The following is a 57,671-nucleotide window of genomic DNA, read 5'->3' as shown; positions in this document are numbered from 1 at the left end:
CTTGAACAAGGACTCCAGCGCCTGATGAAGCATATGAGGTGATACAAACGCCTTGATCTGCCGGGCCGCGCCTTCATATGAACCATCATATTTGGCTTTCGATGGCGAGCCGTTGAGCACACAAAAATCCTCAAAACCCAGATACTCTCCAGGACCTGGCAAATCAAAGCGCTTAACGATCAGGAATTTACCGCGTTCGCTCAGCTCGAACTCCGGCACATCAAGGCCCGCATGCAACGCGGCGCGCATGCAGAAAAATTCGTTGGCGGCCAAGTCGGGAAATTCGTCCGAGCGAAATGCCTTGATCAGATGTGTGGCACCTCGATGGGTCAAGCGATCGATCGTCGCAGCGCTGTCGCGTACCAGTACCTTGGGCTGTACGCCGGAAACACCCGAATACTGCCCATAGGTATGTAGAAGATCATCGAACAATCCCTCCGCCCCGTCGTGCACCAATAAGTCCGCCAGGCTGGTTTCCGGCGGCCCGGTCTCGATCTGCAAATGACCAATACCCACCCTGCCCAACTGGTGAGGTCCCACGATGGCAAGCAGGGTGAAGTCGTCGAAGCCCCGTACCGCTTTACTGAAGCGACGAACCAACTCTTCACGCAAGGCACCTTCCGGCAGGTTCATTTCAAAGATCGGGGGTACGCCGGATTCCCAGGCATAACTTTCTAGACGCACCGGCATGGTGAGCGATACAGACTGCTCGACCTGCGCCCCTGTGGCATAAGCGAATACGGAGTCACCGCGTTGCTGACCGCGCCCAAGAACGCCGACCGCCGTTTCGCTGACGGTGACTTGCAACCTGTCCTGGCTTTGTCGATCACTCATGGAAAGAGTCCGTTTTCAGTGAATCGAGCGTGGGGCGCTTGGCTGGGCGGGCAGTAGCTGTCAGCTCATAACCAAAACCGTTGAGGATCGCTTCTACCTTACGAATTCCGACTTCAGGAATCGTATTGTTTTCGATACCCGAAATTGTGGCGCGGCTCATGCCGTACTGTGCGGCCAATGCCTGCTGGGAGAGGCGGTGTTCTTTACGTAGCCGCCTGATCAATTCGCCGAGCGTTTTCATGTCATGGATCCGCATCATATACAGTGCATAAACTTGTTAATCGTGAGAATGCACTGCATTTAATTCAAATTTAACCGAGTGTAGCGTATCGCGTGCGCAGATGCGTCAGACCGAAGTCAACGCCCGCAACCGCTCGATGTCCAAAATCTCGATCTCGCCATACCCCAGATGAAGAATGCCCTGCCCCTGCAAATCCTTGAGGATCTGGTTGGTGGTCTGGCGCGACAGCGACAGCATCGACGCGAGTTGTTCCTGGGGCAGTTGCAGGACCCGGCGCGCCGATTCGATTTCGCCGTAGCCTTCGGCGATCAGCAGCAGGCGATGGGCAAGTCGCGCCGAGGCGGGCATCACGCTCAAATGTTCGAGATTGATAAACGTCAGGCGCAGCTTGTGGCTCATCAGCAAAGCAAGCTGGCGCCAATAGATGGGCTGGCCCCCCAAAAAAGCCAACAGCGCGGCCTGGGGCAAATGCAGCAATGTGCATTGCCCCACGCCCACGGCATCATGGGTGCGTGGCTGGCCATCGAACAGGCAGATTTCACCGAACCAGTGAGGCGCTTCCACCACGCTCAGCAACGCTTCCTTGCCCTGCTCGCTGACCGCGCCGACCCGTACCGCGCCCTCAAGCACGGCGTACAGGCCGCACGGTGGATCGCCGCGCTTGAACAACCGCTGCCCTGCCGACAGGTGACGCACCCGCGCCATGCCCAGCAGACTATTCTGTAACTCAGCGGGTAAATGACTGTACCAATGGCCAGTCAGCAGATGCGTGTGCCAGGGGTGCGAATTCATGGAAACTCCGGGACAAGTGTCGGCTAGCTGACAGAGCGCCTTGTGAAACCTGGGCATCATGCAGGCATCACCTCAGGAGGAACAACAATGAAAAGCCTCGTCGATCACCTCAGTCAATACGCGGCGTACCACCGCGATCCGCGCAACATCGCCAGCCACTTCATCGGCATACCGCTGATATTCGTCGCCGTCGCGGTGCTGTTGTCACGGCCGGGATGGCCGGTTGGCGCGGTCCTGCTCTCTCCCGCGCTGCTCGTGGCGGCGGCAAGTGCCTGGTTTTATCTGCGCCTGGAGCTGCGCCTGGGTGTGCTGATGACCGTGCTGCTGGGGCTTTCCGTCTGGCTGGGCCAAGCGCTCGCGGCGCAAAGCACCGCCGTATGGCTGGGCAGCGGCTTGGGATTGTTTGTGGTGGGTTGGATCATCCAGTTCGTCGGCCACCATTACGAGGGCCGCAAACCGGCGTTCGTCGATGATCTGACCGGGCTGATTGTCGGGCCATTGTTTGTCGTGGTCGAAGCAGGCTTTCTGTTGGGACTCAGGGGCGAGTTGAAGCGCGCCATCGAGGAACGGGCAGGACCGGTAGCCCTGCGCAACCAACGCTCAACCGCTTGAAAAAACAGGGCGACAACGATCTGGCATTGTTGTCGCCCTGGCATCACACCGTACCGAACTCGACCCGTACCGTCAGCGCCCCGATGTTGTCGGTCAGGCCCGCGCCGTGCTGCCCCGTCAGATCGTCATTGATGCACAATTGCAACTCGCCCTGTTCATTGACAGGAAGCTGCGCCAGATCACCAATCAGGAACGGTGTCCCGCCATCGCCCACCCGCCCGATCAAGGCGCCTTCGGCGGCGTTGGGTAACGTATAGCTGGAATAGGCGATGTGCCGCGAACCCCCTTTTCCATCCACCATTCCCCCCTCCTTGCTGGCCTGCCATTGTCCGCTGACGTAGCGAACCAGCCGCGGAACCTGAGCGTTGAGCTGGACCCCGGTGCCCTGCCAGGCTTTGTTGGACTGGACCTGCATCGTCGCCGCTCGCAGGTCGTTGGCCAGCGTATCCCCGGCCTGAAACGATAGCGCGGCGATTGTCAGGCTCGGGTTCGAAGTGCCGGTACTCGGAAAGACACCATCGCCCACCAGGAACAGGTTCTGGTGATCCCAACTGCGCTGGTATTTGTCTACCACCGACTTGGTGGGGTCATCGCCCATGCGATAGGTTCCCATCAAGTGGCCGGCGCCCTGGAAACTGTAGGGCACTCCTTCGTAGGTGAAACATCCAGGGCCAATGATGTCCGTCAGTTCCTGTGCTCCGAGCAGGTCCTTGATGATGTGTGTCGCTAGTATTTTTGCCTGCTGGAAACCCTTCTTGGTGTACTCGGACAGGTCGTAGTGGATTTCCGGTCGGGCGATGCCGAGCAGGTCGGTGTATTCGGTCGAGGGCACGATGTAGCAGGTCGGGTGATCAGGATCGTCCTCGACCTGCTCAACCAGAAAGCCGATACGGAACTGGCGGGTGAAAATGTCGTTGAGCTTTTGCACCAACGCCGTTCCGGATAGCAATTTATAGCTCGGGTTGGTGCCGCCACCGTTCTTCCCATCGATAAAGTCAGCCACCGTGGTGTAGGGATCACCGGCCGGCCAGTTCCAACCTTCGTTGCCAATCTCGATACGCCACGCGGCGCGGTCGCTGCGAAACGCCCCATCGCGCAGACTTTCGATGCCGGCCGTCGATAGCGGCCCTCGGTAGGGGAAAATCGCTTTGCCCTCGGGCATCAATCCCCAGGCCAGGTAAATGGGATGGTCGGCAAGGCTGCGGCCCACTTGCCCACTGCTGTTGGCAACGCCGGAGTTCAAGAGCAACTTCGGCGTTTCGATCGCATGGGCGGCGATCACATAACGTTGCCCCACTGCCACACCGGTTCCGGCAGGCGGCCCGTCTTCCAATTGATATTGCTTGAACTCGATGCCATTGACGTTGTTGTCAGTGCCAAGGGTTACCTTGCTGGCCACGGTTCGATAAAGCACGCGGACCTTGCCGGTGGCCAACGCCTTGTTCATGGTCACGGTGGCGTCGTACTTGGCCTGGATCGGGCAGATCGGCGTGCAGTTGGTATTGCCGGCGCATACGCGGCGACCGGCATAGGGTTGGGAGTTGCGCCCGGCCGGCGTCGGGCTGACCACCAGCGGCAAGTTATCGAATGTCTGCCCCGTGACGGCAGTGACAAAGCTGCCATCGACCAGCGACAGCGGAATGCTGTGCATCGGAAACGCATAACCGTCAGGAAAGGTCATGCCCAGATAGGCTTGGTCGGCAACGTTGGCCGACACGCCGATTTCCGCTTCTGCCCGGCAGTAGGCGCTTTGCAGATCGTCATAACCGATCGGCCAGTCCACCCCGACGCCATACTTGGACCTCAGGCGAAAATCATTCGGAACCATACGCAGGCAAGTTCCGACCCAATGCCATGTCGTGCCGCCACCCGCCCGTTCGTAAGTACTCGTGAAGGGCAGCGGGCCTTTCTGTACCAAGTAGCTGACCGCCGGGTTGTTCCAGTTGCCATTGAGCAGGTCGGCAATGGTCGCGCGCGGAGCGTTCAGTTTGGCCGGCCCCGTCAGGTTTGGGTCCAGCGTCGTGCTGGGGGGATAGGGCGACTCCGGAGTTTTCAGCGTCGCGGTATAGAAACGCTCCAGATACTGGGCACGATTGACGGGTATCTCCGGCCCCGATTCGAGTACCAGCACATCAATCCCAGCCATGCCCAGCTGATAGGCAATGATGCTGCCGGCCAGGCCTGCGCCAACGATCACCACTTCTGCTTGTTCGGTACTCATGACAACGCTCCTTGCTGTCCGTTAGCGGATACCCCAGTCAGCTCTTCAAGACTGGGCGGTGCGCTATTCCAATAACCGAAGAACGACTCGCTGTAGCCCATCGGGTGAGCCTGGGCAATTTTCCAGGCCCAGCTGTAGATGTAGGCCTGATCGGACACCACCGCCGAATCACCTTTCTTTAAAGGCGCCATATCGAACGGTTGATGCCAGACGCCCAACAACCACAACTTCATGATCGAGCGCGCCAGTAGCACGGTGTGTGGAATCGTCGGTTGCATGTTGAACTTCAGTATCTGCTGGGCGATCTGGTCGGGCGGTACGTGGTTGGCTGCCAACGTGGAGTATTGGGTCAACAGCGCATTGAGTACCTCGGAAGGGACTCGCGCAGTGATGTAATCGAGAAAGACCGGCGGCAAACCGACCGGGTCGATCTGCGGTGCCAGACGTTCAGCCGAGATGCCAATCAGGGCCGATGAAAGATGAACGAAATTATCCAGGTCATTGCTGCTCATTGCGTGGCTCCTTGTCCAGTCGTGGACTGTGCGCGTTCGAGCAAATAGGTGAAATCCGCGAAGCTGGTGCGCGGGGAATCGGTGACATGGGTCGCCGCGTTGCCATGACATGCCATGCAACTGGAAGACGCCTGGGGCACGGTGCCTTGGATGTAGGTTTCCAGCGTGGCGTTGGCCAGGAACGAGGGGGCGGGACTGCCCAACGGGTTGGCAGCAGATATTTGGCAGTCTTTCGGCGGGTCGGACGGCCACTGCGTGCTGATCAATTGATAGTTTGCCCAGACACTCTGCGGATTGGCTGTACGCAATAGACCCTGATAAGTGGCGTTCAGAGCTTTGGTAGCCTCGGTCAACGGCACCTCCCGAACAATCTGCGAAGGTGTCGCCTTCACCGCCGGATTCCATGGCCGCGGCGGAGGTTGGTTGATGGCGCTTTGGCTGCCAGCGCTGTAGAAGAGATAGGGCCCCGCCCGCTGGGCAACCGGCGTGGTTTTCTCTGGCACATTCTTCACATGCTCGAAGGTCGACCAGACCCATTGCGCCGCGCTGGCAGTCTTATGGACCATGTGCAACCCCACCAACCCGACCGGCTCGGATACGCACGAGTCCTCAACGATCGGCCCCTTGCCCGGGTCGCTGTTACCCGGCGTGTACACCAACGCATCGACCGTGTGGAAAGCCTGTCGATTATCATTGGGGCCCAGCACTTTCCATGACGCTTTCACCATCACCGCACCGACCTCGTTCTTGTCGGCGGAGCTACAGCTGAAGGCCACGGCATTGTTGGGATTAGAGGCAAAAAACTTCTGCTGGCCTTCGATGCTATACAAGCCGTTATTGACGATCCCGTCGAACATCGATTGGTTGACGACGATTTCGTTTCGCGTATAGACCCCATTCTGATCCACCAGCGGGCCGCTCTCGAAGGGCTGGATGAATTCATCCAGAACGTCGGGCACCTTGCCCATCTGTTGCAGCAGGCGGCCCGGCTTGAGTGCTTTGCAGGCTTCAGGCAGGGTCGCCGGTGCGCCCCAGGGCAACGGCGTTTGTCCTTTCGCTCGGAAAATCTGGTAACTCTCTTTCCAGCTTTCCCATACCGTCGCCCCATCCTGCTTGCCGATGGTGACGCCGGTATTCGGGAGGCCGTTATCCAACGCCGGCCAGTTCAACGCGATGAACGTCTGCCATGACAGTTCATCGAAATTGGCTTGCAGGCTGGACAGGGAAACCGGTTTGGTGAAGGTCGCGTCGAAGGGTATTTGTGGGGATAACGAAGGGGTAGCGCTGACAGGCGGGATCAACAGAATGCTTAACATGGCACAGCCAAACGGGCCGTGCCGACGGATTTCCGTTCTCATGCTTTCTCTCCTTGGCATCAGGGCGCCAGGAGAAATAACACTGGTCCTTCATGGACTCTAACTTGCCTCCTGGCACGTCAGAGTCTAGGTAGGGTTTGCGTCAGGAAAAGGCTTTTGAGTAGACCGAATCGAAGCAAAGCCAAGCGAGGTTATTCAGATTCGGATCGGGGTTTGCGAGAGGCCGCCTTCGCGAGCAAGCTCGCCCACACTGGACTTGCGTCATGCACAAGATCCCCTTGGGAACGAGCTCGCTCGCGATGCTTTGACCTTTAAAGATTGGCGACTTTTTGCCAGACCTTCGGCTTGAAGAACAGTGTCTCGCCCTTCGCCAGGCCCACCAGGCTGTCATGGTCCTTCACCACTTCGGCCTCGATCAGTTCGCTCTGGCCTTCGACCTTCAGGGTCACCCGGGTGGTCGCGCCGAGCGGACGAATGTCGCGCACTTCGGCGGCGTGATGGTCTTCCAGCTCCGAACGCGACAGCGACACTTCATGCGGGCGGAACAGCACATGCCGATCCTCACCCAAGTGTAGCCGGTTCGAGTCGCCGAGGAAGTGGTAGACGAAATCGCTGGCCGGGTTTTCGTAGACATCGCCCGGTGAGCCGATCTGCTCGATCACGCCTTTGTTCATCACCACGATCCGGTCGGCGACTTCCATGGCTTCTTCCTGGTCGTGGGTCACGAACACCGAAGTCAGGTTGATGTCCTCGTGCAGCCGCGCCAACCAACGGCGCAGCTCCTTGCGGACCTTGGCGTCGAGGGCACCGAACGGTTCGTCCAGCAGCAATACCTTCGGCTCCACCGCCAGGGCGCGGGCCAGGGCGATACGTTGGCGCTGGCCGCCGGACAGCTGCTCCGGGTAACGGTCGGCGAGCCAATCCAGTTGCACCATGTTCAGCAGTTCGTGGACCTTGGTCGCGATCTGGCTTTCGTTCGGGCGCTGATTCTTGGGCTTCATGCGCAAGCCAAAGGCGACGTTGTCAAACACCGTCATGTGACGGAACAAGGCGTAGTGCTGGAACACGAAGCCGACGTTGCGATCACGCACGTCATGGCCGGAGACGTCCTCGCCATGGAAGACAATGTTGCCTTGGTCGGGCGTTTCGAGGCCGGCGATGATTCGCAGCAGCGTGGTCTTGCCACAGCCCGACGGGCCGAGCAGCGCCACCAGCTCGCCGCTCTGGATGTCCAGGCTGATATCGTCGAGGGCCTTGAAGGCGTTGAAATTCTTGCTGACGTTACGGACTTCGATCGACATGACTTATTCCTCCGCGGCGCTGGCGCGCAGGCGGTTGATTCGGTTTTCGCTCCACTGCTTGAGCAGCAGGATGAAGAGCGCCAGGATCAGCAACAGGCTCGCCACGGCGAACGCGGCCACGTGGTTGTATTCGTTGTAGAGGATCTCGACGTGCAGCGGCAGGGTGTTGGTCACCCCGCGAATGTGCCCGGAAACCACCGACACCGCGCCGAATTCGCCCATGGCACGGGCGGTACACAGCACCACGCCATAAATCAGGCCCCACTTGATGTTCGGCACGGTGACATGCCAGAACATCTGCCAACCATTGGCGCCCAGCAGGCGCGCAGCCTCTTCTTCCTGGGTGCCTTGTTCCTGCATCAGCGGGATCAGCTCGCGGGCCACGAACGGCACGGTAACGAAGATGGTCGCCAGGACGATACCCGGCAGCGCGAACACGATCTGGATGTCGTGATCCGACAGCCATGGCCCGAACAGGCCCTGGGCGCCAAACATCAGCACGTAGACCAGGCCAGCGATCACCGGCGACACCGAGAACGGCAGGTCGATCAGTGTCACCAGCATGCTTTTGCCGCGGAACGAGTATTTGCTCACGCACCACGCAGCGCTGACCCCGAACACCAGGTTCAACGGCACCGAGATCAATACCGCGAACACCGTGAGCTTGAGCGCCGACAACGCATCGGGTTCGAAGATCGCCGCGAAGAACGTCCCCAGGCCCGACTTCAGGCCCTGGGATACGACGATGAACAGCGGCAGCAACAGAAACAGCGCAAAAATCAGCCAGCCGAGGCCGATCAGGATGCGCCGCGAAACCGCGCTGCCGCGACGGGCGGCGTTGGTGGAGGCGGCGGAAATAGACGATTGGGACATGGTTCGCGCCTCCTTAAGGGGTTTCGATGCGCCGCTGCAACAAGTTGATCAGCAGCAACAGGACGAAGGAAACCACCAGCATCAGCACGCCGATGGAGGTGGCGCCGGTGTAGTCGTATTGGTCGAGCTTGACCATGATCAGCAGCGGCAGGATTTCGGTTTTCATCGGCATGTTGCCGGCGATGAAAATCACCGAGCCGTACTCACCCACGCCCCGGGCGAAGGCCAGGGCGAAACCGGTCAACCAGGCCGGCAACAACGCCGGTACAAGGATGTGGCGGAACACCTGCCACGGCTTGGCACCGAGGCACGCGGCGGCTTCTTCGACCTCACGGGGAATGTCGGCCAGCACCGGCTGCACCGTGCGCACCACAAACGGCAGCGTCACGAACGTCAGCGCCAGGGTGATGCCCAGCGGGGTGTAGGCAATCTTGAAACCCAGGTCGGTGGCGAATTGGCCAACCAGGCCAGTCGGCGCGTACAACGCCGTCAGCGCGATACCGGCCACGGCAGTGGGCAGGGCGAACGGCAGGTCGATCATCGCATCGATGATCTTGCGGCCGGGAAAGGTGTAGCGCACCAGCACCCAGGCCAGCAGCGTACCGATCACGCCATTGATGATCGCGGCGTACAACGCGGTGCCGAAACTGAGCTTCAAGGCCGCCAGCACCCGCGGCGCCGAGATGATCGCCCAGAACTGTTCCCAGGTGAGTTGAGCGGCATGCACGAACATCGCCGCCAGGGGTATGAGCACAATCAGACTGAGGTACACCAGGGTGTAGCCCAGCGTCAGCCCGAAGCCGGGTATGACGGGGGATATGCGACGCGACATAAAGGTCCTTGGTTGAGAACGCGCTTACCGTGGCGAGGGAGCTTGCTCCCGCTGGGCTACGAAGTAGCCCCAGAAATCCTGGGAGCGCTTCGCACTGGAGCGCCAGCCCGGTCCAGCGGGAGCAAGCTCCCTCGCCACAATGAATTACGGCCTGAATCCGACTAGCCCAGCTTACTGCGCCTGATAGATCTGGTCGAACACACCGCCATCGTTGAAGAATTTCGGCTGGGCAGTTTTCCAGCCGCCGAAGTCCTTGTCGATGGTCACCAGCTCCACCTTCGGAAACTGCCGGGAATACTTGGCAGCCACGTCCTTGTCACGCGGGCGATAGTAATTCTTCGCGGCGATTTCCTGTCCGGCCGGGCTGTACAGGTGCTTGAGGTACGCTTCGGCGATCTCGGCATTACCCTTTTTCTCGGCGTTCTTGTCCACCACCGCCACCGGCGGTTCGGCGAGGATCGACAGCGACGGCACGACGATATCGAACTTGTCGGCACCGCCATCTTCCTTCAACGCCAGGAAGGCTTCGTTTTCCCAGGCCAGCAACACATCGCCCTGACCGTTGTTGACGAAAGTAATGGTCGAGCCACGGGCGCCGGTGTCGAGGATCGGCACGTGCTTGAACAAGGCTTGCACGTACTCCTTGGCCTTGGCTTCGTCGCCACCGTTGGCTTTCAAGCCATAGGCCCAGGCGGCGAGGAAGTTCCAGCGTGCGCCGCCGGAAGTCTTCGGGTTCGGCGTGATGACCGACACGTCATCCTTGATCAGGTCGCCCCAGTCCTTGATGCCTTTGGGATTGCCCTTGCGCACCAGGAACACAATCGTCGAGGTGTAAGGCGTGCTGGCGTCCGGCAGGCGTGTTTGCCAGTCCGCCGGCAAGGACTTGCCCAGCTTGGCGATTTCATCGATGTCGCCGGCCAGGGCCAGGGTCACCACGTCGGCGCGCAGGCCATCGATCACCGCCCGGCCTTGCTTGCCCGAACCACCGTGGGACTGCTGGATCTTCACGCTGTCGTCCGGGTGGGCTTTTTTCCAGAAGCTGGCGAATTCGGCGTTGTAGTCCTGATACAGCTCGCGGGTCGGGTCGTAGGACACGTTGAGCAATTCGTAATCCTTGGCAACCGCGGAACCTGCAAAAACAGCGCTGGCCAGGGCGGCCAAGGCATAACGGCGAATCGACGACATGGTGAAAGCTCCTGGAATTCTGGTTGTTATGGCTTTTGAAAATCGGTTGACCCGTAGAAAAAGATCGCAGTCTGCGGCAGCTCCTACACCAAGCCCCCGGTAGCGGCGGCCGCAGGCTGCGATCCTTCAGCTCGGTTTATGACTCGGCTGCTGCAAGCGGAATTTTTCCTTGCGCTCGATCTGGACCACCTGCGCGTTGTGCACGGTGATCTCCACCGCGCCAAAGCGCAGGTCACGCAAAGCACTCTGGATCTCGCGCAAAATGGTTGCTTCGTCCTGGCCGTCAACGCTACGTAGGGATGCGCTCATGCTGCTGCTCCTTTGAATGAATGCCTGGCAGTGGGCGGCACTGCTTGCGGCGTGGAGCAATAGTAGATAAGTGCGGATATTCTTAAAAAGACTATTTAAGAATTTTTATATAACCAAAATATCAACTCGAATTTGGCGTCCTACGGCGGCAGTGATTGCCTGCCTTTCCCCTGCAATATCATCGGAGATTTCCTTCAAAACGTGGTGCTTTGCGTGAACTAGGCAGCCCGGTCACGCACCGCTAACCTCTGTTCGTCATCGCAAAAAACGGTGACACGGACGTGCAAGTCCGGGTAAAACACCACCCCTTAATGCTCCTAGCCATTCGTGGCGCATTCGCGCCCACGTTTTATGGCGGCTGTGTTCGGGAGATCCTCGGATCTGCCGAGTTTGGGTTGGTTGCTCGGTCTTGCACACTCGCACACAGCTGCCACCCTTCATTGCGTGCAAGCGATCCAGGGCGGTTCTCTATAGGAAACCTACCCATGTTCAAACCTACGCCGAATCCACCAGAAAACGGCCATAAATCCCGCGTCGAAAAACTCGAAGAAAAACGCCTCGAAGACGCCACCAACCGCGCCCTCGACTACTACCTAAAGCCCCAGCCCGCCCCGCCGCCGGAACCCGACAAAGACCAGCTCTTCATCGTCTCCCCGCACATCGACACCGAAACCCTGCTCGCCAACGCCTCCGAAGACCTGCTATCCATCAGCACCATCGCCGCCGACCTGGCCGACGACATCGACGAATCACGCCGCTGCGTAGCGCTGGCAATCAGCCGCATGGCCGATGGGGTTCAGTTGCTGGTTGAGCGAGCGCTGGATCATTTGGAAACGAAGGAGATGGCGGCGCACAGCGCCAAGGGATAACGCTTACATTGAGGCAAGCTAAGCCGGTGCCATCGCGAGCAAACCCGCTCCCACAGGAGAAACGCGGTCCCATTAAGAACCAGGTCGGCTCTCAGGCCGCCTCGCGGCGGACGTTGATCTCGGCGCCCCGTTAACCACGCTGGCTGAACGAAGGCATTGCGCAGTGGGCAACCCGGCATGGATGCCGGGTTAGCCGCGCTGGGCCATGGATGGCCCTTCGCGGCGGCCCACGGAGCAATGCCTTCGTTCAGGCATGCCGAGCCTAAGCGAGGCACCGAGTGGTGGGGCAAAAGCGTTTTGCTCACTTTTGCGCTTCTCAAAAGTGAGACGCCGTAAGGGCGGAACCCTAAGCAGCCGTTACCGGAGAAATGGATATGTACCCGGCCAACATCAATGCCGCTGGTGATCAAGCAATCACCGGCGCCCGATCCCAGTCCAAATGCTGCGCCGCCACCGGCCGGCCAAACCAATACCCCTGCCCCAACTCACAGGACTGGCCCAGCAAAAACGCCGCCTGGTCCCGCTGCTCGATCCCTTCAGCGTGCACCTGCATGCCCATGCTGCGGGCCAGCGCAATGATCACCCGGACGATCGCCGCGTCATCCTCATCCCACGGCAAGCCGGCGACAAAACCCTGGTCGATCTTGAGCTTCTGCACCGGCAACCGCTTGAGCCGCAGCAACGACGAATAACCCGTGCCGAAATCATCGATGGCCAGCCGCACGCCCAGCTCACGCAGGCGGTGCATCTGTTCCAGCGCCACTTCGGGATCCTCCATGACCGCACTTTCGGTCACTTCCAATTCCAGAAAAGCCGGCTCCAAGCCCGTGTCATGCAGTACGCGGGCGACCTGCTCGTACAATTCCCGACGGGCAAACAAGCGACTGGAGACATTGACCGCGACGAACGACAGGACCACGCCGGCCTGCTGCCACCGACACATCTGCCGGCAGGCCTGCTCCATGACCCAGGCGTCGATCTGGGCGACCAACCCCGTGCGCTCGGCAATAGGTATGAACTCTGCCGGCGATACCAGCCCACGCGTGGGATGCTCCCAGCGCACCAGCGCCTCGACGCCGACCAGACGGCTGGTCGCCAGGTCGTGCACCGGTTGGTAATGAACCCGCAATTGCTGCTGCTCCAATGCACGGCGCAGTTCGGAGGCGATCTCCACCCGTTGCTGGGCATGGGCGGTGAGCTCTTCGGTGTACAAGGCATAACCGTCACGTCCGCTGCTCTTGGCCTTGAACAGGGCCGAATCGGCGTTGCGCAGCAACTGCCCGGCGCTGAGGGCATCGCCGGGAAACAGGCTGATGCCGGTGCTCGCATTGATAAACAGCGATTGGTTGCCGAGTTGCAGCGGCTCTTTCAGCGCATCGAGAATGCGCCGCGCCAAGGCCGCCGCCTGACCGGGTTGCGAGCAGTTCTCCACCAGCACCGCGAATTCGTCACCGCCCAACCGAGCCAGCGTAATGCCCGGCGCAAACAACCCGAGAAAACGCTTGGCCACGGCTTTGAGCAACTCGTCACCCACGTTGTGCCCGAGGCTGTCGTTGATGTTCTTGAAATGATCCAGGTCCAGCAGCAACAGCGCACAACCACGCTTGTGTAGCTGCGCTGATGTAACGGCCTGCTCCGTGCGATCAGAAAACAGCAGGCGATTGGGCAGGCCAGTCAACGGATCGTGATGGGCCAGGTGCGCCAGCTCATGCTCCGAGTCCTTGATTGCGCTGATGTCGGAAAATACCGCGACGTATTGGCTGACTTCGCCACGATCATCGACAACGGCGCGGATAGTCTGCCATTGCGGGTAGATCTCACCACTTTTGCGCCGGTTCCAGATTTCACCGCTCCATTCGCCACGGCTGGACAGGGAAGCGAACATGTCCCGGTAGAAAGCCGGGCCATGCCGGCCAGACTTGAACAGATTGGGTTGCCGACCCAGGACCTCGTCCCCGGCATAACCGGTGATGGCCATGAACGCCCGGTTCACGTGCACGATCAAGCCATGGCGGTCCGTGACCAGCACCCCTTCGCGGGTGCAATCGAATACGGCGGCGGCTTGGCGCAATCGCTCCTGGTCGCCATTGCCCTGGCCCGTCCTGAAACAGCGCGCGATTCGTAGCCGCGTCATGAAAATCAACCCGGCGCTGACCAGCACCCAGGCATAACCGTTGATCAGTTGCCAGCGAAGCCGGTCGGCGGAATGATCGAAGAAACTGCTCAATAAATAGCCAACCAGCTGCAGCCAGGCGACAGATAGCAGGAGGTAAAGCAGTGCCCCACGCATGGCAATGCGATGAGAGATGGTCATTCGGTCATCCATGTCCCTGTAATTTGAGGGGATTATAGAGGAAGAAACATTCTGCCACTCTTATCTGAAAGGCCGACTGGTTTTATCGCTGGGGGTGGTGATAATGCAACGGCAGTTTCTATCTTTATCGAGGGCCCAACAGCCTATGTGGTACGAAGGTTTTCTTGGCTTGTCGGCCTGGTCGCTGGTGGCAGTCACCCTGCTGATGACCCACGTCACGATCATCAGCGTCACGGTCTACCTGCACCGTTATTCGGCTCACCGTTCCCTGGAACTCAACGCCGGCCTCAAACATTTCTTTCGTTTCTGGCTGTGGCTGACCACGGCACAGAATACCCGCGAGTGGACTGCGATCCACCGCAAGCATCACGCCAAATGCGAAACAGAGGATGACCCTCACAGTCCGGTCATCAAGGGTTTGTCTACCGTGCTGCGCAAAGGCGCCGAGTTGTATCGCGCCGAGGCGGAAAATCCGGAGACCTTGCGCATCTACGGCAAGAACTGCCCCGAGGACTGGATCGAGCGCAACCTCTATAGCCGCTATCCGCTGCTGGGCGTCGCCATCATGGGCGTCATCGATCTCCTGCTGTTCGGCACCATCGGCATCACCATCTGGGCCATCCAGATGATGTGGATCCCGGTCTGGGCCGCCGGCGTGGTCAATGGCCTGGGTCATGCCGTGGGCTATCGCAACTTCGAATGCCGCGATGCGGCGACCAACCTCGTGCCCTGGGGCATCCTGATCGGTGGCGAAGAGCTGCACAACAACCACCACACCTACCCCAATTCCGCCAAGCTGTCGGTCCGCAAATGGGAGTTCGACATGGGCTGGGCCTGGATCAAGGTCTTCAGTTTCCTGCGCCTGGCCAAAGTCCAGCGGGTAGCGCCGATTGCCCACCGGGTCGAAGGCAAGGGCCACCTGGACATGGATACCGCCATGGCCATCCTCAACAACCGTTTCCAGATCATGGCCCAGTACCGCCGGCTGGTCATCGCGCCGCTGGTCAAGCAGGAGCTGGAGAAAGTCGATCACTCGGTTCGTCACCAGTTCCATCGGGCCAAACGCCTGCTGTCGCGGGAAACCAGCTTGCTGGACGACCGTCACCACGTGCGTATCCAGAATATGCTGGAGCACAGCCAGGCACTGAAAGTGATCTACGAAAAACGCCTGGCCTTGCAGCAGATCTGGGTCAAGACAAGCAGCAACGGCCACGACATGCTCGCCGCGATCAAGGAATGGGTCCACGAAGCCGAGGCCAGTGGCATCCAGTCCCTGCGCGACTTCGCCGATCAGCTCAAGACTTATTCCTTGCGGCCGGCCACCGCCTGACTCCCGTGGCGAGGGAGCTTGCTCCCGCTGGGCCGCGAAGCGGCCCCAGAACCTGCCGAATGCGGACCATCAGGCACCCTGCACCCGCCGGTTCACGGCTGCTTCGCAGCCGAGCGGGAGCAAGCTCCCTCGCCACAAATTCATCCCACATGTTCGAACGAAAGCTCCCGCCCTTCGTCGCCTGAAAAGGAACTTCGCCCGTAATCCCCTATCTCAAGAGCACTTCGCCATCCTGGCGGGCTTTGGAGCAAGCGCGTGCAAATCCATAGCAATGCACGTTCTTTGAGATTGGTACCGATGGTCGACAAGAACCTACAGGATTCATCCCAACCGCATTGGCCCGAAGCGGCCCAGACACTCATGGCGCTGATGCACGCCCAAGGCGAAGTGGCGCGCTTGAGCGAGCGTGAGCAGCTGTTCAGTTCCTTGCTGGTCAGCGTCAACGCGGTGCTGTGGGCGTTCAATTGGGAAACCCGGCAGGTGCTTTACGTCAGCCCCGCTTACGAGCGGATTTTCGGCCGCCCCGCTGGCCTGGTATTGGCCGACTACAACGAATGGCGTGACGCAATCTACCCGGATGATCTGGATTACGCCGAGCGCAGCCTCGCTGAAGTATTGGTCAAGGGTGCCGTGGAAGACCGCGAGTATCGCATCATCGCCGCCGATGGCCAGATCCGCTGGCTCAGCGATAAGTGTTTCATCAACCGTCAGGCTGACCCGGGGCAACCGGTGATTGTGGTGGGCATCGCCGAGGACATCACCGAAAAGAAGTTGCTCGAAAGCGAGCTGCAGCGGCTGGCGACCACCGATGTGCTGACCCAGAGCAGCAACCGTCGGCACTTCTTCGAATGTGCCCACCGCGAATTCGAGCAAGCACGGTTGCAAGGCACGCCAATGGCGTTCCTGCTGCTGGACATCGATGATTTCAAATTGATCAACGACACTTACGGTCACCAGGAAGGCGATACGGTGTTGCAGAAAATTGCCGAAAGCGGACGGAACGTGCTTAGACGCGGAGACTTGTTCGGACGGATCGGCGGCGAAGAGTTTGCCGCCGTGTTTCCAGGTTGCGCCCCGGACATGGCGTTGCAGGTCGCCGAACGCTTGCAAAGGGAAATCCAGCGCCTGGCGTTCCGCTGCGGCGACCAAAACTTTGGCATCACCGTCAGCCAGGGCATCACCAGCATCATCGCCGAGGACCAAACCCTCGATAGCCTGTTCGCCCGCGCCGACGCCGCCATGTACGAAGCCAAGCGCCAGGGTAAGAACCGCATAATCGCAGCTTGAGTGGACGTCGTGCCGTGCCGGGTTAAGCGGGGATATTACTTGCGACGCAACCGCATCAACTCCGGCAGCCCGATTTTCAGCAGACGCGCCGTACGTCCACGGGCCAACTCTTCAAGGCCCTCGTGCGCGGGCAGATGAGCCATTTGCGCGGCCATGTTCATCACTAACGCTTCACGGGAATAAACCCCGCCGCCGAGGCTGTAGACCGCCGCGATCAGCTCTCGCAGTTCCAATGGCAAACGCCAGCGTGCGCGCAGCGCCGAACCGAACCCGGCGCCTAACTGGTCGAGCGAATCCCCTACTTCCTCCGGCTCGTCCAGCTCGCCACCGGCCTGCTTCCATTCTTCCAGGCAACGCAGCAGCGCCAGATCGCCCAGACGATGCAGCAGGCCGGCGCAATAACAACGTTCCTGTTCCAGATCGAGCATTCGCGCCATCGTCCGAGCGTACTCGGCAGTGTGCAGCGACAATTCCCAATAGCGCTCGGCATAGTCGGCCAGGCAAGGGACACTCAGCCGGGCACAGCGCTTGAGCGTCAGGCCAAGAATCAGGTTCATGCTCTGCCCGGTGCCGAGCTGGTGCAGCGCTTGGGCCACGGTTTGTAGCGGGCCGCCACCCTGATGCTGGGCAGCGCTGTTGGCTGCGGCGATCAACACGGCGGTGATCTGCGGGTCGGTGCGGATTTCTTCTTCCAGCCGCTTCAGATCCAGGCCGCCGGGATTGAGGGCGCGTTTGACGGCCACCTGCACATCGGTCATCAACGGTGCACCTTCGGCCAAGTCCCGTCGATGCTCCAGGAACGTGGCCAACGTCAGCCCTGGCCCCGGGATTGGCGCGGTATTGGAAGTGTCTTCGCCGCTCAGGAGCAACCCTTGCAAACGCTGGGTCAGGTTTTCCCGGTTAAAGGGTTTGGTCAGATAGGCCGTTGGCGCCAACGGTAAGACTTCACGCACGCTGGCGCTGTCGTTGCGACGACTCACCAGAATGAACGGTAACGCCGGCGTACGATGCTGTTGGCGCACGCCACGCAGGATACTCAGGCCATCGACACCCGGCAGTTCCCAATCGGCGATCACCAGATCGTAAGGGTTTTGCGCCAGCAGCTCCAAGGCCTGCCTCCCCTCGTCACACGTGTCCACCCGGGCATCGCAGCGCACACTTGATAACACCTGCTCAATCAGCTCCCTGGACGCCGGGTCGGCCTCGGCAATCAATACCCGCGGTACAGCCGGTAAATGCACAGCAGTCATGCCGCATCGCTCCCTTGCAATACATGCACCTTAGACAATAGCGGCCGTTCCAGACAGCTCAAAAACGCCGGGGATCTGCTCGTGAATATGGAAAAACCCGCCGAAGCGGGTTTTTTTGTGGCTCAGCGCACAGTCAGGGCTCGTAATATCAAAGCTCGGAGAAGCACTCTTCGATGATTGCCAAGCCTTTGTCCAACTGCTCATCCGGCGAGGTCAGCGGCACCAGCACTCGCAAGACGTTGCCGTAGGTACCGCAAGACAGCAGGATCAGGCCTTTGTCGCGAGCCTTTGCTACGACCTGCGCAACAGCAGCCGCGTTCGGCTTGTGGCTGTCGCCATCTTCGAACAACTCCACGGCGATCATCGCGCCCAGCGCACGCACTTCGCCAATGACCGGGTATTTCTTCTGGATAGCCTTGAGGCGGGTCACCAGGTGTTCGCCCACGGCTTTGCAGCGATCCAGCAAGTGTTCTTCTTCGAACACTTCCATCACCGCCAGCGCCGCCGCGCACGCGATCGGGCTACCGGCGTAAGTGCCGCCCAGGCCGCCTGGCGCAATGGCGTCCATGTATTCAGCCTTGCCGCACACGCCGGCGAGCGGGAAGCCGCCTGCGATGGATTTGGCGAAGGTGGTCAGGTCAGCTGCAACGCCCATCTGTTCCATGGCGAAGAAGGTACCGGTACGGCCGGCGCCGGTCTGCACTTCGTCAGCGATCAGCAGGATGCCGTGCTGGTCGCACAGGGCGCGCAGGCGCTGCATGAAAGCCTTCGGTGCCACATAGAAACCGCCTTCGCCCTGGACCGGCTCGATGATGATCGCAGCGATGTCACGCGGCTCGGCGTCGTTCTTGAAGATGCGTTCGATGCTGGCGATGGAATCGTCAATGCTCACGCCATGCAATTCATTCGGGTACAGCGCGCGGAAGATGCCACCGGGCATCAGGCCCATGCCGGCCGAGTACGGCACGACTTTGCCGGTCAGGCCCAGGGTCATCATGGTGCGACCGTGGTAGGCGCCGGTGAAGGCGATCACACCGGCACGGCCCGTGGCGGCGCGAGCGATCTTAACGGCGTTTTCCACCGCTTCGGAACCGGTGGTGACCAGCAGGGTTTTCTTGGCGAAATCACCTGGGACCTTGGCGTTGATTTTTTCGCACAGTTCCACGTACGGCTCGTAGGCCAGGACCTGGAAGCAGGTGTGGGTCAGCTTGTTCAGCTGTGCGGTCACCGCGGCGATGATTTTTGGGTGCACATGGCCGGTGTTCAGCACAGCGATACCGCCGGCGAAATCGATGAATTCACGACCTTCAACGTCGGTCACCGTGGCGTTCTTCGCCGATTCGGCAAAGATCGGGTGAATCTGGCCGACGCCACGGGGAACAGCGGCGATACGGCGGGCCATCAGGTCTGCGTTGGTCTTGCTCATTAAAATGTCCTCATTCGCAGCTCAGGGCGGCGTGGATCAAGGAATAGATGGCGGGGAGTCAACTGCGGCAGCATGCGATGATCGACTGCCGCAGCGTTCCGGCCACAAGAAACAGAACAGGTGAAACGCGCAAAGGGACAGCGCTCTCGTGCCCTTTGCGCTTGTAGCAGATCAGATCCCCAGGCAGAGGTATTTGATTTCCAGGTAATCCTCGATGCCGTACTTGGAACCTTCACGGCCCAGGCCCGACGCCTTGATGCCGCCGAACGGCGCGACTTCGTTGGAAATCAACCCAGTGTTGACGCCGACCATGCCGTATTCCAAGGCTTCGGCCACACGGAACACACGGCCCAGGTCACGGGCATAGAAGTACGAGGCCAGGCCGAACTCGGTGTCGTTGGACATCGCGATCACTTCGGCTTCGTCTTTGAAGCGGAACAGCGGCGCCAACGGGCCGAAGGTTTCTTCCTTCGCCACGGCGGCGCTCGATGGGACGTTGGTGAGGATGGTCGGCTCGAAGAAGTTGCCCTCGATCGCCTTGCCGCCCGCCAGCACGGTCGCGCCTTTGCTGACCGCGTCGGCGATGTGCTCTTGTACCTTGGCAACAGCTTTTTCGTCGATCAACGGACCGGTGGTGGTGCCGTCTTCCAGACCGTTACCGATCTTGAGCTTGGCCACCGCCACTTTGAGTTTTTCGGCGAACGCGTCGTACACCGAATCCTGGATGTACAGGCGATTGGCGCAGACGCAGGTCTGGCCGTTGTTACGGTATTTGGAGATGATCGCGCCTTCGACCGCCTTATCCAGGTCCGCGTCGTCGAACACAATGAATGGCGCGTTGCCGCCCAGTTCCAGGGAAACTTTCTTGATGTCCTTGGCGCATTCGGCCATCAACTGGCGACCGATCTCGGTCGAGCCGGTGAAGGACAGCTTGCGCACGATCGGGTTGCTGGTCAGCTCGCCACCGATGTCGCCGGCGCTGCCAGTGACTACGCTCAGTACGCCTTGCGGGATGCCGGCACGGTGCGCCAGTTCCACCAGGGCCAGGGCCGAGAACGGTGTTTGCGAAGCTGGCTTGATGACCATCGTGCAACCGGCAGCCAGGGCTGGGCCGGCCTTGCGGGTGATCATCGCGGCCGGAAAGTTCCACGGAGTAATGGCGGCGGTAACGCCGATCGGCTGCTTGATCACAATCAGGCGCTTGTCGGGTTGATGGCCGGGAATCACGTCGCCGTAGATGCGCTTGGCTTCTTCGGCAAACCATTCGATGAACGAGGCGGCGTAGACGATTTCGCCCTTGGACTCGGCCAGCGGCTTGCCCTGCTCCAAGGTCATCAGGCGACCCAGGTCGTCCTGGTTTTCGATCAGCAATTCGTACCAGCGGCGCAGCTTGTTGGCGCGCTCCTTGGCGGTCAGCGCACGCCAGGCCGGCAGCGCCTTGTCGGCGGCTTCAATCGCCCGGCGGGTTTCGGCAGCGCCCATTTTTGGCACGGTGCCCAGTACTTCGCCCGTCGCCGGGTTGGTGACTTTAATCGTCTGACCGTTGTCCGCATCGACCCAAGCGCCATCGATAAAAGCTTGCTGGCGGAACAACTGGGTGTCTTTAAGCTGCATGTCGGCTTTCCTTAACAGCACCGCGCGCACGCGGAGCGAATTAGAGTTGTAGAAAGGCGCCTCGGGGGGCTGCCGTCAGGGAAATCATCCACCGGGCTGAAGCACAGAAATATCGCACATAAGCACAGACGTGCGGTTCAGCACCCAGACAAGAGCGTTTGAAATCTCAAACGAATCCTAGGGCCGATAGGGGCGTAGGACAATAGGCTGTTCGAAAAAAAGAACGAAAAAGCTGGATTCGCCTGTTTTTTCTGATCAGCGTAGTCAATGGCCGCCGCGCGGCACGAAAACGCAGGCGATTCAGTAGCATGGACGCCCGCCACGCTTATGAGTATCATGGCGCCCGCGTTGCACCAGTAGCTCAGCTGGATAGAGTACTGCCCTCCGAAGGCAGGGGTCGTGGGTTCGAATCCCGCCTGGTGCACCATCTTCTTTCCCTTGTATTACAAGGGGATAGCGCTCCTGACAGAAATCTGTCCTAGTCCTGAAAGTCGTTTTTGCCACAAATTTGCCACACTTGAACGTGGCGGGAATGGTCGAAATGGCAACAATCAGGAATCGCGGCGAGTATCAGTGGGAAGCGCAAATCCGTCGCAAGGGCTATCCAGCCCAAAGAAAAACCTTCGAAACTAAAGCCGATGCCCAAGCCTGGGCACGCATGATCGAAAGCGAAATCGACCGGGGCTTTTTTGTCTCTCGCGTCGAGGCTGAAGGCACCGCCTTTCATCAACTCATCGATCGCTATATCTCCGAGATCGCTCCGAAGCACAAAGGTGCGTATTCGGAAATCAAACGCCTGGAAGCGCTCAAGCGTCATCGAATGGCGACACGCATCGTCGCTACCCTCACCTCGTCAGATTTTGCCCGTTACCGTGACGAGCGCCTGAAGATCCGCAAGGGCAATACAGTGAAGCGTGAGCTTGCGTTATTTCAGTGTGTGTAGAAATTCGCAAGCAAGGTGATGAGGGGGCGCTGGGAGCATCGATGAGTGCTAATCGACTGACGACACAGAGCTGCTCGCAGACGTATTTGCGGGAAGCGCCGCGGCGATGAGCTCCTCCAAAGCTTCTACTAATTTCGTCACTGCCGGTTCGCACCCTGGCGCAACTCGAAGCAGCTCGTCCACTTTTCGCCCCAAGCTCGCGGTACCGGTTGAATACTCACGCGGATCGTCTTTAATTTGCAGAAATGTGCATATTTTATGCAAATTTTTGCCAACACTATTCATCTGTCCCCGCTCGTAGCGAGAGATCTGAGAATGATGAACATTGACTGCACGGCCGAGATCCACGAGCGTTAGACCACGGCCCAAGCGAGCTTGGCGGATCTGCGTCCCAACAAAGGCTACTTCGGATGAAGAGTTGAATTTTTTTCCCATAATGTGCAAAATATTTGCACACATTTTCACAGAAGGCGAGCAGAATGGCAGTCTACGTGGATTCAGAAGAGATCCTGTGGCGGGGCAAGCTCTGGTGCCATCTGGCAGCGGATACTCTGGATGAGCTTCACTCGTTCGCCTCTCGACTGGGCCTGCGCAAAAGCTGGTTCCAATCCAAGGGTTACCCGCACTACGATGTGACCGTTTCGGTGCGTGAACGCGCGCTGAGAATGGGAGCAATCGACGCCGATCGCGAGACAATCGTCGGTCGCTGCAAGCTGCTGAAGATGGAGCTACGACAGCAAGTGCAACGGCAGCAGGTGCTGGCACTCGCATGAAATAGCTGAAACATGATCAAGGAGGATTGATGGCGCCAGTACCTCAACCGCGTCCGGTGGCACTTACCGTAGCCAAGTACATGCTCAAAGCGCGGGAGAGCATGCGCTTCAAGGACGATGCCGATAGCCTTCAATACATTCGCTTCGGATACTTTGGCGAGATTGGTGGCTTACTTTCCTCCGTAAAAAAAGCAGGTCGTGACCGCTTGCAGGCCGCACAAAACGACTTGGCCGCAGAAGAACTGGGCGACGCGCTGTGGTACTTGACCATTGCGGCGCACCTTCTGAAAATCCCCGCCGACGCTCTCGGGGAGCACTGCATCCTTGTCCTTCGCGATGAATTCGGCGAAAGCAAGAAAGCTCCCGCGCCCCCGATTACGTTCCGTCAGATAGACGGTCTTATCGAAACACAGCGCGATGAGGATACAATCCCCCGCCCAACGCAGTTGGGTAAGCTTGCGCTAAGCGCCGGCGTGCTGGCTGAAATGTCGCATGCCAGCTTGGCAAGTATGGCGCCACCCAAGCGCGAGGCTTATTTCGGACAGCTGTTGTCGGAGCTCGCCAAGACCTGCTCCAGCTTCAACCTGAACCTTGAAGATGTGGCCTTGGGAAACCTGGAAAAAACGGCCAGTCGGTGGCCAAGTGAACAGAAGCGTGAATTTCCACTTTTCGATGAAGGCTTTCCGGAGCATGAGCAGTTCGAGCGCGAATTCACTATCGAATTCATCGAACGCGGCGAAGGCCAGAACAAGCATGTGGTTCAGCGCCTGAATGGCGTCTATATCGGTGACCGCCTTACAGACAACAGCAACGAGCCTGACGACTATCGCTTCCACGATGTCTTCCATTTGGCTTATGTGGCGTATCTGGGTTGGTCACCAGTGTTGCGAGCACTGCTCAAGCGCAAACGGAAATCCGACCCCGCCAAGGATGAGAACGACGATGGCGCTCGCGCAGCGATCATTGAAGAAGGCATCGCCACTTGGATTTTCGATCACGCGAAAAAATATGACTACTACGCAGCAACTCGACCTGGACGTCTCGACTACGGCCTACTCAAGCAGATCCAAGGGATGGTTCGGGGTTACGAGGTTGAGCGATGCAAGCTTTGGCAGTGGGAGCTTGCCATCATCGAAGGTTTCAGAATGTTCCGCGAACTGCGCGAGCATCGAGGAGGCTCGGTGGTAGTCAACATTACTGAAGGGACGCTGACTTTTCACAAGCCCCTCAAAGAGGCCTAAACGCAATGACCCCTAAATCCTTCGTAAAGGCCTTGTCTGAATTCAGCCTCGACAATGTGTTCAACCCATACGCAGACACCTGCCCTGTGCATGATCGCGCGGGCGCTGCCGCCTCTCGTCGCAAAAACCTGAAAACCTATCTTCAGGCTGTATCCGATCTAGGCACCGACACCATCTGGATGGGTCGTGATCTGGGATATCGCGGTGGACGTCGGACCGGGCTGGCCCTTACCGACGAATTCCACCTTTCCGAGATGACTCGCGTCTATCCGGGATGCGAGTCGCAACAGGCGACCCGGGGCCCAGCAATCGCCGAACGTACTGCTGCGGAGATTTGGGCCGTCCTGAAGGCTGTCGATATTCCTCCCCTGCTGTGGAATGTTTTCCCATTTCATCCGCATGAGCCAGGCAACCCATTCACCAACCGCAAATTCAGCGCAAAAGAGCTGGCGTTGGTGGATGAGCTCAATAGCGAGCTGTTCAGTTGGCTTAGAATCAAGAAGATTATCGCGATTGGTCAGGACGCCGCGCACTATGCGTCGCGCTTTGGCCTACCCATAGAAACCATTCGCCACCCGAGCTACGGGGGAGTCCGTGACTTCCGCGCAGGGATGGCCAAGCTCTACGATCTGCGCCCCCTGAGTTCTCAAGCAAGTCGCCAGGCTTCGCTGCTCTAACGATTCCTTTCAACCAGGTAGAGAAGCCAAGAGATCTTTGGTGAAACCTACCTTGCCAAAGGTCTCCGTATCCAAGTAGGCATGCGTTGCGATACAGGTAAGCACTCCACACTCATACTTGGATTCCTTACCCACAAACGAGTGAAGCTGGCTCAACCCGACAAGGTTGCCCAGCGCACGCTGACAGTACCACTGAGAGCGGTAGATCGCAGTCAGATCCAGCTTGCCATCTGTAATTTTAAAGCTCAGATGACTCAAGCAAGGAACGTTGAGGGGTTTCGCATCTCGAGATGGGTCGAACACCGGTAATTCATACCCATGTCCGTCGATTGGCGGTGCCAGATCAATATCGGGATCACTGACCCCCAGCTCGAACGCCGATTGGTACTTGGTACCGTTGTGCGTTTGAAGCAGACGCTCAATCAGGTCGTCCAATGGATTGATGGTCCCTGTCCCGTTTCGGCTCGGACGACTCATCATGCGCTGAGCATACGTGCCCCACGAACTGCGCTTTTTGCCCTTGGCCAGCAACGCCAAGTAATTTGTGTATAGCTCGGGACGAGAAAATCGTCGGGCCAACCCATTGGGGAAAATGGTGCCCGCCACGGTCTCGACACTCAGGTCCTCACGACTGCTGCGCAACGCCGCATCCACAGCCTTGATGATTTTCAGATCATCCTTGCCCAGCTTCTGAGGAGCGCTGATTTCCAGGATCAAATTCCGATCCTTGCGCTGCTTGCATCCCGCCAGATGTCGCGCCGCAGCCACCCAAGCCTGCCCCAAACTTTCAGATGCGATCAGTTTTGCCATTCTCTACTCCAAAAACACATTCGGCATGCGCGCTTACATAGGCGCCTGAAATCCAGGCGTGTCCGTCTACACCCCACTGGGGGCCCCAGCTATTGCGCACGTAGAACCATGGCGCACTATTTCCATCTTCATGCCCCACGCCAATAGCGACTACCGCATGGAGAAGCCCTGGCATGACCTGATCACCGAAAGCCACCAGGCCCCCTTCAGGCTTGAAGAATTCGGGCGTTACCCGCAGACCCAATCCGATCGGCTGACCGGCACCTATAAAACAGGCGATATCGGTAGGGTCAGCCGATACGCACTGCAATAAATCACCGTAATGCTGAAGTCCCGAGGGCAGATCGGGAATTGGGAGCGAAGGCTCTTCAGAGCAGTAGGGGAACGCGGCTTCCTCAGGCTGACCGACACGAGATGCCTCTCGCATCGCATCGAAAGTGATTCCGCCGCCCGGCGTCCAACCCGGCGTCAAAATGGCGGCCGCCCGATAAAGGTATTCAGGACTCAAATCGGCGGGCGATTTCGGTCGATTCAGATCCGATAATGCAAATGCCAGGCAGGTCGGGCGTCGCCCCTGAGGCCTTGCTGGCGAACCGAAGCCATCGAGCAACACCTTAGGGACGATCACGCTAGCCCGTCCTTGAGCAACTGCTTACGCGAGTGCGGCGTCAGCCCGAGATTCAACGGCTCAAACTTGGTGCATGAGCTGAATGTATCAGCGGCTGAGCTCAAGGCATCCCATGGCGCACGCTCCGAGAGCCGCACGTTTACGGGCTTTGAATCGCTGTTCCTTCCGCCAGTGAGGAGGTAGTCCATTATATCTGTACCGCCGAAAACCGGCGACTTATCCACTGAAGGCGTCGAGGGTACGGTCAACGGCTCCAGCTGAAATCCCTGCGCCTTTAACTCTTCGGAATCGGCTTCCCAGAGATATCCTGACGGTGCGCGGCTTGGCAATCGAACAACCAACTGGTCATCCGGGCGAGGCTCAAGGATTGAAGTTCGATCATCGCTGTCGAGCAGCCACACCTCTTTGCGGGCATCCACCAAACGGTCGCCGAGCAGCGCTTTCTTGATCATCGCGGGCTTGGTCCGCAACATTTCCCGGACTTGATCAGCGCTCATGACGCCATGCCGGCTGAGCGACCATGCCGCCGCTTCGTAGCTGACCCCCATGCGTAGCGCCAGTTGATAAAGGACGTCAGGCCGAAACAGCGCCTGCTTGGTCCATTGCTTGCGCTGCATGATTTTGACGATCAGTTTGCGAGGCACCAGCAGGTTGTACCCGAACTGATCCGCTTCCTGCTCGACGAGGGCAGCCTGAGAACCGTAATAGATTTTCTCGTCGGCGCTGCTGCCGTGGCCCATGAAAAAATGACCCAGCTCGTGGGCACAGGTCATATGAACCAAGCCTGCTGGGCGATCCACATTGACCAATATTCCAGGCGCTTCGTCACCCAGAAATGCCCCGAGCAGCTTCTCCATGGGGCGCAGCATGACCATCACCCCAGAATCAGCAGCGATCTGGAAAGGGTCTATTCGCGTGTATCCGTCCTGCTCGATGCGGGCCATCGCACCGCTCTCATCGATGACTTCGACCGCACGCTGTGCGGCTCGCAAAACAATATCGCGGAAGCCCATTCACTGTCCCTTGTGCTTGAGAAACTCGGCGAAGCGAGCTACCTCATCAATATCCTGCTGCGAAAGTCCATTCACTGCTCTGGCCAGAAACGCGAGCTGGGTGGGGCCGGAAGGCGCCGGGTCTCTTCCGGTCATCAGGTACTCTATAGACTTGCGATAGAGCCTGGCGAGCTTGCTCAGCTCCGTCGCCTCCACCTTGCGGTTGCCCGACTCGATGTTGGTCACCGCCGGGCGGGAGACCCCAAGCGCATGAGCCACCTCATCCTGAGAGAGCCCCACATACTCCCGAGCATCTCGCAGGCGCTCAGCCAGGCGTAGCCTGTCCTGATCCTCCACCGACGAACTATTCATGGGTCTTTTCCTTCAGGTGCTTAAGGATTCCCGACGTGACCAGCTTGACGAACTGCTCCTTGGTTTCGTAGCCGCCGTTGCGGATAACGACATCCACCGGAATTTTGACTTTCAATATTTTCCCGATATCAACCAGCGCCTCGATAGCCATTACCGACTCCATCGGCGCACCCAAGTCATCAACCGACAGCGGGTCATCAACGATTTCGAGCGCACGCTTATCCCAGAACTGGCCAAGGTGTTTCTCAATGTCGTCTTTCATTTCGATGGTTCCGAGGTAAGAAAATCGTACATTTGATGTTTGAATTTAAGTCAATACCGCAGAAATCGCAACGCCTTCCGATGCGTCAATCTCTGGAGCCAGCTTCCCAGCGCGGTACCTCCACCTTGTTAAGCAGCAAAGCATGCGCGAAACCCGTTGAATGAGACCCACTGGACGCCATTACCAAAGTTCAGCCGTCCAACCACCTCCGTGTTGCCGGTATAACCTTCAGCCTTAAGAGCCCGCTCAACATCAGCAGCTCGGTTGTGGATCAGGTCTTGAAGGCCATGGATTCGTTGTCGCCTGAGCTCGGCGTCTATCACCGCTTGTGTAAGGTTTTGGAAGATAGATGCGAATTTTTCGAATTAAATGCGACTGCTGAGCGTTTCCTCTGCCTCCGCTTCATAAAACGTTTGAAGCGCACCGGCACTGAGCGCGAGCCGGTACAACCCTAACGGACAGACCTCCCCCACGCTGGGCCACCGGCTACATTTACCTCACGTATTCACGCACCAAAGCAGCCTTACGCTGCTTAACGTTCTCGACCGTTCATGACTGACCTGCCTTTTCTGCATGCAATCGCTCGAGGGCATCATTCAGCGCGCGCAGGGCTGTTGTGGCCAATGCTCTGCCTTTCATGACATTTGGTGTAAACCTCTAGCTGGTGCACCATAATGGAAATCAAAAAGCCTCAGTCCTAACGGATTGGGGCTTTTTATGGGATTTATCTCCCATAGGTGTCGCGTTACCGTCTAACTATGCAGCTCTTTTCTCGACGGGCTGTTCCCGATCCGGGTTCAGCAGCACCGTGCCTATCGGTTCCCAGTTGCGTGTCTGGCCTGGCCAGCGTTCCGGGTTTTTCTCCCTCGCCTGCTCGTACACTTCATGACGCCGAGCCAGGATTTGTCGATCCAGCCCTTGATGCCGTTCGGCCGGGGTCACGAAACGGATCCGGCTATGCCGGTGTTCATGGTTATACCAGCGTATAAAATCCCTGACCCAAGCCCGTGCGGCCTCCAGGTTGGCGAAGCCATCCGACGGCCATTGCGGGCAATACTTCAACGTTCTGAACAACGACTCCGAGTACGGATTGTCGTTGCTCACACGCGGTCGGCCACGTGACGGTGTGATACCCAAGTCATGCATTTTGCTCAACAGCGTCAGCGACTTCATCGGCGCACCGTTGTCCGAGTGCAGCACCAGCGCCTCGCGCAAACATTGTTCGCCGATCACGCTGCGTTGCAGCAGCGCAGCCGCCTTCTCGCCGCTTTCTTCTTCGTAAACCTCCCAGCCCACGGCCTTGCGGCTGTAGATATCCTCGATCAGGTACAAGTAATAATACTTCCCACGCACCGGCGAAGGCAGGTATGTGATGTCCCACGACCACACCTGATTCGGCCCTTCGGCAGCGTGCGTCGTCGGCGCCGCGTGTCGCCGGGGTCGCTGGCTGCGACCTCGATGCTGTTGCTGACCCGCTGCACGCAGCACCCGATAAAACGTGGCCTCCGATGCCAGGTAGCGCTGCTGGTCGGCCAGCCTCGGCACGATCTGACTCGGCGGTAGATGAGCGTAGGCCGGGCTGTTGCACAGCGTCAGGATCGTTTGTCGTTCGCTTTCGCTCAACGCATTGCGTGGCCTGGGTCGTACCGTGGTGGTTCGGGCATCTGCCTGAACAGCCTCGGTTTCAGTCCAGCGCTGCAAGGTTCTGAGCGAGAGGCCGACTTCCTGACAAGCTCTGATCTTCCGGGCTCCGGCCAGTTGCGCTTCATGCAACCAGGTCACGAGCAATTGCCGTTCCGGCAGAGCCGTCAACTGTCCTCGTTGTCGATCCCCCAGTAATCGTTGAGCTTTTTTCGCAGCACCAGCAACGCGGCAGTTTCAGCCAGCGCCTTGTCTTTACGGCGCAGTTCGCGCTCAAGTTGCTCGATGCGTTTCTTGTCCTTGCGGGCTTGCTCGCGGTCGTCTTTGGACTGAGCTTTTTCCGACTTCTGACCACTGATGAAGGCTTGTCGCCACGCCTTGATCTGCTCGGGGTAAAGGCCCTTTCGACGGCAGTACTCACCCAGCTCGATCTCGGATAAACCGCTGGCTTCAAGGACGACGGCAAATTTGGTTTCGGCTGTCCAGTTCTGGGCCGATGGGGTGTTTTCGGGCACTGCTCTTCCTTCAGAACTGACCTGTTTGCGCCAGTTGGACAAAGACATTTCGCTGACCCCTTCGCGCCGGGAAACCTCGGCCATCGACAGGTTGAGCGGGGGAAGCAGCATCTTGAGCAATGCGGCTTTGCGTTCCGGTGAATAGTACGGCACGAGCAGTTTCTTTCCGCCCCCGATTAGTATTTTCTGGAAAATTCGGAGAGGCGACAACTATCCTGACACCGGGGGGTGTTGAAGCGCATGAGGGTTGAATCAGGCATGACCCAGGCCCAGTGCTCTGCCGCGCTGGGAAGGCCACAATCGTTTATGAGTGATGTGGAACGAGGGGTGAGACGGTTGGACATGGTTCAACTTCGTGATTTGTGTCTCGTCCTAAAAACTGATCTGGTAAATTTCACACTGGCTTATGAGCAAGCTCTAATCGAAGGTATGCTTCGGGACTGATTAATGAGCTGCGAAGGGACGGACTCACAAATCAGCACCCGGCCTTGGGTAATCATTATCGTGGATCACCATGCTGCAGTGAGCGAGACCAGAAGGCTTGGGTAACGATTTGCAGTACTATTTGCCCACATGCTTGCCCTAGCTAGTAATGATCTGACGACTCAGTCGTTAAACGATCCCGATTTGATCCTCTATTTTCGCAACTGGATAAAGAACCACAATGGTTACGCCCAAAGCAGTTAAACCAAGCAAAGAAGAGCCATTGGAGAAGCAGCTTTGGAAAGCCGCCGACAAGCTGCGCAAGAACATCGACGCAGCCGAGTACAAGCATGTGGTGCTCGGCCTGATTTTCCTTAAGTACATTTCCGATTCGTTTGAAGGTATGTATACCCGACTGAAAGCTGGGGAAGGCGAGTACGCGGGTGCGGATCCGGAGGATAAGGACGAGTACAAGGCCGAGAACGTGTTCTTCGTGCCGCTCGAAGCACGCTGGTTCTATTTGCTAAGCATGGCCCGGCAGCCTGATATCGGCCGACATGTAGATGCCGCCATGGATGCCATCGAGAAGGAAAATCCCTCGCTCAAGGGCGTTCTGCCCAAGGTCTTCGCCCGGCAGAATCTTGATCCTGCTAGCCTCGGCGGGCTGATCGATCTGGTTGGCAATATCGCTCTTGGCGACGCCAAAAGCCGTAGCGCCGACGTGCTAGGGCATGTCTTTGAATACTTTCTCGGTGAGTTCGCCTTGGCTGAAGGCAAGCAGGGAGGCCAATTTTACACCCCTCGCTCCATCGTTGAGCTACTAGTAATAATGCTTGAGCCCTACAAGGGACGCGTATTCGATCCATGCTGCGGTTCTGGTGGCATGTTTGTACAATCGGAAAAGTTCGTTGAAGAGCATCAGGGACGGATCAACGATATTTCCATTTATGGCCAGGAAAGCAATCAGACCACTTGGCGGCTGGCGCGGATGAACCTTGCTATTCGCGGCATCGACTCCTCACAGGTGAAATGGAACAACGAAGGTTCCTTCCTTAATGATGCGCACAAGGACCTCAAGGCCGATTTCATTATCGCCAACCCGCCTTTCAACGTCAGCGACTGGAGCGGCGAACTGCTGCGAGGCGATGGTCGTTGGCAGTACGGTACACCACCGGTGGGTAACGCCAACTTCGCCTGGCTGCAACACTTCGCCCACCACCTAGCACCCAACGGCCGCGCTGGCGTTGTGTTGGCCAAGGGCGCGCTGACTAGCAAGAGCAGCGGCGAAGGCGACATTCGAAAGGCTCTGATTGCCGATGGCAATCTGATCGACTGTATCGTCAACCTCCCGGCCAAGCTGTTCCTGAATACCCAGATCCCGGCGGCCCTGTGGTTTATGAATCGCGCCCGCAACAACAGCCACCCACGCAAAGGCGAAATCTTGTTTATCGACGCGCGTAACCTTGGCCATCTGATCAACCGCCGCACCAAAGAGCTCAGCGTCGAGGATATTCAGCATATCGCAGCCACGTACCACGCCTGGCGCACCAGCGAAAGCGACTACGCGGACATGAAAGGTTTTTGCGCCTCGGTGCCGCTGCAGCGTGTGGCAGAACTGGACTATGTGCTAACGCCCGGTCGCTATGTTGGCCTACCCGACGAAGACGATAACTTTAATTTTGTCGAGCATTTTGCCGCGTTAAAGTCGGAATTTGAGGCGCAGCTGTTGGAGGAAACCAAGCTTAATCAGGTTATTGCAGATAACCTGGCGAGACTGAATGTATGAGTGAGTGGCAAGACTTTGTTGTCGAAGATATCGCTGCACCAGGTAAAAACTCATTAGCAACGGGCCCTTTCGGCTCATCAATCAGCTCTAAATTTTTCGTTGCACAGGGTGTACCTGTAATTCGAGGAGGGAATTTAAGCTCAGAAGTTGGAAAGCGCCTGAATGATGAGGGACTGGTGTTCGTTTCCACCGATAAGGCCGAGGAGTTCAGCCGCTCGATAGTCAGCCTAGGAGACTTAATATTTACATGCTGGGGAACAATCAACCAGGTCGGGTTGATTGACAATAGGGCGCGCCATCTAAAGTATGTGATTTCTAATAAACAAATGAAGCTGAGTGTTGACCACAGTAAAGCTCACCCTCTATTTCTCTACTATCTGTTTTCAAGCCCGGAAAAGCAGCAGGAAATTTTGAACAATGGAATAGGTGCGGCTGTTCCTGGGTTTAACTTAGGACAACTAAGGAAAATGGTTATTTCACTACCAAAGCCGGACGAGCAAAAAGCTATCGCTGCCGTGCTTAATAGCCTTGACGAAAAAATTGACCTATTACACCGCCAGAATACGACCCTCGAAGCCATGTCCAAAACCCTGTTCCGTCATTGGTTCACTGAAGGACCACGTAATAACTGGACGGAAAGATCTTTAAGCCATATTGCCAGATTCTTAAATGGACTAGCCTGCCAAAAGTACTTACCAGAAAATGACCTCGATAAATTGCCTGTATTAAAAATCAGGGAACTAAGCGGTGGCATCTCCGACAACTCAGACTGGGCAACAAACCAAGTTAAATCCGATTATATCGTCGAGGCGGGCGACGTAATTTTTGCCTGGTCTGCCTCGCTAATGGTCAAGATCTGGGATGGTGAGCGCTGCGTATTGAACCAGCATCTATTCAAGGTGACCTCTGACCAATTTCCGAAATGGTATTACCTGCTTTGGTGTAAACACCATCTCGCCGAATTTATCTCTATCTCGTCGAGCCACGCAACGACCATGGGCCATATCAAACGCGGCGATCTTGATGCTGCCATGGTACTGGTTCCGACTGCTGGGGAGCTGGAGGAGATGTCAACGCAAATGGAACCGTTGCTCGACAAGCAGATAGCCAATGCCAAGCAAATGAAGAGCCTGGAAAAGCTTCGCGATACTCTATTACCAAAAGTTATCAATGGGGAAGTGAGAGTGTCTTTCTGATGGAAAAGCTAAGGGCTACGCTTGCTCGTTATAATCGCTGGCAGACGCTTGAGATTTACATTGAGCGCATGGAGGGGCATCTTGAGACGGATTTCAGTATTTCGGTTGAAAATGCCAAGGCTCTGCTGGAAAGTATTGGCAAAGAAATCTGCGATGCGAAAGGCGTAGCGCTTGGGACCACACCTAGTATCAATGCCGTATTGAAGAAGGCCTTTGTATCCCTTGGCTATACTGCGGAAGAGCTGGTGACGCAGATGTCTGGCTCATTGGCTAACATTGGCCAATTGATTGGCAATCTGAGAAATGAAATAAGCCCAACCTCTCACGGAAAATCACTAGAAGAGTTGAAAGATAGGAATAACAAAGTCGATTTGCTTACCAGAGAATTCTTGATTGACAGCACGCTTGTTGTGGCTGTTTTTCTTATTCGTGCTTTTGAAGAGCGTGAGGGGATGGTCACAGCCGCCGGTGATGACGAGAGTCATCAGAACTTCGATTATGAGACTAACGAGAGTTTCAATAACTTCTGGGATGACAACTTTGGGGATTTCGCAATGGGCGAGTACGCCTACCCTGCGAGTGAAATTTTATTCAACATGGAACTTGAGGCCTATCAACTGGAGTGCAGGGCGTTCCTGGAGTCCGAGGACGGTATAGCTGAGGGTGAGGCATAATTCAGTTATAAAAACTTGCTGTAGATAGCTTCCGAATTGGCTTGGCTGCCCTGAACCTGCTGTTCGCGGAGTCGAACTCCAGACAGAAGACATCATGATCTGCCTTATCATGAACATGCTGGCGGCACCAGAAAACCCATAGGGAAATCCATTTTGGCCACACTCACCGAATCTGCTATCGAAACCTTCGCCATCAGGCTGTTAGAACGCTTGGGTTACCAGCCCATTCACGCCCCCGATAGCGCACCGGACAGTGAAAACCCCGAGCGGAGTGATTATGCTGAAGTATTGCTACTCGGGCGATTGGAGCAAGCAGCTCGGCGAATCAATACCAAGCTGCCAGCGGATGTCATCCAGGCCGCGCTGAAAGAGGTGCAGCGCGTGCAGTCACCCGAGCTGTTGGCGAATAATGAGGCGTTTCATCGCTTGCTGAGCGAAGGAGTACCGGCCACCCTGCACAAGGATGGTGACGAGCGCGGCGAGCGGGTCTGGTTGATCGACTTTGCCCACCCGGAAAACAATGAATTCGTAGTTGCCAGCCAGTTCACCGTCATCGAGAACAACCAGACCAAACGGCCGGATTTGGTGCTGTTCGTCAACGGTCTGCCCCTGGTAGTGATCGAGCTGAAAAACGCCGTTGCGGAAAACGCCACGCTGAAAAGTGCTTACCAGCAGATAGAGACCTACAAAGAAACTGTTCCTAGCCTATTCGCCAGCAATGCCTTCGTAGTTATCTCAGATGGCTTGGAAGCCAAGGCCGGTTCCCTCTCGGCGGGATTATCACGCTTTATGGCGTGGAGAAGTGCCGACGGCAAGGCCGAGGCATCGCACCTAGTAAGCCAGTTGGAAACCCTAATCGTCGGCATGCTGAACAAACCCACTTTGTTGGACTTGCTGCGCCACTTTATCGTGTTCGAAAAGGCCCGGAAGGAAGACCCAAATACAGGTCAGATCACCATCAGCACAGTAAAAAAGCTGGCGGCTTATCACCAGTATTATGCAGTTAATGCGGCAATAGCCTCCACCCTACGGGCTGTGGATATGGGTGCAAGCCTGAGTACGCGGGAGAGCCCCGCCAGTTATGGCCTCCCCAGCGTGACCAAACAGCCCCGAGGAGATAAGAAGGCGGGTGTGGTATGGCACACTCAGGGGTCGGGCAAGTCGCTTTCCATGGTGTTCTACACTGGCAAGATCGTATTAATGCTGAATAATCCGACCATTCTGGTGATCACCGACCGCAACGACCTGGACGATCAGTTGTTCGACACCTTTGCCGCCTCCAAGCAGCTGCTGCGCCAGGAGCCGGTGCAGGCCAAGGATCGCGACGAACTCAAAGCACTGCTCAAGGTGGCGGCCGGCGGTGTAGTGTTCTCCACTATCCAGAAGTTTCAGCCCGCAGAGGGGAACATCTACGAGGAGCTTTCCGAGCGCCGCAATATCGTGGTGATCGCCGACGAAGCACATCGTACCCAGTACGGCTTCGCGGCCAAGACGGTAGATGAGAAAAGCCTCGACGGGACCTTGATCGGCAAGAAGGTCGTCTACGGTTTCGCCAAGTACCTGCGTGATGCCCTGCCCAACGCGACCTACCTCGGTTTTACCGGTACCCCGATTGAAAAGACCGACGTCAATACGTCCGCCGTGTTCGGCAACTACGTGGACATTTACGATATTGCCCAAGCTGTGGAGGACGGTGCCACGGTACGCATTTTTTACGAGAGCCGCCTGGCCCGAGTGGCACTAAGCGAAGACGGCAAAAAGCTGATAGCTGAGCTGGACGAAGAGCTGGATCAGGACGAACTGAGCGAGACGCAAAAGGCCAAGGCCAAGTGGACGCGGATGGAAGCGCTGATCGGCAGCGAACAACGTATCAAGAATATTGCCAGCGATATCGTTGCCCACTTCGACGCCCGCCAAGAGGTCTTTGCCGGTAAGGCCATGGTGGTAAGCATGTCGCGGCGCATTGCTGCCGAGCTGTACAGTGAGATAGTCAAACTGCGTCCGCAGTGGCACTCGGATGACTTAAGCAAAGGCGCGATCAAGGTGGTGATGACCGCCTCGTCCAGCGATGGTCCACTGTTAGCCAAGCATCACACAAGCAAAGAACAACGCAAAATGCTAGCCGAGCGGATGAAGGACGATTCCGACCCGCTGAAGTTAGTGATCGTACGTGATATGTGGCTGACTGGCTTCGACGCGCCCAGCATGCACACTCTATATATTGATAAACCAATGAAGGGACACAACCTGATGCAGGCAATTGCCCGCGTGAATCGCGTGCATCAGGACAAACCGGGTGGTTTGGTGGTGGACTATCTCGGCATTGCCTCCGACCTGAAAGAAGCGCTGTCCTTTTATTCCGATGCCGGCGGCAAGGGCGACCCCACGCTGGCGCAAGAACAGGCGGTGGCGTTGATGCTGGAGAAGATCGAGGTGATCACGGCGATGTACCACGGGTTCGCCTATGAAGATTTCTTCGGGGCCGATACCGCACAAAAGCTATCGCTGATCCTAGCGGCGGAAGAACACATTCTCGGGTTGGAGGATGGATGCAATCGCTATATCAAAGAAGTCTCTGCGCTGTCGCAAGCCTTTGCCATTGCGGTGCCGCATGAGCAGGCCCTAGACGCCAAGGACGAAGTGGGTTTTTTCCAGGCGGTCAAAACCCGTCTGGTCAAGTTCGATGGAGGTACTGGTGACGGCCGCAGCGATGAAGACATCGAAACTACAATCCGCCAGGTGATCGACAAAGCATTGGTGTCGGAACAAGTGATCGACGTGTTCGACGCGGCGGGTATCAAAAAACCGGATATTTCCATTCTCTCCGACGAATTTCTGGCTGAACTGAAGGACCACAAGCATAAGAACGTGGCGCTTGAGGTACTGAAGAAGCTGCTCAACGACGAGCTGAAGGCACGGGCCCGAAAGAATCTGGTACAGAGCAAGAGTCTGATGGAAATGCTGGAAAATGCTATCAAGAAGTATCACAACAAAATCCTCACCGCTGCCGAGGTGATGGACGAGTTGATCAAAATCAGCAAGGAAATCGTTGCCTCGGACGACGAAGCCAAAAACATGGGGCTGACGGATTTCGAATACGCCTTCTATAGCGCTGTGGCCAACAACGACAGTGCCCGCGAGTTGATGGCGCAAGACAAGTTGCGTGAGCTGGCCGTGGTACTGACCTTGCGCGTGCGGGAAAACGCCTCCATCGACTGGACCATCAAGGAGAGCGTCAAGGCCAAGCTGAAGGTGATTGTGAAACGTACCCTGCGCCAGTTCGGCTATCCGCCAGATATGCAATTGCTCGCGACGGAAACCGTGTTGAAGCAGGCGGAAATTATTGCGAAGGATTTAGCTCACTAGTGTTTTTAATGTGACCTTAAATGCCACAAATTTGCCACACTCGCCCCGCTGACTGGGGCGAAAAACCGCTACCCCTAGCTAACACAACCCGTTGATTTCCCAGCTAATCCCCGCTAACGTATTGATTCTAAACGTCGACTTTTAGGACTCCGAAGGCAGGGGTCGTGGGTTCGAATCCCGCCTGGTGCACCATCTTCAGATTCAAAAGCCCCTGGTCGCAAGACCTGGGGCTTTTTTGTGGTGCGCCAGGCATGGCGCGTAGCGCCGTGACTGGCGCTGTTTAGCTCACTGTGGTGGTGAGCCAAACGACTTGGAGGTGCAAGTCCTCTACACACCCGGCAAGGGGAAGTGTTAGCCAGAGGCAAGGGTGTCGCGGGTGACTGCGAATCTGAAGGAAGCCCGAGGCAAAATGCTGGCCTGACGAACAGGAAGCGGATGAGGCGGCGCAGCGGGGTAAGACGGCCACAATCGTCAAAGCCCAATACTTGCACGGAACGCTGTGACGTATATCCGACAGGCATAAGCAGGAAGGTCGCGCGAATTACCCTGGGAGATCTGCAGGCTTGCCACTGTGCTACCGAGCGTCGAGAGACGACGGGATGAGCGTGCAGAAGTCAGCTGAAGCCGTAGTAATCGCCGAAACCGGGGCGATGAAGGGCCGAACAGGTTATGCCGCCAGTAGGCGTCAGAGTCTCGTCGAATGTCCGAAAAACAGAAATCTCTCGACAAGAGGGCTGTAACCCCAAGTTCTGGACGGAATCCAGGGCTTGCGGCTGGCAGTGCGCAGGCATCGGCGGCGTCTGTGGCGTGGACGAACGCGGAACCGGACACGCTGATGGAGCGGGTGCTTGCACCCGCCAACCTGCGGCGTGCGTATCAACGTGTGGTCAGCAACAAGGACGCGCCGGGTGCCGATGGCATGACGGTGGAGCAACTGGCGGACTACACGAATCAGTATTGGCCGATCCTCAAGGCTCGATTGCTGGCCGGCGAGTATCACCCGCAAGGTGTGCGTGCCGTCGAAATCCCCAAACCCAAAGGTGGAACGCGGCAGCTGGGCATTCCCAACGTCGTGGATCGCCTGATCCAGCAGGCCCTGCTGCAACAGCTCACGCCGATCTTCGACCCCGGACTACAGCTACGGTTTTCGTCCGGGCAGAAGCGCTCATCAAGCCATCGAAACAGCCCGCGCCCATGTGGCGGCGGGTCACCGCTGGTGCGTGGAACTCGATTTAGAGAAGTTCTTCGATCGGGTCAACCACGATGTATTGATGGCCTACGTCGAGCGTCAAGTCGAAGACAAGCGAGTGCTCAGGCTGATCCGTCGTTACCTCGAAGCCGGAGCCATGTCGGGTGGAATCGTCAGCCGCCGGCAGGAGGGGACGCCGCAAGGCGGCCCGCTCTCGCCGTTGCTGTCGAACATCCTGCTCAACGAACTCGACCGAGAGCTGGAACGGCGCGGCCATCGCTTTGTGCGTTATGCCGATGATGCGAACATTTATGTGCGCAGTCGCCGTGCTGGTGAACGAGTGCTGGCCGGGGTTGAGCGCTTTCTGAATCAGCGTCTGAAACTAACGCTGAATCGGGAAAAGAGCCGCGTGGCACGGTCGTGGGTCTGTGATTACCTGGGTTATGGGATGAGCTGGCATAAGCAGCCGAGGCTGAAAGTGGCGACGATGAGCCTGAATCGCTTACGCGACCGACTCAAAGAGCTGCTGCAAGGCGCACAGGGTTGCAAGATGGCTACGATCATCGAGCGAATCAACCCGGTGTTGCGCGGTTGGGCAGGCTATTTCAAGTTCAGCCAGAGCAGGAAACCCCTTGAGGAGCTGGACGGCTGGGTACGACGCCGACTTCGATGCATCCTATGGCGTCAATGGAAGTGGCCCTCAACGAGGGCGCGCAGCCTGATACGCCTGGGACTCAAAGAAGAGCGGGCCTGCAAATCAGCGTTCAATGGCCGTGGCCCATGGTGGAACTCGGGAGCGTCACATATGAATCAGGCGCTGCCGAAGAAGCTGTGGGATCGGCTTGGGCTGGTCTCGATACTGGATACGATCAACGGTTTATCCGCATAACCTGAACCGCCGTATACGGAACCGTACGTACGGTGGTGTGAGAGGACGGCGGCTGTGAGGCCGCCTCCTACTCGATGACACGGATCTTACTCAACGCGTCTGCAACGCCTCCAACCGCGCCGGCAAGTCTTCCTTGGGAAAACGCTTGTGCAACGCCAGCAGCTTCTCATCAGCAGCCTTGGTGTCCCCCGCCTGGCGCAGGCGCAAGATTTCCAGCAAGCCTTGCTCAAGCGATGGCAGTGCAGCCGGCGCCGGTTTGCTGATTTTTTTTGCAGTCGTATCCGCCAAGGATTGCATCGGGATGGCCGGGGCTCGCGTCAGCTCGCCTTGCGGCGCCATGCGGGTGATCGGCGCGGGGGCGGGTATGGCGGGCGATGGTGCAGCGGCAACGGCGGGCGCTTGCCGCTCGGCGGAAAATTCCATCGAGGCAGGCGCGGACAGAGGCTCCTCGGGCACTGGGGACCGCAGCACCAGGCCGATCATCAGCGCCACGCCGGCGACCGTGGCGAAGGCCATCTGCCCGCGCGGCCGCTGACAGGCCTGTAGCCAGCGCTTCCACAAGCTCGGTGCAGGCGTCGGGGCTTCACGGCGGGCGGCGGCCAGGATGAAATTGTCGAGCGAGGCCGGCGGTTCACCGCTGGCGTGTTGGCGAAAATGCTTGATCAACATCTCTTCATCGGAATTCGGCGCGTGTTTGCGGTCGATCATGCGGGTACCTCCTCGGCCAACAGTCGATGCAATTTCTGTTGGGCGTAACGCAAGCGGCTCTTGACCGTCTCCAGCGGGACGCCGGTCAGGGCAGCAATTTGTGGCACTTCCAAATCGCCGTGCAGGCGCAGCAGGAAAACTTCCCGCTGGTCCTCGGGCAATGTCTGCAGCGCCGCGTCCAGGCGCGCCTGATCACGGCTCAGGCTCAACTGTTGCTCCGGGCCGCTGCTGTCGTCGGGTTGGACGTGAAGTTGTTCGTCATAACTGTCATGCAGCGGATTATGGACGCCGTGTCTGCGCCAGTGATCGATCAAGCGGTTGCGGGCGATCTGGAACAACCATGTACGAAAACTCGCCCGGCCTTGTGGCTGGGTGGTGCTGCGGATCAGGCTGAGCCAAGTGTCCTGGAAGACTTCCTCAGCCAGTTCGGCTTTGTTGCTCAAGGACACGAGGAAACGATAAAGCCCGAGGCGATGGCGCGCATACAGGACTTCGAAAGAAGCCCCGTCGCCATCGCGGTAACGGGCCAGCAGCGATTCGTCGCTGGGAGAATCAAGCACAACGGCCATGTCGGTGACGAACTCCTTTCGCTGATCAGGGTGCAGGCTTGAGGCTCTGCGCAAGCTCCACCAACTGCACAAACTCCGCTCGCAGCCCGAACGGGTCTTCGCCGCGGGCCGAACGCGCCAATTGCGCGGTGTTCTCCAGGCTCATCGTGCCAGTGTAGCGCCCATCACCCTTGAGCTGCTGGGCGAAGGCAGCCACGGCAGCGGCGAAACGCAAGTCATCGCTGGGCTTGTCATTCTGCTGAGCGGCAGCAACGGGGTGCTCGATCAAGCGACTTTTACCGCCTTCAGCCGGTTTGTAGCGTACGCGCAACATCGCCATTTCGCCTGGCGTGCCGTCCGACTTGGGCACGCTGGCATAGCGCAGCGGTTCCAGCCAGCCCTTCTCACCCTTCGGGACAATTTCATACAACGCCGTGACTGTATGCCCGGCCCCAATCTCACCTGCATCAACCTTGTCATTACTGAAATCCTCACGCTTGAGCGCGCGGTTTTCGTAGCCCAGCAGGCGATATTCGCTGACTTGGGCGGGGTTGAACTCCACTTGTAACTTCACATCCCGAGCCACCACCGCCAGGGTGGAGCTGAGCTGGTCAACAAGGACTTTGCGCGCTTCGAGCAGGTTGTCGATGTAGGCGTAGTTGCCGTCGCCGGCGTCGGCCAGTTGCTCCATCAAATGCTCGTTGTAGTTATCCACACCGAAGCCCAGTGTGGTAAGGGATACGCCGCTTTTGCGCTGGTCCGTTGCCATCTGCTTGAGGCTGTCGAAGTCGCTGATGCCGACATTGAAATCGCCATCGGTGGCCAGCAGGATGCGGTTGATGCCTTTATCGATAAAGCTCTCCCGCGCCATCTGGTAGGCCAATTCGATGCCCGAGGCGCCAGCAGTGGAACCGCCTGCGCTCAGTTGATCGATGGCGTTGCGGATCTTCGCCTTTTCGCGGCCCGAGGTTGGCTTGAGCACTACATGCGATTCGCCGGCATAGACCACCAGAGACACTCGGTCCTGGTCGCGCAATTGGTCCACCAGCAATTTCAGGGTGCTTTTGACCAGCGGCAGGCCTTCGCGACGATCCATGGAGCCGGAAACGTCCACCAAAAAAACCAGGTTGGCTGGGGCCAGGTCCGTCACGGCGCGGTCGGACGCCTTGATGCCGATGCGCAGCAAACGGGTGTGGGGGTTCCATGGCGATGGAGCGATTTCGGTGGTCACGCCAAAAGGCGAACCGTCGACAGGCAGCGCGTAGTGGTAAGGGAAGTAATTGACTATTTCCTCAAGTCGTACGGCGCCGTCGGGCGGCAGACTGCCTTGATTGAGCAAACGTCGCACATTGGCGTAGCTGCCGGTATCGACATCAATGCTGAAGGTCGAGACCGGTGTGTCAGCGACGCTGTGGATCGGTTTGTCCGGCAGTTTTTCGTACTGTTCCCGCGGCTCGACGCGGTAACCCCCGACGATGGCATCGTTCGCCACGCTTGGGGCAGGCGTTGGTGCCGGTTTCATGAGCATGCGCTTGACCGTCGATTGACGTACTTCGGCGATCTCGCCTTGCGGTACGACGCTAGGCGCCACGGGCACCGGTTCGGACGGATTGGCAGTCTCCCGGGATAAAGACAACCCACAACCGGCCAACGCCACCAGCAAAGTCACGACGAAGCCTTGGGCAGCAGGACGCATAAAGGGAAGTGGACGGGACATGGGCTGAACCTCGTGAATGAATGATTCGTACGCAAGGTCAGACGCAGGGCTGGAGTGACTCGGGTTAAGGCTCGAAAATTTTTTGCAGCAGCTTGCAGGTTAATCACAAGCTGCTGCGCCGCTTCAACCCAACACGACCTCCATGACGGTCTTGCCTTTCCCTTGCCCCTGCGACACTTGCGCGAAGGCGTCGTTTAAATCCCCGAGGCGAAACCGGCTCTGATCCACCTTGATCCGCAACTGCCCAGCCTCGATCATTGCCACTGCCTCGCAGGATATGGCCGTGATGCGCACGCCCCTTTCCGGTCAGCAGCGGCATCAGGGTAAACACCCCTGAATAACTGGCCCCTCGGAACGACAAGGGTGCGAGACTGTGTTGGCCCCAGCCCAGGCAACTGAGCACGTGACCGGTGTAGGTCTTCACTGCGTTGAACGAAGCGTCCAACGTGGCGCCGCCAACGGTGTCGACGTTGGCTCGATCGACCAAGCCTTCCCAGGCCGTGATGAACACCAAAGGCAAGGCTGCCGCCTCGCGCATGCTTAATGCGCGGGGCTTTGGCGCGATCAGCTGTGCGTCGACGGCGATGTATTCGCCGCTTACCAGCCGCTGGCAGGAATCTCGCAGTCAAGGCCTAGATTGGGTCTTGCTCGATAGCGAGTGGACAAGCTGGCTCAGATCCGCGAGGTTTTGATCAGAGCTCGCCGTATCTTGCTGGCGCAGTTGATGAAATAGCTCGTATTGCGACTCGGCATGCTGCTTGGCCAGGTCATGAGAAACTTGGCCCGCGTTATCAAGAATTTCGCGGTCGTTCAATTTCAGGAAACCATCAAGCTTTCTCACCCACTCAGCCATGGACATTGGGATACGACGCATGGCTTGGCCTTCCGCAAACACCAAGTATTGCTCGACCAGATTGTTCAAAGCGCTAAGTTCTTCTGCCGAGAGGTAGTTTTTGGCATTCGAGATATCCTGTTTGCGCACCTTGGCACCGCGCCAGTTGGTCAGGCCCATGTGGGGTTTACCACTGTCCGCACGATTGTGAATAAGCTCGGCCGCAGTCTGCCCGGTAATTGCCCAGTGCACTTTGTTTTGCACGGTCTTGAAGAAGCTGATGCTCGCCTCCTGAGTCGGGTCGTAGTCCACACTGGTGGCGTAGATGTCAGTAATTTTCTGGTAGAAGCGTTTTTCGCTGGTGCGAATATCCTGGATGCGCCGCGTCAGCTCTTCAAAGTAGTCGAAAGGCTGATCGGGATTTTTCAGGCGCTCGTCATCGAGCAAAAAGCCTTTGACTATGTAGTCACGCAACTGCCGGGTAGCCCACTGACGGAAGCGCGTTGCAGTATGGCTTTGTACGCGATAACCCACGGAGATAATGGCGTCCAAATTGTAGTGCTTGAGATTGCGCTTTACCTGGCGCGTACCTTCCTGACGAACTACTAAGAAATCCTTAGTGGTTGCGTTTTGATCAAGCTCACCCTCGCTGAAAATGTTCTTCAGATGCATCAACACGTTCTCTGGCGTGGTGCTGAATAACTCTCCCATCAAGGCTTGGGTCAACCATACGGTTTCATCTACAAAGCGCACGTCCAACCGGGTTCGCCCGTCTTCACTCTGGTAGATGATGAGCTGCGAGGTATTGGCGTTATCCGGGCTCATATCTCAACGACTCCGACTTGGTCAGCAGCGCGACCAGTCCCAAATGTAGCCTCCTCAATATTCCTGTGTAAGGAGCCTGACGAATGCACAGCCTCTTCAATCACTAACCACCTCCTGTATCTCCCGCCAAGCGAAATTGCTTTGCGCTGTTCCCAGATGCTCGCCTCGCACGCGAAGCTCTTCGAGTTCCCGTTCGATACGCTCATGGAAGATGGATGCGGGCAGACCCCGCTCGCTTTCGTACAGATGGGCCTGGAGCAATCCCAGGGTCAGCGGCCCATGATCGGAGGCCAACAACCGCCACAATGGCTGTGTCCGCAACCGACGAAACGTAGCAATGGCTGTACTGGCTTTCATGCAAGGCTCCCCAACAGAAGAGCTGCCCATGGTAAACACAATGTGCGTCGAATCTACCTCGAATCAGGTCGGCTCATACTGCTTCAGAAAAGGCCTACAACAAAACTTACGGATTGTAGTCAGGGCTCCGACGCCAACGCCGAACCATAAACACGCTTTCCCCGCCCTGGAAAATACGCCGCAGCCCCCACGCCCACCGCGCCCATCACCGCGCAATACCCCACGCACACCCAAGGGCTCCAAGGCACCAGCGCGATCAATACCAACGGTGTCATGCTGGCCCACAGCGCGTAGGCGATGTTGTAGGTGAACGAAATGCCGGACACGCGGATCTTCGGCGGAAACAGGCTGACCATCACTGAAGGCACCGCGCCGACCACGCCGCAACTCAGCCCGGCCACGGCGTAGGCCAGGCCCAGCCAGGCGCTGCCGCTGATCAGGCCGGCATAGAGCACGGCGATGCCCAGGGGCAGCAGCAGGCTGTAGAGCATGACCGTGCGCCAGGCGCCGATGCGATCGACGATGAGTCCAGCCAGGACACAGCCGATGTTCAGGAACACGATACCCAGGCTACTGAGGGCAAAGGTGTGGCCAGGTGTCAGGCCGAAGCTTTTCTGCATCACGGTCGGGGTGATGACCACGAACACAACCACGGCGGAGGTCAGCACACAGGTGAGGATCGCTGCGGGGAGCAAGGCGTGGCGATGGTCACGCAGGACGGTGCGCAGCGGCAATTCAGGCGCGCCTTCGCGATTGGCTTGCAACGCCATGAAGATCGGCGTCTCGCTCAGCCAGCGACGCAGCCAGACGCCGATCACGCCAAATACCCCGCCCAACAGGAACGGCAGGCGCCACGCGTAGTCGAGGATTTCCGTCGGGGTGAACATCCGCGCCAGCGCGGTGGCGGTCAAGGCGCCGAGCAGGTAGCCAAACGTCAGGCCGGCCTGGAGAAAGCCCAAGGCATAGCCGCGGTGCTGCGGCGGCGCATGCTCCGCGACGAACACCCAGGCGCTGGGCACTTCGCCGCCCACCGCGGCGCCTTGCAGGATACGCAGCGCCAGCAACAGCAACGGGGCGAAATAGCCGATTTCTGCGTAGGTCGGCATCAGTCCGATGAGCAGGCAAGGCAACGCCATCATGAGGATGCTCAGGCTGAAGACGCGCTTGCGACCCAGGCGATCGGCGAAGTGCGCCATGAGAATCCCGCCCAAGGGGCGCGCCAGGTAGCCGGTGGCGAAAATCCCGAAGCTTTGCAGCAAGCGCAACCACTCGGGCATTTCCGGCGGGAAAAACAGCTGGCTCAAGGTCAGGGCGAAGAAAACGAAAATGATGAAGTCGTAGATTTCCAGCGCACCGCCGAGGGCGGCCAGGCCCAAAGTCTTGTAGTCGGATCGGCTGAATCGCGCGCCTGGTAGATGAGTGGTGGCAGTCATGGGCATCGTTGAAAAAATTGAAGACAGTGGCTCAGGCAGTGGGATTCGTGTCCACCGGCTGAGTCAGCGGTTGGCCTGGCTCGGCGTCTGCGGCCTCGTCATCAGGCAGGAAATCCTTGCGGCTGCGGGCAATCGCCTGGCGTATCTCGTCGCCCTTGGTGGGGCAGTTCAGGAGGCGGGCGATGCCGTCCGGTTTCTGCGTCATCGCCATACTCCGGCATGAGTGAACAGGGGCTCGATAGTGCTCGCTTTTGGCCCACGATGCCAACTTCCGTGACGATTGGCCGGCTTGGCGCCCAACGGGAGCAAGTTCGCTCATTACCGGTTTTTTTGCTGTTCGGGTCAGCGGTGGTAGCGGCGCACCACGCTGCTGTTGCGCAATACGTGGCCCTTGAGTTTTTCCATCAGTTGGGCGCGCGTCAGGCCGGCCGGCAGGGCTTCCGGCGCAAGGTCCAGGGCGAATATCTGGATCAGGTAATGGTGCGCACTGTCGCCGACAGGCGGGCACGGGCCGATATAGCCATGGGTGTTCTTGCTGTTTATCCCGCTCATGCCTTCCAGCGTGGATTTAGTGCCCGCACCCGTTGGAATCTGCCGCGTGGTGGCCTTGATCCCGTAATGGACCCAATGGTCCACACCCTGCCCTCGTTGGCCGTCGGGGTCGAGCATGACGATTGCATAGCTGAGGGTGCCAGGCGGGCCGGCGTTCCAGCTCAGGGCTGGGGAAATATTCTTGCCGCCGCAGGTGTTGGCGTCACTGGCGGCCGCGGCGGTGAAGAGGCGGTCGTCCGACACACCGGGAATGCTCAGGGTGAAACGCTCTTCGGCCTGGACAGCCCCTTGTGCGCACAGCACGAAGGTGACGGCCACGAGCCAGGAAGAAAGGGAAGTCAATCGGGTCATACCGGGCACCTTAAATGCGATTCAGGCCATGGACGGCCTGCGAACTATAGCCGCAGGGCCAGCCCGGTTGCAGTGACAATTATGCTGAACCTCATTCCAATCAACCGACTCCAACGGGAAATGCCTGTCGGAGAACGACCATGCCCATGCATCAAGTCGCCCGCCTCGCTGATGTGCGAGAAGACCGCGGCCTCGAAGTCACCCTCAACGACGCGCCTATCCTACTGCTGCGAGCTGGCGGACAGGTGCGGGCGTTCCAAGGCAAGTGCCCGCATGCCGGAGCGCCGCTGGCCAAGGGGGCGGTGTGCCACGGACGGGTGATCTGCCCGTGGCACAAAGCGGCGTTCCGCGCCGAAGACGGCGCCTTGTGTGAACCGCCGGCCCTCGACAGCCTGGAGCGTTATCACGTCGAGGTGCGAGGCGATGACGTTTGGGTCGATGATCACCCCCTGCCGGCCGAAAAAATCCCCCCGGCCGACGACCCCCGCACGTTCGTCATCATCGGCGCCGGAGCGGCCGGCACCGCCTGCGCGGCGGCGCTGCGGGAAAAAGGTTTCGGTGGCCAGATCCTGATGATCGACCGCGAAGCCGAGGCCGGCTATGACCGCACGGTGTTGAGCAAATACGTGCTGGCCGGCGACATGGCAGCGAAAGAAACCCCGTCCTTGCGCGATGAAAGTTATTTCACCCAGCAGCGCATCGAACGACGCCATGGCGAAGTCGTCGGCCTTGATGTTGCGGCGCGCCAAGTCCGCCTCGCCGACGGCACGTTGCTGGGCTATGACGCGGTGCTGATTGCAACCGGAGGGGAGCCCAGGAAGCCGGATCTGCCCGGCAGCGGTTTGTCCCAAGTCCTGGTGTTGCGCTCGCTGGCCGACAGCCGGCAGATACTCGAACAAGCCAAGCCAGGACAACGGGCAGTCATTATCGGCGACAGCTTTATCGCCATGGAAGTCGCCTCGTCCCTGCGCAAACGTGAGCTGAGCGTCACCGTCCTGGCCCATCATCCGGTGCCGTTCGCGGCGCAGTTCGGCGACAGCATCGGCAAGGCGATCCTGGCACGCCATCGGGCCAATGGCGTGGTCTATCACAGCGACGGCGAGGCGGCGCGAATTGAAGGCGCGAGCAAGGTTGAAGCCGTGCTGCTGGATAATGGCCAGCGCTTCGCGGCGGACCTGGTCATTATCGGCGTCGGCATACGCCCCGCGACGGAACCGTTCGCTGAGCTGCCACGGGCGGATGATCGCTCATTGATGGTCGACGACGGCATGCGCGCAGCCGATGGCGTATGGGCCGTCGGCGACATCGCTACCTTTGCGCTAAACGGCCAGCCTCGGCGTATCGAGCATTGGCGCCTGGCCCAGCAACAGGCACGCATCGCCGCGACGAACATGCTCGGCGGCGAAGAGCATTACCTGGATGTGCCGTTCTTCTGGACTTACCACTTCGGCAAACGCTACGACTACCTCGGCCACGCCGAGGAATGGGACGAGGTTCAGTTCAAAGGTACGCCTGAGCATCCGCCTTTTATCGCATTGCTCGGCAAGGACGGCCTCGTCGCTGCTGCCGTGGCCTGCGATGAAGGCCGGGCGATGGCGGCGCTGGCCCAGCGGATGAAACAGCCGCTGCCCGTGGATGAGGCTTGGCGGCTGGTTCGGGATTTTTCGGCGTAGCCTATACAAAGTAGTGCCTATGCAGAATGGTCCGCCGGCAGATGGATTACCGACGGCCGTTCCAGCGGCGCCAAGGGCGCAGGTAGCATGTCCGGACTCAACAGGTGGAAATGCGGCACCACGTGGCTGATGTCGCCCTCCTTATTGTTGTGGATAATCTTGGAACCCGGCTGGCGCAAAGTGTCCAGACGCTCGTCGGTCAACTTGAAGCTGGCGCTCAAGCCCAAATCGTCCACCACTGGCGCCGGCAGTCGGCGCTGGGCGAAGCTGCGGCTCTTGCGCTGCTGATAACGCGCCCAGGTGATCAGGATGATCGCGTTGACCAACGCAATCCAACCGTAGATCTGCAAGGTCCCAAGGGTCTCCAACAGCGAACCGCCCAGCCGCGGACCGGCATGGCTGTCGAACAAAGGCCACAGCCCGTTCACCAGCAAATACAACAATCCGACCCACGCCAGTACCGTGAAAAACACATCGATGACCACCAGAAAAGGCCGTTGCCGGGTCCTGATAATTTTCATCGGATCACTTCCTCTTCTTCGTCATCGATCGGTTTGATCCCGCGATCCGGGCTGACCCAGCGCGCGCGTTTCTGATGCTGACCGAACAGCACTTTGGGAAAACTCACCAACGTGGTGAACAGACTGATCAACCAGAACACCAGCGGATACCAGACCACCCAGAACATGATGTGCCACAGGCCTTTCTCGTAGCGGCGGTCGATCAGGATGCTCACCGCGAACTGCATCAGGCACACCACCGCCAGCAACAGCCCGGTGAAGGCCGGCGGCATGAGATGGTCCACAGCAATGGCGGCGGGCATCTCGATGAATTTCCCGGCGCCCCAGAAGATCACCGACAGCAGGAAGGTGAACGCCCAACCGGTGGACAGGCAATATTCGAACAGCAACGGCCACAGGTAGCGGTGGCGGTATTGCCAAATGCCACGGATGTTCTTGAACAGCACTTCGGCACCGCCCTGGGCCCAACGCAGGCGCTGGCGCCACAAGCCGCGCAGGGTTTCGGGCATGAGAATCCAGCACAGCGCGCGCGGCTCGTAGAAAATGCTCCAGTGATCCAGTTGCAGCTTCCAACTGATGTCGATGTCTTCGGTGATCATGTCCGGGCTCCAGTAGCCGACCCGGTGCAGGGCCGTGCGACGGAACGCGACGATCACGCCGGACACGGTGAAGATCCGCCCGAAGACCCGCTGGGTACGCTTGATCAGGCCGATGATCGAGGAGAACTCGCCGACTTGGACCCGGCCTATCAGGGTCGAGCGAGTGCGGATACGCGGGTTGCCGGTCACCGCGCCGAGGCGGGCGTTGTCCAGCATCGGCGCCACCAGGTAAGCACAGGTATTCGGCGCCAGCAGCGCGTCACCGTCGATGCACACCAGGTATTCGCTGCGCGCGGCGATGGCGCCCATGCGCAGGGCCACGGCCTTGCCTTGGTTTTCCGCCAAGTGCAGCACCCGCAGGCGTGGATCTTCAGCCGCCAATTGATCCAACACTTGGGCGGTGTTGTCCTTGGAGCCGTCGTTGATGGCGATGACTTCAATGTTCGGGTAATGCTGGCCCAGCGCCGCGTGAATAGTGTCGGCGACGTTATCGCCTTCGTTGAAGCACGGGATCAGGATGCTGATCAGTGGCTCGCCGGCCAGAGGCGGCGGCAAGGTGTCGTCTTTCCAAGGCCAGTGACGCTCCCAGTGCAGCCAGAAATACAGGCCGCCGGCGATCCATAGCCCGGACATGAACAGTGGGTAGAAGAACACGAAGTCCATCAGGAATTGCCCGGTGACCAGGAAGATCAGGCCCAGGGGCACCCCAAGGACAATCGCCAGCACCAGGACGGCGAGCAGTCTGTCGAGCATGTCAAGGATTCCACTTGTTGGAGAGCGCAGGCCGTACGGCTTTCACGGCGGGCTGGTCTTCGATGAAGTTGTCCGGGTAGTAGCCGAAACTGGTCACGCCCTGGCGCTTGAGGCGCCCCATCCAGTCGGCCAATTGTTCGCCTTCGATGTCGGCCACCGGCTTGCTGTGCCAGTCACGGGCCTGCAGTTCGAACACCGTGCGCTTGAGCGCGCCGGGACGAGCCTTGACGGTTTCCACCAGCCGCTCGAGCCAAGGACCGGATTGCTCGCGGGTCTGTTTTTCCATCAACGGCATGGCCATCGGTGCCGTCCAGTCATAGGCGGCAAGGAAATCGTCGAGGTTCTGCGCAAACCACGCTTCGCTTTGCGGGTTGAGCATCGGCTCGGCAAAGATGTTGCGCGCCGTGCGAACCTGCGGACCGCGAATAGCCCGGACCTTGGCGGTCAGCTCTGTGGTGAAGTCGATCAGGTAGCGACTCTTGAAACGGGTCCAGCGCTGCATCGCCGCCGGGTCATCGCGCAGGGCGGCGACGGAGGCCGGCAAACCGTTAGCGGCATAGACTTTCATCGCGGCGGGGCCGGCGTCCTCGAAGTCGGAGAACACTGCGTCGTCATGGTACAAAACGCCGTCCACCGAGCTCATCCGCGCCATGTCTTCGTAGATCTCACCGATGACTTTGCGCACGTTCGGGTCGAACGGCGACAGGCGCACGTATTGGTCCGGGGCGACGCCCGTCTTGCCGGTTTCGGGATCCCAGCGCTGCACTCGGGGCAGTTTCGGGTCGAGGGCAAAACTCAGCACCGGCATCCAGGCATATACCTTGACGTTGGCCCGAGTACGCAGTTGCCAGGCAACCCGATCGAACAAGTCGGCGCGTACTGGCAAGTGACGGTTGGAAAAGTACAGCGAGTGGACCAAACCGTCGCCTTTCGGGTCGGCGAACGCTTGCAGGAACACGGTGTTGGCGCCCAAGTCGTAAACGCGCTGGACCAATTTGCCAACGTTGGCTTCCTGCTGCACAGGGTCTGGGTCGTAGACATAATCCAAGTCGACATGGACCACCCGCATCGGGTCGATTGTTTGTACGGAAGCGATGCTCTCGGCGAAGTGCGCCCCATCGGGGTCGGACGCCACCAGAAAACGTGGGCCGCTCATCAGGTTATCGAGGCTGTCGAGGCCGTCTTCCAGGGTCAGGGCCATTTGATAGCCCTGGTCGCCAATCACTTGCAATGCAGTGCCATCGGCTTCCCCATAAGGCCAGACCCAAACGCGCGGGCTGTAACCGGTGACTTTGCGGATTTTCTCGGAAATGGCCGCCACGTCCTTGCGCAGGCGAGCCTGAAAATCGGTTTCGGTCTCGTAACGGCCGGTGGCCGGGTCGTAGCGCCGGGTGGTCGCGGCGGGTTGCTGGTTGCCTTGCGGGTTGGCGAGGATACCTTTGTGGTTGGCATCGGTGTGGGCCGCGATTTCCACCAAGCCCGATTTGGACACTTCGCGTATCTGCTCCCAGGTCAAGAACTCTGAACGCTTGCGCGGCACCCCGGCGAAGTCCACCGGCTGATTCATCGGCGTATCGATCCAGCTCCCAACCGGGGCCAGGATAGCCGGCCAGTTATAGGCGCGCAGAATGGGCATGACGCGGGTATAGAAGCTTGAGTAGCCATCGTCGAAACTCAGCAACACCGCACGCGGCGGTAGCTGCGGACCGCCGTTGCGGGCGGCGATGATCTGGTCCACCGTCACCGGTTGATAGTTGTTCTCCCGCAACCATGCCAATTGCTCGATCAGGCGCTCGGTGCGCACGGCTACCAAGCCTTGGTCGGGGTCGAGGTCTTCGACATCGTGATAGGCAATGCCGAGCACGTGGTTTTTTGGCCACGGAACATCGTTGGCGGCTACCGGCCGTTGCGAAGGCGGAGCGAATGCCGGGGCTTGCTGGGCACAAGCGCTGATCAGCAAGGCTCCCAGCAGAAGGATGAATCGCGAAATGACGGGCATTTTCAAACTCTTCTAGAAGCGATAGGTGAGATCGACAAGCAGGCGTAGATCGCTTTCACGATCGCCGTCGTAGGGGCGGTTGAGCCAGCTCAGTGCAGCGCCGGCCTCAAGCACGTCGTTCCAGATCACGCGCTGGCCGTAGCTGAGCAAACCCATGGCTGCGGTGCTGTAGTCGCGCTGGCTGTAGGTACCGGCGCCGGCCTGGAACTGCTGGCTCCAGGTGGTTTCGTAACGGCGGTACAGCACGTGGTTGGCGCTGACAGTTGGCATGACGCTGAAGTCCGATTTCGGATTGAAGTACGGCACTTCATCGGAGCCGCTGTTGCGACTGGCACCGATCTCCAGGCCCAGCTCTACTTGCAATCTCGGGGCGCTATAGATGCCTTCGCGGCCCGTCAGCAATGTCTCGAGGCGGTTGTTGCCATCGCTGAAGTGGGACGGGCTGACATCCAGTCGCCATTCACGGCTTTCATTGGCTCGCCAGCGGACGAAGCCGCTCCCACCGTTGGCTCGAATGCCGCTGTTGAGCGCTCGAAGCGGAGTGTTGGCCGAGAGGTAATCCAGGCTGCCGCCGTACTGCCAATGGTCATTGATGTCCCGGGCCACGGCCACGCGTGCGCCTTGTTTGTCACCGGAGCCATACGAGTGGTTGGACACTTCGGCTTCGAGGGTCATGTCACGGGTGCGCCGCTCCACTCCCAGGCGCTGCCAGCGATGATGGCCTGTGCCCTCTTCGAAATCGCCGGTGGCGTAGCCGGCACCGCCGAACAGGCGCCAGTCCTCGTCAATGGGCGGGCTGTACAGCAACGTTTCAATACCAAAGTCCCGGCTGCCGGTGACTGCACCGGCATCGCCATTACCGCCGCCGTAACTCTTGCCGGTATAGGCTTCGATGCGCAGTTCGGCCATGTCGTGGACTTCGCGCTGGCGTTGCAGGCGTTTGACGTGAGCGTTCTCCGGATAGCGGGCAACCACGTCGTCGATCAGCACGTCCATCTGCCGCCATTCTTGCAAGTCCATGGCAGTACGGGCCTGGGCGACTTCCAGGTCGCGACTTCGCGGTGTCGTGGCCTCGACTTCCTTGAGCAGCATCTCCGAACGACGCGGCCATTCACGGGCCTGGTACAGATCGGCCTGGGCCAGGCGCAAACCGATGTTGCCGGGGCCTTGATAGACAAGATCGTTCAGGCGCGCTTCGGCCGAAGGCAGATCAGCGCCGTAAGTGCCCGCCTGGGCGGCCAATTGTTGGGCATCCATCCACTCGTCGTTAGGGTTGCCGATGGGCAGGCCCTTGAGTTCCACGCGTGGGCGCTGGGACTTGGCCTGGTCTTCGGCGAGCGCGCGAGCCTCTTCGGATCTTTCGCTTTCCAACAGTGCGTAGTAAAGCGCGGTGCTGTCCTCGAAACGATCCGCAGGGTCGGCATCGGGCGCGGTGAGCACACGACGGTACAGGTCAACGGCGATTTCTGGCTCACGCTGCTCCAGATAGGAAGATGCAACCCAGCGCAAGGCGTAAGTTGGAATACTGACCCCTTCAGCAATCAGCTTCTGGTATTCGGTGATCACTTCCGCCCGGCGAGCCCGGGCGTTGAGGGCGCCCATGCGATCGATCCGCCAGCGCAGCACGTCGTCATGAGCTTCGGCCACCGGGGTCCAGGTGGCCAGCAGTTTGTCGTAATCGGCCAGGGCGCGATCTGCGATGACAAAACGCTCCTTTTCGCTGCGACTGGCCATGTCCGCCAGGCGCACCCGCTCGGCCGCGACATCGCCTTCGAGCCTGCGCTGCACGCCACGGTCGATCAATCCAGGTTGAAGACGGGCCAGGCGCAGGGCCGGCTCGGGCAACCGGGCGCGTTGCAGGGCATGGATATATTCGCGCGCGACTTCGGGCTTGTTGCCACCTGCGCGAGTGAAGGCCTGGTCATATTCAAACAACGCTCCGTGGGGGTTGTCGGCGCGGGTCAGGGCGTAGCCAAGGGCCAATCGGCGCATCGGGTCTTCAGGCTTCGCGGCAACAAGCGCCCTGGCGCGGCTGACGGCTTCGTCAGGCTTGCCGGAGTCGGCCTGGGTCAGGGCCAGGCCGAGTTGCAGGTCAGGATTCTGCGGATCGATCGCCAATGCCCGACGATACAATTCAGCCGCCGAGTCCCAGCGCTTGAGATTGCGGTAGGCCCGGGCCGTAGCAGTCAGCGCTTGAACCGGCAAGTCGCGAGATCGCCCCTGGGTTTCGTAGACGTTTACCACCTCGGCATCGAGACCGGCCCAGCTGGCGATCTGCAGATGATCACTGACCTGCGCAGTGCTGACCTGACCGGGCGGAACCTGGCGCAAAATGGTCAACGCGGGCGCGTGATGGCCCGCCCTGGCGTCGAGCACCATCTGGTCATAAGCGGAGTCGGCAAACGCCACTACCGGCCAGCACAATTGGCTGCACAGCGCGACGCGAAAGAACGGGCGCAAACCGAATTGAATAAGAGGACCCACAGTACGCGGCATTCGTCAGCATCCTTACATGGCCAGCCGGGTCGCAGTGCCCCCTTGCCCATCAAACAGGAGGCCGGATCAAAGGAACCCAGCCAAGCTCTAACGTGCCTAGTTTTGCATTCTGTGAAGGGTCATCTTCCGGAACGCCATAATTCTTCAGAATCCATGCAGATTTCAGCGCTGACTTTTTTCGATGAGCAAAAAAAACGGCCCTTGCGCAAGGCACGGGCCGGTCTTGGTGTTACTGAGGCGGATTACTGAACGGCGACACCGCCACCCAGCTTGCTCATGACGAATGCCGAAAATTGTTCGACTGTCATTTTCTGGCCATTGAAATCGACCTGATTGTTGGCGTAGTGCAGGTTGGTGACAACGTCGTTGCCTTCAAGCTTCGCCAGCTCGGAACCTATCGCCATGGCGCTGAACATATCGCTGGTGGCAGTGGCCTGGTCAGCAATCAGTTTGGCGTCGGTCTGACCTTCCATCTGCGCCTGCACGGTCAGGAGATCCACCAGCATTGGCTTGGATACTTTCACCTTGAAATCCAGCAGGGCGAGCAACTGACGGCCCAGCTCATCTGGCGGAAGGTCCATGGATTGCGGCTTGGCCAAGTCAACGATCAGGCTCGCGCGGCTTTCACCGTTGGCGGTATTGAACGACAGATTTTCCAGCGCGACTTGCGGGCCACCCGCCAGGAGTTTCTCCAGATCTGCCTTGACCTGTGCTTCTTCAGCCTCGGTCAGGTTCAGTTCTGGAGCCGGTTCGCCAGTTGCAGCCGCCTCGGCAGCCGCTTTTTCATAAGGCTGCAGTTTGGACTGGTAGACCTGCATCAGCGACATGGTGGCAGGGATGTCCAGGTTCTTCAGGCTGACCGCCATCTGTGCAGAACCGATAACCTTGTCGTTGAAAGACAATTCGCCGATCTTGTAGTCGGCACGCCCCGAAGCGCTGGTGCCGTTCTCGCTGCTGTTGTTCTTCATTTCGAAGCTCTTCAGGCCCAGCACCGATTTCGGTTCGCCAAAACTGGTTTTGCTGTTGCTCAGCAGCAGGGTGTTGTCACCCATGTAGTAGCCGTAGGTGCTCTTGGTCAGATTGCTGGCCAATGTCAGGCCATTGAATTCGACTTGCACTGGGGTCTGGTCTTCGGCGACGGTGGTCAGCTTGAAGCTGTCCATATAGCCGTCGGCCTTGATCTTTTGCGCTTGGGCACTGGCGGCCACATCGATTTTCAGACCGGAAAAGATGAGCTGTGTTTGCTCATCCAGCTTGGTGTCCAGGGGCAGCAGCTCGACTGTACCGTTGCTGGACTGGTCGTATCCCAGGTTAACAACACCTTTGAGGGGAGACTTGTCCTTCGCAGCCACAAACCATTTTTCAGTCAGCGGGGTGCGCTCAAGTTCGGTGTGACTGGTAGCCATGACTGGCAACCATTTGAGCGTAATCAGGCGCGAAAACGGCAGTGGCCCGTGTTCGATATTGTCCACGAACAGCAACTCGACCGGCTCACCACCAAACATCTCGCCTTCGCCCTTCAGACGATAATGCGCGGTACTGCTGAACGTGCCACGGTCCAGGGAAACCAGTTCGATGGAAGCTGTGCCATTAGAGCCGGCCAATGCGGTTTGCATTTGCTTATTGCTGTCGGCAATAGCGGTGTTCAGCACTCCTTCGAGTTTCGTGCCGGTATACCAGGCGCCACCTGCGCTGACCGCACCGATAACCACAACGATTCCCAGAAGTACGCTTGCTGATTTATTCATGAGTGACCCGATCGTATTCCATGGTTGAAAAAGTCGCCGTCTTCCTTGACCCGCAAGGGCTGTGGCTCGACGCGGTAAAAGTGGTGGGGAGATTAGCATCAGGCAGGCCGGCAAGCCCAATGTTTAAAGGGGAAAAAGCGCGTTCTTGCGAAATGGTCTACGAATATTGGACTTCAATCTCGTCGAGTTGGTGATCGAACGTCTTTAACCGTGCCGTCCAGGTGTAGACCAACACTTCGAAATCACGGTTGATGACTGCCGCACCCGACGAATCGGCACGCCCATCGCAAAAATCCAATTGATAGCGCTCCCGAGCCATGGCGTTGGCAACGTCGCACAGTTCGCGGGCATTGTTGAGCCAATGCCAGTCATTTTGAGCAACTTGCTTGTCCAAGGCGACGCATTGGATTTTTAGGGCTTCGAGGCTTTTCTCCAGCGGGGTGCCGGTGAGTTCTCCCATGACCTCTTGGAACGTGCGCCCCGGCTGCCAGTAACTTCCCCAGAAATAGCGATCAAACACCGTTTCGACCCGCCGTAGGGCGACCTTGGTATCCCAGATCAGCACCAAGGTCTTGCCCTGCTCGAGGTGTTTTTTCTTGATGCGCTGGCCCTGAAGTGAAGCCCAGGCGACGATGGCGATGGATATGACACCGATCAGCGCGGACGCGCTATCGAGGAAAATGAGTGCTTTGTCGATCTGGTGAGTCAGCATCACACCATAAAAGTAGGTGGCCGAAAGCAGCACCAAGGCAGCAGTAGCGCACCAGAAGCCAGGAGCATAAGGGTTTTTCATTATTGGAATCCCCATGACCAGTCATGTCGCGGGCGCTTGTTGCAACGCCCAACAATCAAAGCATAGCAACGGCTTCGGGGATTGCCGGGCAAGGAGAGCAATCAGGGAAGCGAATCCGATTATCGGCCTCAAAACGACAAAACCCCTGGCTGCGTTGGCAGACAGGGGCTCTGGGAATTCAATCTTGACGATGACCTACTCTCACATGGGGAAACCCCACACTACCATCGGCGATGCATCGTTTCACTGCTGAGTTCGGGATGGGATCAGG

General features: G+C 58.5%; 50 protein-coding genes, 1 tRNA gene, 1 rRNA gene and 2 pseudogenes (1 of these 54 running past the window's edge). 16 read left to right on the top strand and 38 right to left on the bottom strand.

The window, feature by feature from the left end:
* The 3 genes from HU806_RS20985 to HU806_RS20975 form a co-directional block, all read right to left on the bottom strand.
* Positions 1-834, bottom strand: partial view of a type II toxin-antitoxin system HipA family toxin gene (locus tag HU806_RS20985; protein ID WP_186613975.1) — the 5' portion only. The gene continues 405 nt to the left of window position 1, outside the view; the window shows 834 of its 1,239 coding nt (coding positions 1-834); the start codon lies at positions 832-834; its stop codon lies beyond the left edge, outside the window.
* Positions 827-1,075 (bottom strand): type II toxin-antitoxin system RelB family anti-toxin, encoded by a 249-nt coding sequence (gene relB, locus HU806_RS20980; RefSeq protein WP_186613972.1) that lies wholly within the window; start codon positions 1,073-1,075, stop codon positions 827-829. The genes HU806_RS20985 and relB (HU806_RS20980) overlap by 8 nt, the downstream gene beginning before the upstream one ends.
* A 105-nt stretch (positions 1,076-1,180) precedes the next feature.
* Complete coding sequence (locus HU806_RS20975; RefSeq protein WP_186613970.1) at positions 1,181-1,867, bottom strand: Crp/Fnr family transcriptional regulator; 687 nt, start codon at positions 1,865-1,867, stop codon at positions 1,181-1,183.
* Between the two features lie 87 nt (positions 1,868-1,954).
* On the opposite strand from HU806_RS20975, the gene HU806_RS20970 reads away from it, so the two are divergent.
* The gene (locus tag HU806_RS20970) at positions 1,955-2,479 is read left to right on the top strand and encodes an Mpo1 family 2-hydroxy fatty acid dioxygenase (protein WP_186613968.1); all 525 of its coding nucleotides are present in this window, start codon (positions 1,955-1,957) and stop codon (positions 2,477-2,479) included.
* A gap of 43 nt (positions 2,480-2,522) precedes the next feature.
* Here HU806_RS20970 and HU806_RS20965 read toward each other — a convergent pair whose 3' ends face one another.
* From HU806_RS20965 to oscA, 8 genes are all read right to left on the bottom strand, one after another.
* Entirely contained in the window at positions 2,523-4,700 is a 2,178-nt protein-coding gene (locus tag HU806_RS20965) for a GMC family oxidoreductase (protein WP_186613967.1), read from the bottom strand.
* Positions 4,697-5,212: a sorbitol dehydrogenase gene (locus HU806_RS20960; RefSeq protein ID WP_186613965.1), complete on the bottom strand. Its 516-nt coding sequence runs from the start codon at positions 5,210-5,212 to the stop codon at positions 4,697-4,699. Before HU806_RS20960 ends, HU806_RS20965 begins: the two co-directional genes overlap by 4 nt.
* A complete protein-coding gene (locus HU806_RS20955) occupies positions 5,209-6,570 on the bottom strand; it encodes a cytochrome C (protein WP_186613963.1) in 1,362 nt (453 codons plus the stop codon). The genes HU806_RS20960 and HU806_RS20955 overlap by 4 nt, the downstream gene beginning before the upstream one ends.
* A gap of 269 nt (positions 6,571-6,839) precedes the next feature.
* A complete protein-coding gene (locus tag HU806_RS20950; RefSeq protein WP_186613961.1) occupies positions 6,840-7,829 on the bottom strand; it encodes a sulfate/molybdate ABC transporter ATP-binding protein in 990 nt (329 codons plus the stop codon).
* 3 nt (positions 7,830-7,832) lie between these two features.
* Positions 7,833-8,702, bottom strand: coding sequence for a sulfate ABC transporter permease subunit CysW (gene cysW, locus HU806_RS20945; protein WP_186613959.1), 870 nt, complete (start codon positions 8,700-8,702; stop codon positions 7,833-7,835).
* 13 nt (positions 8,703-8,715) lie between these two features.
* Positions 8,716-9,534, bottom strand: a complete 819-nt coding sequence (gene cysT, locus HU806_RS20940; RefSeq protein WP_013692011.1) for a sulfate ABC transporter permease subunit CysT — start codon at positions 9,532-9,534, stop codon at positions 8,716-8,718.
* A gap of 171 nt (positions 9,535-9,705) precedes the next feature.
* Positions 9,706-10,719: a sulfate ABC transporter substrate-binding protein gene (locus tag HU806_RS20935; protein ID WP_186613957.1), complete on the bottom strand. Its 1,014-nt coding sequence runs from the start codon at positions 10,717-10,719 to the stop codon at positions 9,706-9,708.
* 126 nt (positions 10,720-10,845) lie between these two features.
* On the bottom strand, positions 10,846-11,028 hold the full coding sequence (oscA, locus tag HU806_RS20930) for a sulfur starvation response protein OscA (protein ID WP_003186967.1): 183 nt from the start codon (positions 11,026-11,028) through the stop codon (positions 10,846-10,848).
* Between the two features lie 485 nt (positions 11,029-11,513).
* On the opposite strand from oscA, the gene HU806_RS20925 reads away from it, so the two are divergent.
* Complete coding sequence (locus HU806_RS20925; protein WP_186613955.1) at positions 11,514-11,897, top strand: DUF6124 family protein; 384 nt, start codon at positions 11,514-11,516, stop codon at positions 11,895-11,897.
* Positions 11,898-12,303: 406 nt separating this feature from the next.
* On the opposite strand, the gene dibA is transcribed toward HU806_RS20925, so the two are convergent.
* Positions 12,304-14,211: a phosphodiesterase DibA gene (dibA, locus tag HU806_RS20920; protein ID WP_186613953.1), complete on the bottom strand. Its 1,908-nt coding sequence runs from the start codon at positions 14,209-14,211 to the stop codon at positions 12,304-12,306.
* A 145-nt stretch (positions 14,212-14,356) separates the two neighbouring features.
* Here dibA and desA point away from each other — a divergent pair, with 145 nt between their 5' ends.
* Together desA and HU806_RS20910 are read left to right on the top strand one after the other, a co-directional pair.
* A complete protein-coding gene (gene desA / locus HU806_RS20915; protein ID WP_186613951.1) occupies positions 14,357-15,541 on the top strand; it encodes a delta-9 fatty acid desaturase DesA in 1,185 nt (394 codons plus the stop codon).
* 297 nt (positions 15,542-15,838) lie between these two features.
* The gene (locus HU806_RS20910; RefSeq protein ID WP_186613949.1) at positions 15,839-16,828 is read left to right on the top strand and encodes a GGDEF domain-containing protein; all 990 of its coding nucleotides are present in this window, start codon (positions 15,839-15,841) and stop codon (positions 16,826-16,828) included.
* 35 nt (positions 16,829-16,863) lie between these two features.
* Here HU806_RS20910 and HU806_RS20905 read toward each other — a convergent pair whose 3' ends face one another.
* The 3 genes from HU806_RS20905 to gabD form a co-directional block, all read right to left on the bottom strand.
* On the bottom strand, positions 16,864-18,078 hold the full coding sequence (locus HU806_RS20905) for an HDOD domain-containing protein (protein WP_186613947.1): 1,215 nt from the start codon (positions 18,076-18,078) through the stop codon (positions 16,864-16,866).
* A gap of 148 nt (positions 18,079-18,226) precedes the next feature.
* Entirely contained in the window at positions 18,227-19,504 is a 1,278-nt protein-coding gene (gene gabT / locus HU806_RS20900) for a 4-aminobutyrate--2-oxoglutarate transaminase (RefSeq protein WP_186613945.1), read from the bottom strand.
* A 171-nt stretch (positions 19,505-19,675) separates the two neighbouring features.
* Positions 19,676-21,118: an NADP-dependent succinate-semialdehyde dehydrogenase gene (gabD, locus tag HU806_RS20895; RefSeq protein WP_186613943.1), complete on the bottom strand. Its 1,443-nt coding sequence runs from the start codon at positions 21,116-21,118 to the stop codon at positions 19,676-19,678.
* A 350-nt stretch (positions 21,119-21,468) separates the two neighbouring features.
* Between gabD and HU806_RS20890 the strand changes: the two genes are divergently transcribed.
* Positions 21,469-21,545 (top strand) — tRNA-Arg (locus HU806_RS20890).
* 105 nt (positions 21,546-21,650) lie between these two features.
* Positions 21,651-22,061 (top strand): site-specific integrase, encoded by a 411-nt coding sequence (locus HU806_RS20885; protein ID WP_238350212.1) that lies wholly within the window; start codon positions 21,651-21,653, stop codon positions 22,059-22,061.
* A gap of 48 nt (positions 22,062-22,109) precedes the next feature.
* Here the strand turns inward: HU806_RS20885 and HU806_RS26905 are convergent, their stop codons facing one another.
* Positions 22,110-22,496, bottom strand: a complete 387-nt coding sequence (locus tag HU806_RS26905; RefSeq protein WP_527251161.1) for a helix-turn-helix domain-containing protein — start codon at positions 22,494-22,496, stop codon at positions 22,110-22,112.
* 44 nt (positions 22,497-22,540) lie between these two features.
* Between HU806_RS26905 and HU806_RS20875 the strand changes: the two genes are divergently transcribed.
* Genes HU806_RS20875 through HU806_RS20865 form a run of 3 tightly spaced genes read left to right on the top strand, consistent with a single transcriptional unit; the run spans position 22,541 to position 24,752 of the window.
* The gene (locus HU806_RS20875) at positions 22,541-22,834 is read left to right on the top strand and encodes a DUF4031 domain-containing protein (RefSeq protein WP_186613939.1); all 294 of its coding nucleotides are present in this window, start codon (positions 22,541-22,543) and stop codon (positions 22,832-22,834) included.
* A 29-nt stretch (positions 22,835-22,863) separates the two neighbouring features.
* Positions 22,864-24,075 (top strand): nucleoside triphosphate pyrophosphohydrolase family protein, encoded by a 1,212-nt coding sequence (locus HU806_RS20870; RefSeq protein WP_186613937.1) that lies wholly within the window; start codon positions 22,864-22,866, stop codon positions 24,073-24,075.
* A 5-nt stretch (positions 24,076-24,080) separates the two neighbouring features.
* The gene (locus HU806_RS20865) at positions 24,081-24,752 is read left to right on the top strand and encodes a uracil-DNA glycosylase family protein (RefSeq protein WP_186613935.1); all 672 of its coding nucleotides are present in this window, start codon (positions 24,081-24,083) and stop codon (positions 24,750-24,752) included.
* 9 nt (positions 24,753-24,761) lie between these two features.
* Here HU806_RS20865 and HU806_RS20860 read toward each other — a convergent pair whose 3' ends face one another.
* The 6 genes from HU806_RS20860 to HU806_RS20835 all read right to left on the bottom strand — a co-directional run bounded on the left by HU806_RS20860 (position 24,762) and on the right by HU806_RS20835 (position 30,125).
* Positions 24,762-25,562 (bottom strand): thymidylate synthase family protein, encoded by an 801-nt coding sequence (locus tag HU806_RS20860; RefSeq protein WP_186613933.1) that lies wholly within the window; start codon positions 25,560-25,562, stop codon positions 24,762-24,764.
* Positions 25,540-26,190, bottom strand: coding sequence for a C1 family peptidase (locus HU806_RS20855; protein ID WP_186613931.1), 651 nt, complete (start codon positions 26,188-26,190; stop codon positions 25,540-25,542). Before HU806_RS20855 ends, HU806_RS20860 begins: the two co-directional genes overlap by 23 nt.
* A complete protein-coding gene (locus HU806_RS20850; RefSeq protein WP_186613929.1) occupies positions 26,187-27,203 on the bottom strand; it encodes an ImmA/IrrE family metallo-endopeptidase in 1,017 nt (338 codons plus the stop codon). The genes HU806_RS20855 and HU806_RS20850 overlap by 4 nt, the downstream gene beginning before the upstream one ends.
* Positions 27,204-27,554 (bottom strand): type II toxin-antitoxin system RelB family anti-toxin, encoded by a 351-nt coding sequence (relB, locus tag HU806_RS20845; RefSeq protein WP_186613927.1) that lies wholly within the window; start codon positions 27,552-27,554, stop codon positions 27,204-27,206. It abuts the gene before it with no gap.
* Positions 27,547-27,816, bottom strand: a complete 270-nt coding sequence (locus tag HU806_RS20840) for a hypothetical protein (RefSeq protein WP_186613925.1) — start codon at positions 27,814-27,816, stop codon at positions 27,547-27,549. Before HU806_RS20840 ends, relB (HU806_RS20845) begins: the two co-directional genes overlap by 8 nt.
* Positions 27,817-28,572: 756 nt before the next feature.
* Positions 28,573-30,125 (bottom strand): IS3 family transposase gene (locus tag HU806_RS20835; protein ID WP_186613923.1). Its coding sequence is split into 2 segments (ribosomal slippage): positions 28,573-29,663 and positions 29,663-30,125, totalling 1,554 coding nucleotides; the frame shifts between segments, so codons are not numbered across the junction.
* A gap of 87 nt (positions 30,126-30,212) precedes the next feature.
* On the opposite strand from HU806_RS20835, the gene HU806_RS20830 reads away from it, so the two are divergent.
* The 6 genes and pseudogenes from HU806_RS20830 (at position 30,213) to ltrA (ending at position 39,495) form a co-directional block, all read left to right on the top strand.
* A complete protein-coding gene (locus HU806_RS20830) occupies positions 30,213-30,416 on the top strand; it encodes a helix-turn-helix domain-containing protein (protein WP_186613921.1) in 204 nt (67 codons plus the stop codon).
* A gap of 220 nt (positions 30,417-30,636) precedes the next feature.
* Entirely contained in the window at positions 30,637-32,181 is a 1,545-nt protein-coding gene (locus HU806_RS20825) for a type I restriction-modification system subunit M (protein ID WP_186613919.1), read from the top strand.
* Positions 32,178-33,377 (top strand): restriction endonuclease subunit S, encoded by a 1,200-nt coding sequence (locus HU806_RS20820; RefSeq protein ID WP_186613917.1) that lies wholly within the window; start codon positions 32,178-32,180, stop codon positions 33,375-33,377. The genes HU806_RS20825 and HU806_RS20820 overlap by 4 nt, the downstream gene beginning before the upstream one ends.
* Entirely contained in the window at positions 33,377-34,051 is a 675-nt protein-coding gene (locus HU806_RS20815) for an abortive infection family protein (RefSeq protein WP_186613915.1), read from the top strand. The genes HU806_RS20820 and HU806_RS20815 overlap by 1 nt, the downstream gene beginning before the upstream one ends.
* A gap of 153 nt (positions 34,052-34,204) precedes the next feature.
* Positions 34,205-37,417: a type I restriction endonuclease subunit R gene (locus HU806_RS20810; RefSeq protein ID WP_186613913.1), complete on the top strand. Its 3,213-nt coding sequence runs from the start codon at positions 34,205-34,207 to the stop codon at positions 37,415-37,417.
* A 669-nt stretch (positions 37,418-38,086) separates the two neighbouring features.
* Positions 38,087-39,495, top strand: a pseudogene (gene ltrA / locus HU806_RS20805) (group II intron reverse transcriptase/maturase).
* A gap of 90 nt (positions 39,496-39,585) precedes the next feature.
* Here ltrA and HU806_RS20800 read toward each other — a convergent pair.
* The 9 genes and pseudogenes from HU806_RS20800 to HU806_RS20760 all read right to left on the bottom strand — a co-directional run bounded on the left by HU806_RS20800 (position 39,586) and on the right by HU806_RS20760 (position 46,818).
* The gene (locus HU806_RS20800; RefSeq protein WP_186613911.1) at positions 39,586-40,203 is read right to left on the bottom strand and encodes a hypothetical protein; all 618 of its coding nucleotides are present in this window, start codon (positions 40,201-40,203) and stop codon (positions 39,586-39,588) included.
* The gene (locus tag HU806_RS20795; protein ID WP_186613909.1) at positions 40,200-40,772 is read right to left on the bottom strand and encodes an RNA polymerase sigma factor; all 573 of its coding nucleotides are present in this window, start codon (positions 40,770-40,772) and stop codon (positions 40,200-40,202) included. The genes HU806_RS20800 and HU806_RS20795 overlap by 4 nt, the downstream gene beginning before the upstream one ends.
* Before the next feature lie 25 nt (positions 40,773-40,797).
* The gene (locus HU806_RS20790; RefSeq protein ID WP_186613907.1) at positions 40,798-42,468 is read right to left on the bottom strand and encodes a vWA domain-containing protein; all 1,671 of its coding nucleotides are present in this window, start codon (positions 42,466-42,468) and stop codon (positions 40,798-40,800) included.
* 123 nt (positions 42,469-42,591) lie between these two features.
* Positions 42,592-43,060: pseudogene (locus HU806_RS20785) on the bottom strand (zinc-binding dehydrogenase); the annotation flags it as partial.
* 33 nt (positions 43,061-43,093) lie between these two features.
* Complete coding sequence (locus tag HU806_RS20780; RefSeq protein WP_186613905.1) at positions 43,094-44,125, bottom strand: virulence RhuM family protein; 1,032 nt, start codon at positions 44,123-44,125, stop codon at positions 43,094-43,096.
* A 96-nt stretch (positions 44,126-44,221) separates the two neighbouring features.
* The gene (locus tag HU806_RS20775) at positions 44,222-44,482 is read right to left on the bottom strand and encodes a DUF3375 family protein (protein WP_238350211.1); all 261 of its coding nucleotides are present in this window, start codon (positions 44,480-44,482) and stop codon (positions 44,222-44,224) included.
* Positions 44,483-44,601: 119 nt separating this feature from the next.
* Complete coding sequence (locus HU806_RS20770; protein ID WP_186613903.1) at positions 44,602-45,915, bottom strand: MFS transporter; 1,314 nt, start codon at positions 45,913-45,915, stop codon at positions 44,602-44,604.
* Positions 45,916-45,946: 31 nt separating this feature from the next.
* The gene (locus HU806_RS20765) at positions 45,947-46,120 is read right to left on the bottom strand and encodes a hypothetical protein (RefSeq protein ID WP_186613901.1); all 174 of its coding nucleotides are present in this window, start codon (positions 46,118-46,120) and stop codon (positions 45,947-45,949) included.
* A gap of 137 nt (positions 46,121-46,257) precedes the next feature.
* On the bottom strand, positions 46,258-46,818 hold the full coding sequence (locus HU806_RS20760; protein ID WP_186613898.1) for a YbhB/YbcL family Raf kinase inhibitor-like protein: 561 nt from the start codon (positions 46,816-46,818) through the stop codon (positions 46,258-46,260).
* A 140-nt stretch (positions 46,819-46,958) separates the two neighbouring features.
* On the opposite strand from HU806_RS20760, the gene HU806_RS20755 reads away from it, so the two are divergent.
* On the top strand, positions 46,959-48,491 hold the full coding sequence (locus HU806_RS20755; protein WP_186613896.1) for an FAD-dependent oxidoreductase: 1,533 nt from the start codon (positions 46,959-46,961) through the stop codon (positions 48,489-48,491).
* A 17-nt stretch (positions 48,492-48,508) separates the two neighbouring features.
* Here HU806_RS20755 and pgaD read toward each other — a convergent pair whose 3' ends face one another.
* The 7 genes from pgaD to rrf all read right to left on the bottom strand — a co-directional run.
* Entirely contained in the window at positions 48,509-49,012 is a 504-nt protein-coding gene (gene pgaD / locus HU806_RS20750; RefSeq protein ID WP_186613894.1) for a poly-beta-1,6-N-acetyl-D-glucosamine biosynthesis protein PgaD, read from the bottom strand.
* On the bottom strand, positions 49,009-50,364 hold the full coding sequence (gene pgaC / locus HU806_RS20745; protein WP_186613892.1) for a poly-beta-1,6-N-acetyl-D-glucosamine synthase: 1,356 nt from the start codon (positions 50,362-50,364) through the stop codon (positions 49,009-49,011). Before pgaC ends, pgaD begins: the two co-directional genes overlap by 4 nt.
* 1 nt (position 50,365) lies before the next feature.
* Entirely contained in the window at positions 50,366-52,363 is a 1,998-nt protein-coding gene (gene pgaB, locus HU806_RS20740; protein ID WP_186613890.1) for a poly-beta-1,6-N-acetyl-D-glucosamine N-deacetylase PgaB, read from the bottom strand.
* Positions 52,364-52,375: 12 nt separating this feature from the next.
* Positions 52,376-54,859, bottom strand: coding sequence for a poly-beta-1,6 N-acetyl-D-glucosamine export porin PgaA (gene pgaA, locus HU806_RS20735; RefSeq protein ID WP_186613888.1), 2,484 nt, complete (start codon positions 54,857-54,859; stop codon positions 52,376-52,378).
* Positions 54,860-55,101: 242 nt separating this feature from the next.
* Positions 55,102-56,607: a YdgA family protein gene (locus HU806_RS20730; protein ID WP_186614006.1), complete on the bottom strand. Its 1,506-nt coding sequence runs from the start codon at positions 56,605-56,607 to the stop codon at positions 55,102-55,104.
* Positions 56,608-56,764: 157 nt separating this feature from the next.
* Positions 56,765-57,400, bottom strand: a complete 636-nt coding sequence (locus HU806_RS20725; RefSeq protein WP_186613886.1) for an NADH:ubiquinone oxidoreductase subunit N — start codon at positions 57,398-57,400, stop codon at positions 56,765-56,767.
* 182 nt (positions 57,401-57,582) lie between these two features.
* Positions 57,583-57,671, bottom strand: a 5S ribosomal RNA gene (rrf, locus tag HU806_RS20720); the annotation flags it as partial.

The organism is Pseudomonas sp. SWRI154 (assembly GCF_014268645.1).
Classification (GTDB): Bacteria; Pseudomonadota; Gammaproteobacteria; order Pseudomonadales; family Pseudomonadaceae; genus Aquipseudomonas; species Aquipseudomonas marvdashtae.
Note: the sequence above shows the minus strand (reverse complement) of the source record. Positions and strands in the feature narration are given on the sequence as shown.

Coding starts and splice junctions, on each gene's coding strand:
- relB (WP_186613972.1), bottom strand. CDS start 1,075: ATGAAAACGCTCGGCGAATTGATCAGGCGGCTACGTAAAGAACACCGC.
- HU806_RS20825 (WP_186613919.1), top strand. CDS start 30,637: ATGGTTACGCCCAAAGCAGTTAAACCAAGCAAAGAAGAGCCATTGGAG.
- HU806_RS20970 (WP_186613968.1), top strand. CDS start 1,955: ATGAAAAGCCTCGTCGATCACCTCAGTCAATACGCGGCGTACCACCGC.
- HU806_RS20860 (WP_186613933.1), bottom strand. CDS start 25,562: ATGGCAAAACTGATCGCATCTGAAAGTTTGGGGCAGGCTTGGGTGGCT.
- HU806_RS20770 (WP_186613903.1), bottom strand. CDS start 45,915: ATGACTGCCACCACTCATCTACCAGGCGCGCGATTCAGCCGATCCGAC.
- HU806_RS20870 (WP_186613937.1), top strand. CDS start 22,864: ATGGCGCCAGTACCTCAACCGCGTCCGGTGGCACTTACCGTAGCCAAG.
- pgaC (WP_186613892.1), bottom strand. CDS start 50,364: ATGCTCGACAGACTGCTCGCCGTCCTGGTGCTGGCGATTGTCCTTGGG.
- HU806_RS20935 (WP_186613957.1), bottom strand. CDS start 10,719: ATGTCGTCGATTCGCCGTTATGCCTTGGCCGCCCTGGCCAGCGCTGTT.
- HU806_RS20760 (WP_186613898.1), bottom strand. CDS start 46,818: ATGACCCGATTGACTTCCCTTTCTTCCTGGCTCGTGGCCGTCACCTTC.
- HU806_RS20950 (WP_186613961.1), bottom strand. CDS start 7,829: ATGTCGATCGAAGTCCGTAACGTCAGCAAGAATTTCAACGCCTTCAAG.
- HU806_RS20865 (WP_186613935.1), top strand. CDS start 24,081: ATGACCCCTAAATCCTTCGTAAAGGCCTTGTCTGAATTCAGCCTCGAC.
- HU806_RS20730 (WP_186614006.1), bottom strand. CDS start 56,607: ATGAATAAATCAGCAAGCGTACTTCTGGGAATCGTTGTGGTTATCGGT.
- HU806_RS20780 (WP_186613905.1), bottom strand. CDS start 44,125: ATGAGCCCGGATAACGCCAATACCTCGCAGCTCATCATCTACCAGAGT.
- dibA (WP_186613953.1), bottom strand. CDS start 14,211: ATGACCATCTCTCATCGCATTGCCATGCGTGGGGCACTGCTTTACCTC.
- HU806_RS20910 (WP_186613949.1), top strand. CDS start 15,839: ATGGTCGACAAGAACCTACAGGATTCATCCCAACCGCATTGGCCCGAA.
- cysT (WP_013692011.1), bottom strand. CDS start 9,534: ATGTCGCGTCGCATATCCCCCGTCATACCCGGCTTCGGGCTGACGCTG.
- HU806_RS20755 (WP_186613896.1), top strand. CDS start 46,959: ATGCCCATGCATCAAGTCGCCCGCCTCGCTGATGTGCGAGAAGACCGC.
- HU806_RS20975 (WP_186613970.1), bottom strand. CDS start 1,867: ATGAATTCGCACCCCTGGCACACGCATCTGCTGACTGGCCATTGGTAC.
- gabD (WP_186613943.1), bottom strand. CDS start 21,118: ATGCAGCTTAAAGACACCCAGTTGTTCCGCCAGCAAGCTTTTATCGAT.
- oscA (WP_003186967.1), bottom strand. CDS start 11,028: ATGAGCGCATCCCTACGTAGCGTTGACGGCCAGGACGAAGCAACCATT.
- HU806_RS20800 (WP_186613911.1), bottom strand. CDS start 40,203: ATGATCGACCGCAAACACGCGCCGAATTCCGATGAAGAGATGTTGATC.
- HU806_RS20790 (WP_186613907.1), bottom strand. CDS start 42,468: ATGTCCCGTCCACTTCCCTTTATGCGTCCTGCTGCCCAAGGCTTCGTC.
- HU806_RS20765 (WP_186613901.1), bottom strand. CDS start 46,120: ATGACGCAGAAACCGGACGGCATCGCCCGCCTCCTGAACTGCCCCACC.
- HU806_RS20775 (WP_238350211.1), bottom strand. CDS start 44,482: ATGAAAGCCAGTACAGCCATTGCTACGTTTCGTCGGTTGCGGACACAG.
- HU806_RS20795 (WP_186613909.1), bottom strand. CDS start 40,772: ATGGCCGTTGTGCTTGATTCTCCCAGCGACGAATCGCTGCTGGCCCGT.
- HU806_RS20965 (WP_186613967.1), bottom strand. CDS start 4,700: ATGAGTACCGAACAAGCAGAAGTGGTGATCGTTGGCGCAGGCCTGGCC.
- HU806_RS20925 (WP_186613955.1), top strand. CDS start 11,514: ATGTTCAAACCTACGCCGAATCCACCAGAAAACGGCCATAAATCCCGC.
- gabT (WP_186613945.1), bottom strand. CDS start 19,504: ATGAGCAAGACCAACGCAGACCTGATGGCCCGCCGTATCGCCGCTGTT.
- HU806_RS20830 (WP_186613921.1), top strand. CDS start 30,213: ATGAGGGTTGAATCAGGCATGACCCAGGCCCAGTGCTCTGCCGCGCTG.
- HU806_RS20905 (WP_186613947.1), bottom strand. CDS start 18,078: ATGACTGCTGTGCATTTACCGGCTGTACCGCGGGTATTGATTGCCGAG.
- HU806_RS20960 (WP_186613965.1), bottom strand. CDS start 5,212: ATGAGCAGCAATGACCTGGATAATTTCGTTCATCTTTCATCGGCCCTG.
- relB (WP_186613927.1), bottom strand. CDS start 27,554: ATGAATAGTTCGTCGGTGGAGGATCAGGACAGGCTACGCCTGGCTGAG.
- pgaB (WP_186613890.1), bottom strand. CDS start 52,363: ATGCCCGTCATTTCGCGATTCATCCTTCTGCTGGGAGCCTTGCTGATC.
- cysW (WP_186613959.1), bottom strand. CDS start 8,702: ATGTCCCAATCGTCTATTTCCGCCGCCTCCACCAACGCCGCCCGTCGC.
- pgaD (WP_186613894.1), bottom strand. CDS start 49,012: ATGAAAATTATCAGGACCCGGCAACGGCCTTTTCTGGTGGTCATCGAT.
- HU806_RS20885 (WP_238350212.1), top strand. CDS start 21,651: ATGGTCGAAATGGCAACAATCAGGAATCGCGGCGAGTATCAGTGGGAA.
- desA (WP_186613951.1), top strand. CDS start 14,357: ATGTGGTACGAAGGTTTTCTTGGCTTGTCGGCCTGGTCGCTGGTGGCA.
- HU806_RS20820 (WP_186613917.1), top strand. CDS start 32,178: ATGAGTGAGTGGCAAGACTTTGTTGTCGAAGATATCGCTGCACCAGGT.
- pgaA (WP_186613888.1), bottom strand. CDS start 54,859: ATGCCGCGTACTGTGGGTCCTCTTATTCAATTCGGTTTGCGCCCGTTC.
- HU806_RS20875 (WP_186613939.1), top strand. CDS start 22,541: ATGGCAGTCTACGTGGATTCAGAAGAGATCCTGTGGCGGGGCAAGCTC.
- HU806_RS26905 (WP_527251161.1), bottom strand. CDS start 22,496: ATGGGAAAAAAATTCAACTCTTCATCCGAAGTAGCCTTTGTTGGGACG.
- HU806_RS20840 (WP_186613925.1), bottom strand. CDS start 27,816: ATGAAAGACGACATTGAGAAACACCTTGGCCAGTTCTGGGATAAGCGT.
- HU806_RS20955 (WP_186613963.1), bottom strand. CDS start 6,570: ATGAGAACGGAAATCCGTCGGCACGGCCCGTTTGGCTGTGCCATGTTA.
- HU806_RS20850 (WP_186613929.1), bottom strand. CDS start 27,203: ATGGGCTTCCGCGATATTGTTTTGCGAGCCGCACAGCGTGCGGTCGAA.
- HU806_RS20815 (WP_186613915.1), top strand. CDS start 33,377: ATGGAAAAGCTAAGGGCTACGCTTGCTCGTTATAATCGCTGGCAGACG.
- HU806_RS20725 (WP_186613886.1), bottom strand. CDS start 57,400: ATGAAAAACCCTTATGCTCCTGGCTTCTGGTGCGCTACTGCTGCCTTG.